48 protein-coding genes are annotated in these 56,415 nt (G+C 64.2%); 14 read left to right on the top strand and 34 right to left on the bottom strand.

Annotated features, from left to right (window positions below; translation table 11 throughout):
- Window positions 1-131 precede the first annotated feature (131 nt).
- The 3 genes from G3574_RS08225 to G3574_RS08215 all read right to left on the bottom strand — a co-directional run bounded on the left by G3574_RS08225 (window position 132) and on the right by G3574_RS08215 (window position 4,089).
- Entirely contained in the window at window positions 132-773 is a 642-nt protein-coding gene (locus G3574_RS08225; protein ID WP_163961894.1) for a carbonic anhydrase, read from the bottom strand.
- On the bottom strand, window positions 770-3,493 hold the full coding sequence (locus G3574_RS08220) for a M16 family metallopeptidase (protein WP_163961893.1): 2,724 nt from the start codon (window positions 3,491-3,493) through the stop codon (window positions 770-772). Before G3574_RS08220 ends, G3574_RS08225 begins: the two co-directional genes overlap by 4 nt.
- Window positions 3,494-3,810: 317 nt before the next feature.
- Window positions 3,811-4,089 carry a hypothetical protein gene (locus G3574_RS08215; protein ID WP_163961892.1) on the bottom strand — a complete coding sequence of 93 codons (279 nt, stop codon included), beginning with the start codon at window positions 4,087-4,089 and terminating at the stop codon, window positions 3,811-3,813.
- A gap of 256 nt (window positions 4,090-4,345) precedes the next feature.
- Between G3574_RS08215 and G3574_RS08210 the strand changes: the two genes are divergently transcribed.
- On the top strand, window positions 4,346-5,821 hold the full coding sequence (locus tag G3574_RS08210) for an ABC transporter permease/substrate-binding protein (protein ID WP_163961891.1): 1,476 nt from the start codon (window positions 4,346-4,348) through the stop codon (window positions 5,819-5,821).
- A 50-nt stretch (window positions 5,822-5,871) separates the two neighbouring features.
- Here G3574_RS08210 and G3574_RS08205 read toward each other — a convergent pair whose 3' ends face one another.
- The gene (locus tag G3574_RS08205) at window positions 5,872-6,705 is read right to left on the bottom strand and encodes an NAD(P)H-binding protein (protein ID WP_163961890.1); all 834 of its coding nucleotides are present in this window, start codon (window positions 6,703-6,705) and stop codon (window positions 5,872-5,874) included.
- A 134-nt stretch (window positions 6,706-6,839) separates the two neighbouring features.
- Between G3574_RS08205 and G3574_RS08200 the strand changes: the two genes are divergently transcribed.
- From G3574_RS08200 to G3574_RS08185, 4 genes are all read left to right on the top strand, one after another.
- The gene (locus G3574_RS08200) at window positions 6,840-7,784 is read left to right on the top strand and encodes an AraC family transcriptional regulator (RefSeq protein WP_163961889.1); all 945 of its coding nucleotides are present in this window, start codon (window positions 6,840-6,842) and stop codon (window positions 7,782-7,784) included.
- 399 nt (window positions 7,785-8,183) lie between these two features.
- Window positions 8,184-11,027, top strand: a complete 2,844-nt coding sequence (locus G3574_RS08195; protein WP_163961887.1) for a bifunctional diguanylate cyclase/phosphodiesterase — start codon at window positions 8,184-8,186, stop codon at window positions 11,025-11,027.
- 327 nt (window positions 11,028-11,354) lie between these two features.
- Window positions 11,355-13,058 (top strand): GAF domain-containing sensor histidine kinase, encoded by a 1,704-nt coding sequence (locus G3574_RS08190; RefSeq protein ID WP_163961886.1) that lies wholly within the window; start codon window positions 11,355-11,357, stop codon window positions 13,056-13,058.
- A 17-nt stretch (window positions 13,059-13,075) separates the two neighbouring features.
- Window positions 13,076-13,906, top strand: a complete 831-nt coding sequence (locus G3574_RS08185) for a response regulator (protein WP_235953172.1) — start codon at window positions 13,076-13,078, stop codon at window positions 13,904-13,906.
- A gap of 48 nt (window positions 13,907-13,954) precedes the next feature.
- On the opposite strand, the gene G3574_RS08180 is transcribed toward G3574_RS08185, so the two are convergent.
- From G3574_RS08180 to G3574_RS08100, 17 genes are all read right to left on the bottom strand, one after another.
- A complete protein-coding gene (locus G3574_RS08180; protein ID WP_163961884.1) occupies window positions 13,955-14,866 on the bottom strand; it encodes a type II secretion system F family protein in 912 nt (303 codons plus the stop codon).
- A gap of 28 nt (window positions 14,867-14,894) precedes the next feature.
- Window positions 14,895-15,884 carry a type II secretion system F family protein gene (locus G3574_RS08175; RefSeq protein ID WP_163961882.1) on the bottom strand — a complete coding sequence of 330 codons (990 nt, stop codon included), beginning with the start codon at window positions 15,882-15,884 and terminating at the stop codon, window positions 14,895-14,897.
- A gap of 13 nt (window positions 15,885-15,897) precedes the next feature.
- Window positions 15,898-17,244, bottom strand: coding sequence for a CpaF family protein (locus tag G3574_RS08170; protein WP_163961880.1), 1,347 nt, complete (start codon window positions 17,242-17,244; stop codon window positions 15,898-15,900).
- Window positions 17,245-17,301: 57 nt separating this feature from the next.
- Window positions 17,302-18,456, bottom strand: coding sequence for an AAA family ATPase (locus tag G3574_RS08165; protein ID WP_163961879.1), 1,155 nt, complete (start codon window positions 18,454-18,456; stop codon window positions 17,302-17,304).
- 20 nt (window positions 18,457-18,476) lie between these two features.
- Window positions 18,477-18,902 (bottom strand): TadE/TadG family type IV pilus assembly protein, encoded by a 426-nt coding sequence (locus G3574_RS08160; RefSeq protein ID WP_163961877.1) that lies wholly within the window; start codon window positions 18,900-18,902, stop codon window positions 18,477-18,479.
- On the bottom strand, window positions 18,899-19,327 hold the full coding sequence (locus G3574_RS08155) for a TadE/TadG family type IV pilus assembly protein (protein ID WP_163961874.1): 429 nt from the start codon (window positions 19,325-19,327) through the stop codon (window positions 18,899-18,901). Before G3574_RS08155 ends, G3574_RS08160 begins: the two co-directional genes overlap by 4 nt.
- An 8-nt stretch (window positions 19,328-19,335) precedes the next feature.
- A complete protein-coding gene (locus G3574_RS08150) occupies window positions 19,336-20,553 on the bottom strand; it encodes a pilus assembly protein TadG-related protein (RefSeq protein ID WP_163961872.1) in 1,218 nt (405 codons plus the stop codon).
- Window positions 20,554-20,725: 172 nt separating this feature from the next.
- Window positions 20,726-20,935, bottom strand: coding sequence for a Flp family type IVb pilin (locus G3574_RS08145; protein ID WP_163961870.1), 210 nt, complete (start codon window positions 20,933-20,935; stop codon window positions 20,726-20,728).
- 79 nt (window positions 20,936-21,014) lie between these two features.
- Window positions 21,015-21,224, bottom strand: a complete 210-nt coding sequence (locus tag G3574_RS08140; protein ID WP_163961868.1) for a Flp family type IVb pilin — start codon at window positions 21,222-21,224, stop codon at window positions 21,015-21,017.
- A gap of 110 nt (window positions 21,225-21,334) precedes the next feature.
- On the bottom strand, window positions 21,335-21,619 hold the full coding sequence (locus tag G3574_RS08135) for a hypothetical protein (RefSeq protein ID WP_163961866.1): 285 nt from the start codon (window positions 21,617-21,619) through the stop codon (window positions 21,335-21,337).
- Window positions 21,620-21,655: 36 nt separating this feature from the next.
- Entirely contained in the window at window positions 21,656-23,146 is a 1,491-nt protein-coding gene (locus G3574_RS08130) for a type II and III secretion system protein family protein (RefSeq protein ID WP_163961913.1), read from the bottom strand.
- A 54-nt stretch (window positions 23,147-23,200) separates the two neighbouring features.
- Entirely contained in the window at window positions 23,201-24,049 is an 849-nt protein-coding gene (gene cpaB, locus G3574_RS08125; protein ID WP_163961864.1) for a Flp pilus assembly protein CpaB, read from the bottom strand.
- A gap of 35 nt (window positions 24,050-24,084) precedes the next feature.
- Window positions 24,085-24,669 (bottom strand): A24 family peptidase, encoded by a 585-nt coding sequence (locus G3574_RS08120; RefSeq protein ID WP_163961862.1) that lies wholly within the window; start codon window positions 24,667-24,669, stop codon window positions 24,085-24,087.
- A gap of 42 nt (window positions 24,670-24,711) precedes the next feature.
- Window positions 24,712-24,858 (bottom strand): hypothetical protein, encoded by a 147-nt coding sequence (locus G3574_RS08115; protein ID WP_163961860.1) that lies wholly within the window; start codon window positions 24,856-24,858, stop codon window positions 24,712-24,714.
- A gap of 325 nt (window positions 24,859-25,183) precedes the next feature.
- Complete coding sequence (locus G3574_RS08110) at window positions 25,184-28,015, bottom strand: bifunctional diguanylate cyclase/phosphodiesterase (RefSeq protein ID WP_163961858.1); 2,832 nt, start codon at window positions 28,013-28,015, stop codon at window positions 25,184-25,186.
- Window positions 28,016-28,216: 201 nt separating this feature from the next.
- Window positions 28,217-29,338 carry a PA0069 family radical SAM protein gene (locus G3574_RS08105; protein ID WP_163961856.1) on the bottom strand — a complete coding sequence of 374 codons (1,122 nt, stop codon included), beginning with the start codon at window positions 29,336-29,338 and terminating at the stop codon, window positions 28,217-28,219.
- 110 nt (window positions 29,339-29,448) lie between these two features.
- Window positions 29,449-30,348, bottom strand: a complete 900-nt coding sequence (locus tag G3574_RS08100) for a DMT family transporter (RefSeq protein ID WP_163961854.1) — start codon at window positions 30,346-30,348, stop codon at window positions 29,449-29,451.
- A 232-nt stretch (window positions 30,349-30,580) separates the two neighbouring features.
- On the opposite strand from G3574_RS08100, the gene G3574_RS08095 reads away from it, so the two are divergent.
- The 3 genes from G3574_RS08095 (at window position 30,581) to G3574_RS08085 (ending at window position 33,014) form a co-directional block, all read left to right on the top strand.
- On the top strand, window positions 30,581-30,940 hold the full coding sequence (locus G3574_RS08095; RefSeq protein WP_163961852.1) for a CzcE family metal-binding protein: 360 nt from the start codon (window positions 30,581-30,583) through the stop codon (window positions 30,938-30,940).
- Between the two features lie 60 nt (window positions 30,941-31,000).
- Window positions 31,001-31,882, top strand: a complete 882-nt coding sequence (locus tag G3574_RS08090) for a hypothetical protein (protein ID WP_163961850.1) — start codon at window positions 31,001-31,003, stop codon at window positions 31,880-31,882.
- A gap of 70 nt (window positions 31,883-31,952) precedes the next feature.
- Entirely contained in the window at window positions 31,953-33,014 is a 1,062-nt protein-coding gene (locus G3574_RS08085; protein WP_235953170.1) for a potassium channel family protein, read from the top strand.
- Window positions 33,015-33,018: 4 nt separating this feature from the next.
- On the opposite strand, the gene G3574_RS08080 is transcribed toward G3574_RS08085, so the two are convergent.
- Window positions 33,019-33,465, bottom strand: a complete 447-nt coding sequence (locus G3574_RS08080; protein ID WP_328804764.1) for a GNAT family N-acetyltransferase — start codon at window positions 33,463-33,465, stop codon at window positions 33,019-33,021.
- 152 nt (window positions 33,466-33,617) lie between these two features.
- Here G3574_RS08080 and G3574_RS08075 point away from each other — a divergent pair, with 152 nt between their 5' ends.
- Window positions 33,618-34,502, top strand: coding sequence for an alpha/beta hydrolase (locus G3574_RS08075; RefSeq protein WP_235953164.1), 885 nt, complete (start codon window positions 33,618-33,620; stop codon window positions 34,500-34,502).
- Window positions 34,503-34,526: 24 nt separating this feature from the next.
- Here G3574_RS08075 and G3574_RS08070 read toward each other — a convergent pair whose 3' ends face one another.
- The gene (locus G3574_RS08070) at window positions 34,527-35,411 is read right to left on the bottom strand and encodes an NAD(P)-dependent oxidoreductase (RefSeq protein ID WP_163961846.1); all 885 of its coding nucleotides are present in this window, start codon (window positions 35,409-35,411) and stop codon (window positions 34,527-34,529) included.
- A 248-nt stretch (window positions 35,412-35,659) separates the two neighbouring features.
- Here G3574_RS08070 and G3574_RS08065 point away from each other — a divergent pair, with 248 nt between their 5' ends.
- Window positions 35,660-36,964: a solute carrier family 23 protein gene (locus G3574_RS08065; protein WP_163961844.1), complete on the top strand. Its 1,305-nt coding sequence runs from the start codon at window positions 35,660-35,662 to the stop codon at window positions 36,962-36,964.
- A 247-nt stretch (window positions 36,965-37,211) separates the two neighbouring features.
- Here the strand turns inward: G3574_RS08065 and upp are convergent, their stop codons facing one another.
- The 3 genes from upp to G3574_RS08050 all read right to left on the bottom strand — a co-directional run bounded on the left by upp (window position 37,212) and on the right by G3574_RS08050 (window position 41,134).
- Window positions 37,212-37,862: a uracil phosphoribosyltransferase gene (gene upp, locus G3574_RS08060; protein WP_163961842.1), complete on the bottom strand. Its 651-nt coding sequence runs from the start codon at window positions 37,860-37,862 to the stop codon at window positions 37,212-37,214.
- Between the two features lie 50 nt (window positions 37,863-37,912).
- On the bottom strand, window positions 37,913-39,958 hold the full coding sequence (locus tag G3574_RS08055) for a M3 family metallopeptidase (RefSeq protein ID WP_328804763.1): 2,046 nt from the start codon (window positions 39,956-39,958) through the stop codon (window positions 37,913-37,915).
- 87 nt (window positions 39,959-40,045) lie between these two features.
- Complete coding sequence (locus G3574_RS08050; RefSeq protein WP_163961838.1) at window positions 40,046-41,134, bottom strand: AI-2E family transporter; 1,089 nt, start codon at window positions 41,132-41,134, stop codon at window positions 40,046-40,048.
- 286 nt (window positions 41,135-41,420) lie between these two features.
- Here G3574_RS08050 and G3574_RS08045 point away from each other — a divergent pair, with 286 nt between their 5' ends.
- Window positions 41,421-42,653 (top strand): PGAP1-like alpha/beta domain-containing protein, encoded by a 1,233-nt coding sequence (locus tag G3574_RS08045; RefSeq protein WP_163961836.1) that lies wholly within the window; start codon window positions 41,421-41,423, stop codon window positions 42,651-42,653.
- A gap of 152 nt (window positions 42,654-42,805) precedes the next feature.
- Here G3574_RS08045 and G3574_RS08040 read toward each other — a convergent pair whose 3' ends face one another.
- The 4 genes from G3574_RS08040 to G3574_RS08025 form a co-directional block, all read right to left on the bottom strand.
- Window positions 42,806-43,399 carry a hypothetical protein gene (locus G3574_RS08040; protein WP_163961833.1) on the bottom strand — a complete coding sequence of 198 codons (594 nt, stop codon included), beginning with the start codon at window positions 43,397-43,399 and terminating at the stop codon, window positions 42,806-42,808.
- Complete coding sequence (locus G3574_RS08035) at window positions 43,396-45,465, bottom strand: hypothetical protein (protein ID WP_163961831.1); 2,070 nt, start codon at window positions 45,463-45,465, stop codon at window positions 43,396-43,398. Before G3574_RS08035 ends, G3574_RS08040 begins: the two co-directional genes overlap by 4 nt.
- A gap of 474 nt (window positions 45,466-45,939) precedes the next feature.
- The gene (locus G3574_RS08030; protein ID WP_163961829.1) at window positions 45,940-49,143 is read right to left on the bottom strand and encodes an efflux RND transporter permease subunit; all 3,204 of its coding nucleotides are present in this window, start codon (window positions 49,141-49,143) and stop codon (window positions 45,940-45,942) included.
- A 3-nt stretch (window positions 49,144-49,146) separates the two neighbouring features.
- Window positions 49,147-50,334, bottom strand: a complete 1,188-nt coding sequence (locus tag G3574_RS08025) for an efflux RND transporter periplasmic adaptor subunit (RefSeq protein WP_163961827.1) — start codon at window positions 50,332-50,334, stop codon at window positions 49,147-49,149.
- A 243-nt stretch (window positions 50,335-50,577) separates the two neighbouring features.
- On the opposite strand from G3574_RS08025, the gene G3574_RS08020 reads away from it, so the two are divergent.
- Complete coding sequence (locus tag G3574_RS08020) at window positions 50,578-51,285, top strand: haloacid dehalogenase type II (protein WP_163961825.1); 708 nt, start codon at window positions 50,578-50,580, stop codon at window positions 51,283-51,285.
- Here G3574_RS08020 and G3574_RS08015 read toward each other — a convergent pair.
- A complete protein-coding gene (locus tag G3574_RS08015) occupies window positions 51,270-52,022 on the bottom strand; it encodes an SDR family NAD(P)-dependent oxidoreductase (RefSeq protein ID WP_163961823.1) in 753 nt (250 codons plus the stop codon). The genes G3574_RS08020 and G3574_RS08015 overlap by 16 nt on opposite strands.
- A 237-nt stretch (window positions 52,023-52,259) precedes the next feature.
- On the opposite strand from G3574_RS08015, the gene G3574_RS08010 reads away from it, so the two are divergent.
- Entirely contained in the window at window positions 52,260-52,664 is a 405-nt protein-coding gene (locus G3574_RS08010) for a hypothetical protein (protein WP_163961821.1), read from the top strand.
- A gap of 120 nt (window positions 52,665-52,784) precedes the next feature.
- Window positions 52,785-53,363, top strand: coding sequence for a glycine zipper 2TM domain-containing protein (locus tag G3574_RS28655; RefSeq protein WP_163961819.1), 579 nt, complete (start codon window positions 52,785-52,787; stop codon window positions 53,361-53,363).
- Between the two features lie 126 nt (window positions 53,364-53,489).
- On the opposite strand, the gene G3574_RS08000 is transcribed toward G3574_RS28655, so the two are convergent.
- The 3 genes from G3574_RS08000 to G3574_RS07990 all read right to left on the bottom strand — a co-directional run bounded on the left by G3574_RS08000 (window position 53,490) and on the right by G3574_RS07990 (window position 56,135).
- On the bottom strand, window positions 53,490-54,557 hold the full coding sequence (locus G3574_RS08000) for a sensor histidine kinase (RefSeq protein ID WP_163961817.1): 1,068 nt from the start codon (window positions 54,555-54,557) through the stop codon (window positions 53,490-53,492).
- Between the two features lie 212 nt (window positions 54,558-54,769).
- Window positions 54,770-55,393 (bottom strand): GTP cyclohydrolase I FolE, encoded by a 624-nt coding sequence (folE, locus tag G3574_RS07995; RefSeq protein ID WP_163961815.1) that lies wholly within the window; start codon window positions 55,391-55,393, stop codon window positions 54,770-54,772.
- Window positions 55,394-55,508: 115 nt separating this feature from the next.
- Entirely contained in the window at window positions 55,509-56,135 is a 627-nt protein-coding gene (locus tag G3574_RS07990; RefSeq protein ID WP_163961813.1) for a tetratricopeptide repeat protein, read from the bottom strand.
- Window positions 56,136-56,415: the final 280 nt, after the last annotated feature.

The following is a 56,415-nucleotide window of genomic DNA, read 5'->3' as shown; positions in this document are numbered from 1 at the left end:
AACATGCACCGCCGAACGTGGCACATGACTCAATGACAAGACGCCTTTACCGCTGAAAAGTTCTGTGACGGGAGCAGGAACGCCGACATGCATCCATGCATTGCCATGGATGGCATCGTTACCGCGCTTTTTTATGCCGACATTGCCGGCATGCCATCGAAGAATTCGACGATGCCGGTTTCGAGCGAATATTCCGCGCCGACGACGAGCAGCCGGCCTTGCTGGATCCGCTGCTCGAGCATGTCCGATCCATGCCTGAGCTGGTTGGCGGATGCCCGGACGTTCGCACGGACCGCGTGATGCACGAGGGCATCGTGGTCGTTCTTCAGGTCCGTTGCCAGCAAGGCTTCCACCGACGGCCGCACCCGTTCGACGATGGAATGCACGTGGCGGGACTGGCTGCTGCCCGGCGCGCGCATTTCCTCGAGCGTGGCGGTAATCGCGCCGCAGGAGGAATGGCCCAGGACCACGACGAGGGGCGTACCGAAACGCTCGGCGGCAAATTCCACGCTGCCGATCTGGGATGGGGCCACGATGTTGCCGGCGATCCGAATCACGAACAGGTCGCCCAGGCCCTGGTCGAAAATGATCTCCGCCGGCACGCGGGAATCCGAGCAGCCGAGGATGATCGCAAACGGCGCCTGGCCATTGACCAGTTCACTGCGGCGTGCATGGCTGATCGGCGCCTGGTTCGCGACGTTGTCATCGACGAAACGGCGATTGCCTTCCTTGAGGCGCCCGAGCGCCTCCACTGCCTCCTGGCACGGGATCATTCCTTCTTCTCCTTGCTCTTGTCCGACGCGATGGCGGCGCTCATCCGGGCGGGATTGATGTATTTGCGGAATGCCGCATTGACCTGCTCCAGCGACAGCGCGCCGATGTGTTGTTCGAACTGCTTGCTCCAGTCGAAGGTGCGGTTGAGATAAACGAAGCCGTTCCATTGGCGCGCCACCGAGCCGTTCTGCGACCGCGCCTGCGTCGCCTGCTGCACGATCGCGGATTTGGCCTGGGCGAGTTCGTTCGCCGTGAACCCGCTGGCTAGGGTGGCGTTGAGTTCCTCGCGCACCGCCGCGTCGAGTCGGGCGATGTTCTGCGGCGCGGCGGAGGCGGAAATGAAGAAGCTGCTGGCGTTGTCGAGCGCGCCAACCGACAGCGACGATCCGGCGCCGTAGGACAATCCTTCCTTCTGGCGCACGCGACGCATCAGGCGCGAGTCCATGCCGCTGCCGCCGCCGAAGATGTAGTTGGCGACGTACAGGGCGGGGTAGTCCGGGTCGTCATCACGCATCGGCAGGGTCATGCCCGTCAGGTAGGACGCGCTTTCCTTGTCCGGCGTGTCGATCGCCAGACGTGCCGGGGGAATGTCGAAATAGCTGCGCAGCACCGGCTTGTGCGGCGCGCCTTTCCACGAACCGAAGGCATCGGCAACGACAGACTTCACGGCGGCGGGATCGAAGTCCCCGACCAGGCTGATCTCCGCCAGCGAGGCGCCGTAGAACTCCTTGTGATAGGCCTTGACCTCATCGAGCGTAACCGCGCGGATCGCGGCCAGCGATTCATCCAGCGTCATGGCGGCGCGCCAGTCTCCCTTGGGATAGCGGTTGAAATGCTGGGAAATGGCCTGGCCCGCCAGCGCGGAGGGCTCGTTGCGCTGGGCTTCGATGCGGGAAATCATCTGGTTGCGCAACTGTTCGAATTCGCTTTCGGGGAAGCTGGGTTCCTTCATCACCGATGCCGCCAGCCTGATGGCATCGATGAGGTTTTCGCGCGTCGTCTCGAACACGAAGGGCGAGCCGCTCATCTTGAGCTTGCTGAATTCGTCGGCAAGCTGGGCGCGGGTAAGCCTGGTCGTGCCGCGCGCGAGCATGGCCTCGGTCATGTCGGCGACGGTGCGCTTGCCGAACAGGCTCTTTTCATCGCCCCAGTGCAGGGAGATGGCGACGTTGACCGTCTGTCCGCGCGTCTTCTTCTGCAGCAGTGACAGGTCCACGCCGCCCACCTTCGTGTGTTCGGTGCGGCGGTTGATGTTGTCGGGCGACGGGTCGAACGCCTCGGCGACGAAGGTTTCCTGTTTCGGCTTGAAGTCCTTCATCACCTCGGCCAGCGTCGGCGCCGCAGGAATGTCGGCGCGCTGGGGCTGGTCTTCGGGAATGAACAGCCCGACGGTGCGGTTGTCGCGCCGGAAGTAGCGGCGGGCGACATCGGCGACCTGTTCCGATGTGATGGCAGGCAGCTTGTCGCGGCCCACGAACAGCAAACGCCAGTCGCCCAGGGCAATGACTTCGGACATGCCGACGCCGATGCGCTCATGGTCGTTGAGCGTGCGTTCGATGGCGTTCGCCGCGTCCCGGCGAACGCGTTCGACTTCCTCCTTCGTCGGCGGCGTCGTGTAAAACGATTCGACGGCCGCCACCAGCGCATCCCTGACCGGATCGAGCGGCTGGTCCTTCTTCACCACGGCGCCGATGATCTGCAGCCCGGGATTGAGCGCCGCGCGGCCGATCTGGAATACCTGCACCGCCTTGCCGGACTCCACAAGCTGCTTGTGCAGTCGCCCGTTGGGCGTGTCGGCCAGGATGGCGGCGGCGAACCCGAGGGCGTCGCTGTCATCATGCAGGGACGATGGCACGTGGTACGCCAGTTCCACCACTTGCACGTCGCCCTTGCGGCGCACGGTGAAATAACGCTCGCCATCCTGCGTCGGCTCCACCGTCCAGATCGCGGGAAGGGTGCGCTTCGGCGCCGGGATGGCGCCGAAGGCTTCGTTGATCCACTTGAGCGCGCGCGCCGGCTCGAACCTGCCGGCCACCAGCAGCACCGCGTTATCGGGCTGGTAGTAGGTGCGGTAGAAGGCCTGCAGGTTTTCGATGCGCACGTTCTCGATGTCGCTGCGGTTGCCGATGGTGGCATTGCCATAGTTGTGCCAGTCGAAGGCGACGCTGTGGAGGCGCTTGAACAGCACGTTGTAGGGTGAATTTTCGCCTAGCTCGTATTCGTTGCGCACGACCGTCATCTCGGAGTCGAGGTCCTTCTTGGCGATGAAGGAGTTGACCATGCGGTCCGCTTCCATCCCGATCGCCCACTTCAGGTTGTCGTCGGATGCCTGGAACAGTTCGAAGTAGTTCGTGCGGTCCAGCGACGTGGTGCCATTGAAGCGCATGCCGCGGCGGTTGAAGTCGCCGGGAATGTTGGCATGCCTGGGCGTGCCTTTGAACAGCAGGTGTTCCAGCAGGTGCGCCATGCCGGTTTCGCCGTAGTTCTCCTGCCGCGATCCGACGAGGTAGGTGATGTTGACTACCGCGGTCGGCTTGGAAATGTCCGGATACAGCAGCACCTTCAAGCCGTTGGCCAACCGGTATTCGGTGATCCCCTCGACCGAGCTGACCTGGGTGATTCCCCTGGGCAGGGACTGCGCCGCGGCAGGCCCGGGCATGAAACCCAGTACGATGCTCAGGGCAAGAAGGGGCGCGAAGCGGTTCCACCAGCGAAACATGGGCTGTTCCTTTTCTCAGAATGGCAGGTTGGGTTCCAATGGTACATGCTGTCGCCCAACCGGTCTTGGCCTGGCGGCAAGGGCGGGAGACACCGGCGGGAAGAGGGCGGGCTTGCTCGGGCGAGCACGGGCGCCATCAAGCGAGACATTTCCCGCCAGAATGACGAAGCTTAACCTCGTTGTGTTGGTGCGAACCATGAGCCGGCGCAATGCGGCTGCATAAAGTCAGGAATTGGTTTGTGCGGACAAGCGCAAACGAAAACACGCCGCGGTGCGCAGGCACGGCGGCGTGTTTCGGGAGGGAATGTTTTGCCTGGTTACTTGGTGGCGGCGGGAGCGCTGGCTGCGGGTGCCGGAGCCGCGGGTGTTGCAGTTGCTGCGGTTGTGGAAGATGCGGATGCCGCCTTGGCCTTCTTGGCGCGGCGCTTGTGATGATGTTTCTTGGCGCTTGCGGTCTTAGCGGTCGCTGCCGGAGCGGCAGGAGTTGCGGCAGCAGCGGGAGCGGCAGGAGCGGCCGGCGTTGCGGGTGCGGCGTTCTGGGCGCTGGCGATACCGGCGAAGGCGAAGAGGGCAGCGATGAGAAGGGTCTTTTTCATGGTCGGGTCCTTGAGGTGAGAGTATTGGTCGTCGACGGTCAGGGTTTGTCTTCGAGGCAGAAGATTTTTCTCTCCTGTTACCGACCTTAACGAGCGGAAATAGCCACGGTTGGCAAGGGTTGCAACTCGTTACAATGTCGGTGCGCCATCAAGGTCATCGTTACCGGTTCGCGGAAGACACGGGCGGCTGTCGGAACATCAAAAGAGAGGGCAGGGCATGGGAAGGCAATGGAAGCGGTTGGCAGCGGCACTCCGCATGGCATGCGCGCTTTGCCTAGCATGCCTGGCCGTTTCGACGTCCTGGGCAGACGGCGATGGAAGCGGCGCTCCCCTTCGCATCGGGTCCAAGCGCTTCACCGAATCCTACATACTTGGCGAAATCCTGCGGCAAGCCGTGGCGGACGCGGCGCCGGCTGAACACCGCCAGGGACTGGGCAACACCGCCATCGTCTTCGAGGCGCTGAAAGCGGGAGAGATCGATGTATATCCCGAGTACACCGGCACCATCGCGAAGGAAATCATGAAGCGCGAACGGGCCTCGCTGGAAGACATGAACCGCTTCCTGGCGCAGTGGGGAATCGGTGCCTCGGTGCCGCTCGGGTTCTCCAATGGCTACGGCCTGGCCATGCGCGGCGATGCGAGCCTGATCCGGCTCGGCGAACTTGCCGGCAAGCCGTCATTGCGCTTCGGCCTCAGCCACGAGTTTCTCGGCCGCGCGGACGGCTGGCCCGGCCTGGCGGCGCGCTACCGCCTGCCGCAGAGGCCGATCGGACTGGACCACGGGCTGGCGTATGAAGCCCTGGCCGCCGGCCAGGTCGACGTCATCGACATCTACACGACCGATGCGAAGATCGCGCGCCATGCCTTGCGCGTCCTCGAGGACGATGCAGGCTATTTCCCGAGCTACGATGCGGTCCTGCTGTACCGGCTCGACCTGCCGGCGCGCTACCCCCGCGCCTGGCAACGCATCCGCGCGCTGGAAGGAAAGATCAGCCAGCCGGCAATGATCGCCATGAATGCCGGCGCCGAAATCGAGGGCAGGTCGTTTTCCGACATCGCGCGCCGCTTCCTGCAGGGCGACGCCGGACCGCAGCCAGGCCATGCCGCGCCGGGACTTCTGCCCAAGCTGATCGGCGACGACTTCTGGCGGCTGTGCCGGCAGCATCTCTTCCTTGTCCTCCTCTCGGTCACGATCGCCGCCATGGCGGGCATACCGCTCGGCATGCTGGCGGCCTTCCGTCCCGGCCTGCGGCAATGGGTGATGGGCCTGGTCGGCGTGTTGCAGACGATTCCATCGCTGGCTCTCCTGGCCATGCTGATTCCCCTGCTTGGCCGCATCGGCGCGGTGCCGGCCCTGGTGGCCTTGTCGCTCTACGCCCTGCTGCCTGTGGTGCGGAATACCTGTACCGGCATGGAGCAGGTCAGCCCCGGCCTGCGCATGGCGGCGCTCGCGCTCGGCATGCGGTCGCGCCAGCGCCTGCTGCATATCGACCTTCCGCTGGCCATGCCGGTGATCCTTGCCGGCATCAAGACGGCGGCGACGATGAGCGTCGGCACCGCGACCATCGCCGCGTTCATCGGCGCAGGCGGCTTTGGCGAACGCATCGCCACCGGCCTGGCCCTGAACGACAATGACATGCTGTTGGCGGGGGCGATCCCGGCCGCGGTGCTGGCGCTGGCCGTGCAGGGCGGCTTCGAGCTGCTGGAAAGGCGGCTGTTCCGCCGCCATTGAGGTAATCGCTGCTGCGATGGCGGCGTGTGCCAGCGCCGGGGGCAGCCTGGTTACAGCCAGGCGTCGCGGTAGTCGAGGACGTATTGCGCGAAGCGGATCGGCTCGCGGCCGATGATTTCCCGCACGGCGTCCGTCCTGCGCTCGGCCGCGCCCTGCTTGAGGAAGCCGAGGATCATGACCAGGAAGCGCGCGTAATCGCCAGGCACGCCGGCATGCAACAGCTTGTCCAGCATTTCGTCCGCGCCGATGTCCTGGAAGCGCACTGGCCGGCCAGTCGCTTCCGTGATCTGCGCCGCCGCTTGCGCGTGGGTCAGCGACTCGCCGCCGGTGAGGTCGAAGTCGCGATTGTCGAACGTGTGGTCATCCAGAAGGACGGCGGCGACCGCGGCGATGTCGCGCGCATCGATGAAGCTGGTCCTGGCGTCGCCTACTGGCAATGCGATCGTGTCCGCCTCGCGGATTCCCTGCAGCCAGAAGGTGTTGAAGTTTTGCATGAACCAGTTGGGGCGGATGATGTTGTAGGCCAGACCCGAGCCTTCCAGCTGGCGCTCGGCCAGGCGCAAGGGAGCGTCTTCCACGGCATTCGCGCCCATCGCGCTCATCAGCACGACCTTCTCGAGGCGCGCCTCGCGGGCCTGGCTGATGAGGCGGCCGAGCAATTCATGCTGGTTGGTGTGCCCCGGCGGGGCCAGGAAGAATGCCTTGTCGATGCCCGCGAAGGCCTCGGCGATGCCCTTGCCGGTCACCAGGTCGACCTGCGCCTGGTCGGCCTGCGGTGCGCTTTGGCTGGTCGCCCGCACGACCGAGTGGCCCTTCGCGCGCAGGTTTGAAGTGAGTTCGCTGCCAACCGTGCCGCTGGCGCCAATGACGAGAATGTTGCTCATGCTGTCCTCCGTTGAAAAGTTGATGGTCGAATCTTAGTCGCGGGGAGGAAGATGGATAATGGCTTTTCGTCGATTTTCCATGTCTGATCGTATAAATCGTTGGACGCCGGACGGCTGGTGCTTATAATGCGGCCATGGATCTACTAGTCGATGTCTTGCGCCATGCCGGCATGCAGCGCCGGGTCTTGCATCAGCGCGTGCTGAGCGCCGCGGCCGCGCTCGAGTTTCCTTGCGAGAAAAGCTTCGGCTTCCACGTGATCACGCAAGGCCGTGTGTTCTTGCATTCGCCGGCCATGCCGGCGCCCGTCGAACTCAGGAAGGGCGATGTCGCGCTCATGGCGCGCGGCTGCCGCCATGTCGTGGCATCCGAGGCGGTCCTTCCCGGGATGGTCCTGACGATGGGGGCCGATGGCCGGCATGCCGGCGCGGGCGACGCGGCCCAGGGAGAATCCCGGTCGGCCATGGTGAGCGGCGCTTACCAGGTCTGGAACACGCCGGTGCATCCGTTCTTTAGCGAACTGCCGCCGTGGTACGTGCTGCGGGCGGACGAGGCGGGGCCGATCGACCAGATCGAGCTCGCGGTGAAATTGCTGGCCCACGAAGTCGCGCGGCCGGAGGTGGGCTCGGAAACCGTCACCCAGGCGCTGCTCGACATCATCTTTACCCAGATCATCCGCAAGATCCTGTCGCGCGGCGATGGCATGCCCCAGTCATGGGGCGGTGCCCTGCAGAATGCCCAGATCCGGGCCGCGCTCGAACTGATGCACGGCGATTGCGCGCACGAGTGGACACTCGAGGAACTGGCGCGCCGGGTCGGCCTGTCGCGTGCCGGCTTCGCGCAGAAATTCAAGCTGGCGCTGGGCACGCCCCCGCTGCAGTACCTGACCACCTTGCGCGTGCAGAAAGCCATGGACCTGCTTTCCAACACCGGCGACAAGCTGGAGGCCGTCTCGCAGGCCGTGGGATACCGCGACGCATTCAGCTTTTCCAAGGCCTTCAAGAAGCTCACCGGCATCCCGCCCAAGGAATTCCGGCTGCGCGACCATCGCGAAAAAGGAGATGCCTGGCGCTTCCAGTGAATCGCCGGATGCCGATGCCGACCGGGAAGCTCAAGGCGTGAGGCTGCAGGTCCCGGGCGAGCCGCCACCGCATGCCAGGACGCATTTTGCCGGCCTGGCTAAACGATTCGGCGTTTCTCTTGTCGAAAATCCGTGATCGGAGCCGAAGTCGCATCCATGCTGCAACCCGCGGTCCGCCGCCTGGACATGACGATGCCTTTTGGTCGATGCGCGATATATGGGTAATGGTTCCATCCCGGCGCCCGCCAGCGGATCCGCGATGGTCGGGCGAACCGCCTCCAACAGACAAGCTGCGCGATTTTTCCCATCCTGATGAATTCCGTGTCCGGCCCAAACAGAAAGGCTGCTTCGCGCCGCGCCGAGGCAAGGCAGTCCTGCGTCATGAAGATGCTGGAGCAAATGGAAGCACCCATCGCCCTGATCAATCCGGAAGGGCGCGGGGAGTACGCCAATCCGGCATTGCTGCACCTGCTCGATTGCAGCGCTGCCGAATTCGCCAGCATCGACTTTCATCACCTCGTGCATTTCGATGCGCCGGAGTGCCCCCTGTGCCAGGGCCAACCTTGCAAGCTGGAAAAGATGCTGCAGCATCCGGGCGCGCATCCGCAGCAGCTCGAAACCGTCATCTGCCGCCATCGCAAGGGGCCGGTCATCGTGCGCTGCCGCGTCAGCAGGCTGAGCGCGGGCGGGCGACGCGGCAGCATGCTCGAGCTCACCGATCTCACCCGGGAGCGCCAGCAGGTCATCGCCCGGCAGCGTGACGAACTCGGCTATCGTTTCGCCGCGCAGTCAGCGCGGATAGGCAGCTGGCTGCGGGATTTTCGGACCGACACGGTCAGCGTCTGCGCGATCGCCGCCGACATCCTCGGCCTGCCGGCGGAGCGCGCGGTCCTGTCGAGCCAGGAGTGGCGGAACCTCATTCCACCCGACGACCTGCCGGAACTCGAGGCGCTCATCCTGAAGGACGCCGCGGACCAGAGCGGCAATGCGTTTGCCTTCGAGCACCGGATCATGCGCGGCGGCGAGATAAGATGGGTCGCGTCCCATGGCGAGGCCGTGCGCGACGGCGAAGGCAGCCTGATCAGCATGGTCGGCATGACACTGGATATCAGCGACCGGAAAAAGGTCGAGGAGGCGCTGCGCGCCAGCGAGTCGCGCTACCGCATGCTGGCGGAAATGAGCCCCGCAGGCCTGCTGGTGCTGGTCGGCGAGCGCTTCGTCTACGCAAACCAGCAGGCGGCCGCCATCCTCGGCATGGCCGCGCCCGCGCAGCTGGTCGGCAAGCGCTGGCAGACCGTGGTCCATGAGCCGCACCATGACCGGGTCAGGCAGCGTTTCGACGAAGTCGCCGCGCATGGCCGCACGCCGGTGGCCGAGCTGGAAATGGTCGGCAGCGGCGGCGGGCTCGTCTGGATCCATTCCAGCACCGCGCGCATCACATGGGAAGGGCAGGATGCCATCCAGATCGTCATGCGCGATGTAACGGAAGAACGCAGGCTGCAAGAGCAGCTGCGGATATTGAACGAGCGCTTCAACTTCGCGCTGGAGAGCATCGGCGAGGCGGTCTGGGACTGGGACATCGACCATCACCGCTACACCCTCGTCGGCGGACTCAAGCGCCTCCTGGGATGGGATGACGAACGCAGCAACCGCCCGGAAGCCGAGTGGTACACCATCATCCATCCCGATGACATCCACCGGGTGTACAAGAGCCTGCAGGCATGCATCGACGGCGAGACGCCGACCTACCAGTGCGAATTCCGGATGCGGGCGCAGGACGATGCATGGCGCTGGGTCCTGTCGCGCGGCGTGATCGTCTCCCGCGACGGCGACGGCCAGCCGACGGCGATGACGGGCACGCTGACCGACATCACCCTGCGCAAGGAAGCCGACGAACTGACCTGGCGCCACGCCAACCTCGACGCCCTCACGGGGCTGCCGAACCGGCGCCTCTACCAAGAAAGGCTCAACCACGAAATCTACAAGGCGCAACGCTCCGCCCGCCCGCTGGCCCTGCTGTTCATCGACCTCGACCGCTTCAAGCAGGTCAACGACTGGCTCGGACACGGCGCCGGCGACCAGCTCCTGATGGAAGCAGCGCACCGTATCTGCAGCGCCGTGCGCAAGAGCGATACCGTTGCCCGGCTCGGCGGCGACGAGTTCAACGTCCTGCTCGTCGACATGGACAACCCGGCCCATGTCGAGGGCGTCTGCCAGAAGATCCTGGATTCACTCGCGGCGCCGTTCGTGCTTGGGGAAGACACCGTGCAGATCTCGGGCAGCATCGGCGTCGCCATCTATCCGGACGATGCGGGCACACCGGAAGAGTTGATGCGGAAGGCGGACCAGGCGATGTATGCGGCCAAGCAGTCCGGCAAGCAGCAATTCACTTACTTCACCCGCGCCCTCGACGAAAGCGCCCACCGCCGGCTGCAGATCACCACCGAACTGCGGCGTGCGCTCGATGCGGATGACCAGCTGAAGGTGTATTTCCAGCCCATCGTGCGCCTCGACGATGGCGGCATACGGAAAGCGGAGGCTTTGCTGCGCTGGCATCATCCCTGGCTGGGGGAGGTCGAGCCGTCGATATTCATTCCGCTGGCGGAGGAAGCGGGCCTGATCGGCGCCATCGGCGACTGGGTGCTGGAACAGGCCGTCGAACATTCCCGCCTTTGGCAAAGCCGCAACGGCACGCAGATCCAGATCAGCATCAACCAGTCGCCGACGCAGTTTGCCGTGCGCAGGGCGCGAACCGACCGGGTCATGGAAATCGTTGCCAAGGGACATGCCGCCGGAAACATTGCCATCGAAATAACGGAAGGCGTGCTGCTGGATGACTCGCCTGAACTGAAGGAAAGGCTGCTGCATTACCGTGATGCGGGCATACAAGTGTCGATAGACGATTTCGGCACCGGCTATTCCTCGATGGCTTACCTGAAGAAATTCGACATCGACTACCTGAAGATCGACCAGTCTTTCGTGCGGGACATTCATACCAACGCGGTCAACCGTACCATCGCCGAAACCATCATCGTGATGGCGCACAAGCTGGGCATGGAAGTCATTGCCGAAGGAATCGAAACCGAGGAGCAGCGCGCCTGCCTGGTAGCGGCCGGCTGCGACTATGGCCAAGGCTTCCTGTTCGCGCCTCCCGTTCCTGCGCATGCATTTGAATTGCTACTGCAAAACGCGGCCTTGCCGACCGCCGTTCCGATTCCCCTGCGCGCAACGAAAATGCATTGATGCATCGAAACGTTGCATCCTGTTTGCAGGTCCGTACGGGAAATTTCACCAATGCAAATTAGTTTGCGTGCAATTGAATGATGGAAAACATTTATTTGCACACGTGGCCGGTTCGCCATGACAAATCTGATCCAGATCAAGTTATGCTGGATACTATGTTACTTACTATTACAAGAAGCTAAAAACCACCGTCCTTGCCAACCCGCGCAAGCCATGTGAAATGCGGTATGGACGAGGTTTTCGCGCTGTCAGCCACGCTGACCATGCCGCCAAGGCGGTGAAACAAGACAAACGAAGGCGTATCAAGTGGTCAATCAGGGTCGGCTTATGCCAGATACGTCAACAGGATCGACGCTGGCTTGCGAGTGTGTCGATGGCGAGCGCACGTTGCCCGCCATGCGAGCCAGCCAGTCGGACACGGCAATGGTGGGCATGATGCGCCTTGTGCTTGCCACCTCGATGCTGATGTCGGTCATCCTCGACAAGACGCCCGACGCCGCGGCCGATTGGCAACGCGCCGTCTGCGCGGGATACGTGGCGCATGCCGCGGCGCTTTGCCTGCTCGCGCAGTTCAACCGTCCGCTGGTGCAGCACCGCGTGGTGCATTGGTTTGATGTCGCGTGGTTTGCCCTCATCGTTGGCATTACCGGCGGCGCGCAGAGCTTCTTTTTCCTGGCCTTCCTGTTCGCGATCCTCACCTCGTCGTTTCGCTGGGGATTCGAAGAGGGCGGCCGCATCACCATCGCGTCCACGGTGCTGTTCGCCCTGCCGACCCTGCTGCTCGGCGCCGAGCCCGATTACCCGAGCATCCTCATGCGCTCGGCCTTCCTGCTGGTGCTCGGCTACATGAGTGCCTATTGGGGCGAGACCAAGCTGGAACTCAGGCGCCAGCTGGCGCTGCTGCGCGACGTCAGCCAGCTTTCCAACCCCCGCTTCGGCGTTGACCAGACGCTCGACACGGTGCTCGCCAGGACGAGGGCATTCTTCCAGGGCAGTTCCTGCATGCTCGTGGTGAATGACCGGAATGATGGCGCCTGCTCGCTGCGCACCGTGAAGGAAGCGCAGGGCGGGCGGCCATGCGCACAGCAGCTCGACGCGCCTGCCGGCGCGCCGCTTCTCGCGCCGGTGGACGGCATGCTGGTGTATTCCACGTCCTGGCTGCGCGCCCGGCTCGGCATGCCCGGATCGGCCTTCATCCAAGACGCGCATACCGGCAAGTGGACGGCATCCGATGACGCCGCCGTGCAGCATCTCGCGGACCTGCTCGACGCGCGAGACTACATGTGCGTGCCCGTCGCCATGCGGCGCGGCGCGGGAAGGCTGTACGTCACGGGCGGCGGGCGTCATTTCGGCAAGGCCGACGTTTCGTTCCTGGCCCATATCGCCGCGCAGGCGTTCCCGGTCATCGAGAACATCGAGCTCGTGGACCACATGGCGACGGAGGCGGCCATGCAGGAACGCAAGAAGATCGCGCTCGACCTGCATGACACCGCGATCCAGCCCTACGTCGGCCTGAGGCTGGGACTCAATGCCCTGCGCCGCAAGGCGACGCCCGACAATCCCCTGATCGAGGATATCGACCGGCTGGCCCGGATGGCCGCCGAACGCGTCGACGACCTGCGCCGGTATGCCGGCGGCGTCAGCGGCCCGGCGGCCTGCGAGCAATCCGCCCTGTCCGCGGCGCTGCATCGCCATGCCGCCCAGATCAAGCGGTTCTATGGCATCGACATCGCCATCCAGGTCGACGGCGACCTGAAGATCAGCGACCGGCTCGCGGCGCAGGCCTTGCAGCTTGTCAGCGAAGGCCTGAGCAACATCTGCAAGCATACCGCCGCGCAGCGCGGACGGATAAGCCTGCGCTGCCTGGATGGCTGGCTGCGCATCGGCATCGAGAACGACGGCGCCGGGCGCGAAGCCAAGCCTTTCGTGCCACGCTCGATCACCGAGCGCGCGGCGGTGCTGGGCGGGAACGCCAGCGTCACGCAAGGTCCGGACGGCGCAGCTGCCGTACAGGTCGACATTCCCATCTGAAAAGAAGGAAGATAACCATGAATCCGCCGAACAAGACCATCCGCGTCATGCTGGTCGACGATCATCCGATGATGGTCTGGGGACTGTCCAAGCTGATCCAGGGAGAATATCCGCGCATGGAAGTCGTGGGCGTCGCCACGCGTTCCGAGGAAGCCCTCGCCCGGGTGGCCAGCCTGGCGCCGGACGTGATCGCCCTTGACCTGGACCTGGGCGGACAAAACACGATCGACATCCTGCCCGAGTTGCTGGAGGCGCGGCCGGCGAGCGTGCTCATCCTCACGGCATCGCGCGACCAGGCCCTGCTCGACCTCGCCGTCGTGCGCGGCGCGCGCGGCGTGATCAGCAAGGACGCGCCGGCGGACCAGATCCTCAAGGCCATCGCCAAGCTCAATGACGGCGAACTCTGGCTGGACCGCGAGACGATGAGCCGCGTGCTGGGCGGCCTCGTCCGCCCCGCCGGCGACAAGGCCGCGGACCCCGAGCGGATGAAGCAGGAGGCGCTGACCGACAAGGAACGCAAGATCATCCACACGCTGGTCGAAAACGGCGGCCTGCCGCACAAGGCGCTGGCGCAGCGCCTGTTCATTTCAGAGCATACGCTGCGGAATCACTTGACGTCGATCTACCAGAAGCTGGAGGTGGGGAACCGGCTTGAGTTGTATGTCTATGCGATGAGGCATCGCCTTGGTTCGAGCGCGAAAGGCGGGCCGGACGAGCCCGCAAGGCAAGCGGCGGCGGAACTGGTTCTCCCGGCGGACTCCAGGGAAGCGACGGCGGCGCGTGGCCGCATTCGCAGGAAGATCGCCGCGGTCGTGCCGGCAGGGCATCAGCTGTTCAGGAACCTGTGATGCGGCGCCGGCGCATGCGGGTGCCGGACTCGCCCGGACGGAGCGCCGTCACAAGCCGTTGGTCAGCATCGGCACGACCGTACGGATGACCTGGATCACCGCCGGTCCCAGCACCACCATCACGATGGACGGGAACACGAACACCACCAGGGGAAACAGCATCTTGGTCGGGACCTTGGCCGCAAGCTCTTCCGCGCGCATCTGCCGTTTGTGGCGCAGGTCGTCGGAAAACACCCTGAGGGATTCGCCAATGCTGGTCCCGAACCGGTCGGCCTGGGTGAGCATCGTGGCAAAAACGGAAACTTCATCGACGCCAGTGCGCAATGACAGATTGCGCAGGGCCTGCTCGCGTGCGCCGCCAGCCCGGATTTCCAGGTTGGTCAATTGCAGTTCCTCGGCGAGCGGCAAGCACTTGATCTTCATTTCCTCCGCCACCCGGGTCAGCGCCGCGTCGAGTCCGAGGCCAGCTTCGACGCAAACCAGCATCAGGTCGGCCGCATCGGGAAAGTTATCGAAGATTTCACGCTTGCGGCTCTTGGACTTCAGGTGCAGGACCATGTTCGGCAGGTAGCAACCGAACAGCGCCGCCGCCATCAGGAACATCGTCAGCGTCAATCCATCCATCTGCGTCGTGGCTCGCAGCGCGAGGAAGGCCAGGCCGGAAAAAAGCAGCGGGAGCAGCGTCTTGACGCCGAAGAAGATGAAGCGCGCATCGAACTGTCGAAAGCCGGCGTTGATGAACTTCACCCGCAGCGGCGACGTATCCCAGTCGCCCGCAGGCGCCGACAGGCGGGCGAACGGCCCCACCAGTCCGACCAGGGCTGGCCTCCATTCAAGACGTTCTTCCTTTCCGCCCAGCGCATCGAGCCGCTGCTGTACGCGATCGGGCGATATCAACAGGTAGACCGCCAGCAAGGCAGTGGTGACGGACAGGAAAATGAGAATGGCAAGGATAATCATGTTGGCGGCTCCCCAAGGGGCATGGTGTTCAAACACGGATCCTGACGATCTTCACCAGCAGAAGTATCCCCAGGAACATCATGACCAGCAGCGTCTGGATGATGCTGATGCCGATCGGGTCCGTCCAAAGCGGAGACATGAATTCCGGATTGAAGAGGTATAGCAGGCCGGCCATCGCGAAGGGCATCACGCCGAGTATCCAGGCTGACAGGCGTCCCTCGGAAGAGAGCACCTTCACCTTCGCCAGCAGTTTCAGGCGATCCCGGATCAGACGGCTCAGGTTGCCGAGCACTTCCGTGAGATTGCCGCCCGACTCGCGCTGTATCAGCACCGAGATCACGAAAAACCGCAGGTCGGTCATGGGAACGCGCTGGCTGAGGTTTACAAGCGCCTGCTGCATCGATACGCCGAAATTCACTTCGTCCGCAACGATGCGGAATTCGCCGGCGATCGGCTCCGCCATTTCCTCGCCCAGCATCTGCAAACCAGAGGAAAACGCATGGCCGGAACGCAGGGCCCGGATCAGCAGGTCCAGGGCATCCGGCAGTTGGTGTTCGATGCGGCGCAGCCTGCGGTGCCGCTTGCGCTCGACGTAGAGGACGGGAAGGGTAGCGACAATCATCGCGATCAGCGCATTCCATAACAGCGATTGATGTACCAGGGAGAGCAGAAGCATGAAGCTGCCCGCGCCGGCGGCAGCGCAAGACAGCACCAGGCGCGACACCGTCCAGCCGAGGCCGGCCTGGTGGATGAACCGTTGCAGGCGATGCGCCCGCGGCAGGTCCAGCAGCAGCTTTTCGATCGCCGGCACCTCGCTGAGCAAGCGCTGCTTGAGTATCCGGGCCTGCTTGCTCGTGTCGCGCGAGGCCGCAAGGGCGCTGATCCTTTCCTCGATTCTTTTCGCGGCAGGCCCCTTGTACGACTTCCAGAGAAGGTAGGCGGCCTCCAGCGCGAGCAGGACGGTAACGAAGACCATGACGGTCATGACCAGGAACGAATTGCCGAGTATCGATTGCATGGTCGCGCCTTCGTCAGTGGTAGCGTTTGTTCGGATCGAATATGGCATCCGGCAAATGGATGCCGAACGATTCCAGCCGCTCGGCGAACTTGGGCCGGATGCCCGTCGCCTGGAAGTGGCCGACGGTGCGCCCTTCGGCATCGATGCCTGTCTGCGCATAGGCAAAGATCTCCTGCATGGTGATGATGTCGCCTTCCATGCCGGTTATCTCCTGGATGCTGGTGATCTTGCGCTTGCCGTCGGTCAGGCGCAGGCCCTGGATCACGACGGTGATGGCAGATGCGATCTGCTGGCGCGAGGCCTTGTGCGGCAGGTTCAGGTTTGCCATGCTGATCATGTTTTCCAGCCTGGACAGCGCATCGCGGGGCGTATTGGCGTGGATGGTCGTCAGCGATCCTTCGTGGCCGGTGTTCATCGCCTGCAGCATGTCGACCGCTTCCGCGCCGCGCACTTCGCCGATCACGATCCGGTCCGGGCGCATGCGCAGCGCATTGCGCACCAGCGCCCGCGCCGTCACTTCGCCCTTGCCCTCGATGTTTGGCGGACGGGTTTCCATCCTGACCACATGGGGCTGCTGCAGCTGGAGTTCGGCGGCATCCTCGATGGTGACGATGCGCTCCGACACCGGAATGTAGCCGGAAAGGATGTTCAGCAAGGTGGTCTTGCCCGCGCCGGTTCCGCCGGAAATGAGCATGTTGACCTTTGCGCGGCTGAGCCCCTCCAGCATCATGGCCATTTCCGGCGTCAGGCTGTGCATTTCATGCACCAGGTTTTCCATCTTCAGCGGAATGTGCGCGAATCTCCGGATCGACATCATCGGGCCGTCCAGCGCGATCGGCGGGATGACGGCGTTTACCCGCGAGCCGTCGGGCAGCCGGGCATCGACCATCGGACTCGACTCATCGATGCGGCGCCCGACCAGCGACACGATCTTGTCGATGATCCGCAACAGGTGTTTCTCGTCGGTGAAGGTGACGTTGGTCAGTTCAAGGCGACCCTTCTTCTCCACGTAGATCTGGTCGTAGGAATTGACCAGGATATCGGACACGTTCGGGTCGGCCATCAACAGTTCGATGGGGCCGAAGCCAAGCATCTCATGCTGGATGTCCCGGATCAGGGTGCGCCGCTCGAAGTCATTCACCGCCGCCTGTTCCTCATTGAGCAGGCGTTCCACCGTGGAGGCGATCTGTTGCCGCAGTTTTTCCGGCGGCAGCGTTTCGAGCGCAGACAGGTCGAACTGGTCAAGCAGCTTCAGGTGCATGCGGCTCTTGAGCTGCTTGTAGGCCTCGGTTTCACCCTGGCTCGCGAGCGGCTCGACCGTATCGGTGCGAAGCGCGTTCAATTTTTCGCGGAACGACATGTCATCATTCTCCATTCAAAAGCCGGATCGGTGCTTGCGCCGCCGATGCGCCGGCCATCATGCGCGCTTGAACAATCTCTCGAAGACGCCGCGCGTCTCATTCTGCCTGGGGCTCATGGCAAGCGCGAACTCGGCCAGGTTCCTGGCGACAGCATTCGATTTCGCAATCTGGATCAGGGCGTTGCCGTGGTTGATCGAGGTGCTGACATCCTTGTAGGAGTTCGGCACGGTATGCATGCTGTGCGTGCCAAGGGAGCGGCGGATCGCATCAAGACCGATTTCGCCATTTTTTTCGAACCGGTTGACGATCAGCTCGACCTTGTCGGCCGGATAATCCAGCGACCGGAAGACGCCGATCAGCCTGGCGGCATTGCGCAGGTGCGGCAGGCTTGCCTGGATGACGGGAAAGATCCGGTAGGCGCGGTCAAGTGCCTTGATGGAGACGGGGTCGAGCGTGCGCGGCAGGTCCAGGAGAACGAAGTCGTATTGCGCGCCGGCGATCTTGAGAATCGCATCGACATGCTCCGGCTTGACCTCCATTGCCTGGGCCGGATCTTCCGGAGCGGCCAGGATGCTGTAGTTGGGCGCGGCGCGGACCGCGCTGGCCCCGAGAAACGAGGCATCGAGCCGGCGTATGTCGCGCGCCACATCGGCGATCGTGACTGGCGGCTTGCCGTCATGGACGAAGGAAAGGGCGTCACCGAACTGCAGATTTAGGTCGATCAGGAGGACGTTCTTCGATTCGGCAAGCTGGTAGCCGAAATTCGTCGCGAGGAAGGTCGCGCCGCTGCCACCCTTGCAAGGCATGAATGCCAGTACCTTGCCGGTGCCGGGTCCCTGCTGGGTCGCGGCAAGCTTGGCGGCGACGCGGCCGACCGCGGCGAGCAGCACGCCTGCCTCGACGGGCGAAGGGAGAACTTCCCGAACGCCGGCGCGCATCGCGCTAAGCAGGAAATCCGGCGACGTGGTCGCGCACAGGAGAATGACGGCGATATTAGGGAAGTGCGTCGTCACATGCTCGATGTGATCAAGCTCGCTGGCGTCGCAGCACATGCCTTCCACGATCATGAGGTTGGGCTGCTCCTGTTCCGCGATGCCGCGCATCCTTCGTTTTCCTCCTTCCACTTCGACGACGGTATGGGCGGCTGCCTGCAGGGTCAACGTCATGTGATGAAGGTTGTCTTTGCTGGGTGAAATCAGGGCGATCTTCATGTTGGGTTTCCTGTCGCTGATCAGCAGATGGTGTTGCTATTCGGGTCCTGTCGCATCACTTCGCGCGGCAGATAGGTGGAAAAGCCAGGCATCGGGATGTTGCGCGCGGCCGCGCCCGGAATGGGCGATATCCATCGGAAATTCAGGCCGGTGACCGCCACGTTGACGCCCTGGCAGGTCGCGGTGGTGCATCCAGCCGGGTCCCATGCGACGCTGATGGCCGAGATCTGCGGCAGCATGTTCTGCATCTTTGCCAGCACGGCCGCCTGGTTCGCCGTGCTGTCGCATACGACGGCGTAGCGGGCGCCGGCGCGGGTTGCTTCGTTTGCCGCGTTCCACGTGAACAGCATGCGCGAGAAGTCCAGTATGCCCAGCAGGAACATGAAGAAGATGAGCAGCACGAAGGCGAACTCGACGACGGCTGCGCCTGACTGGCGTTTTTTCATAGCGGACTCCGCATGGTGGCGCTGATGGGACTGAAGGCGAAGTTTCCGAAATTGATGCCGAAGGCGCTGGGCATCATGGAACGGAAGGTATAGCCGGTGACGCTGATCGTCACGAGATTCATGACCGGATAGGTGCCTGCCTGCGTCCAGGTCGGGTCCGGCACGTTCGCCGCGGTGAGGCCCAGCGCGAGCGGATTGCCGGTTCCCGCCGTATTGCCATAGACCACGAGGTTCCTGGCTTGCGCGGTGCCGGTATTGGGCGGCTGCATGGACAGGTAACGCGCCGCGTCGCGCACCGACTTCGTGATGGTGTTGTACTGGTAGAGCGCCCGGCCGAATTCGGTGACGATAAAGGTCAGGATCAGCAGCAAGGGAAGGATCAATGCGAACTCGACCAGCGCTACGCCGTTTTGCCTCGATGTCATGGCGCACCTCATCTCACCAATACAGGCACGAGCGGCCCGGCCGTGCCGCCCGGGATGCCGTTCGTCGTGCATGGGCTGCCGGGGCTGCCTGCATTTCCCCGGAATTCGAGCTTGGCGTCCGACATCGGCACGGACAAGGGATGCAGCATCAGCATGCATGCATAGTCGATGATGCGGTTCGAACCATTGACGACCGGCACGGCGACCAGCCTCCGGTTCTTGCCATAGCGCTGGTGCTCGCCGTTCGGCCCCGCGGTTGCGACGGTCTGGAAGCCGCCATTCATGCGCAAGCCGGTAACGGACTCGCAATTGCTTACCGAGGTGCCGCAGTTGGCGAAGACTGTCCGCTTGCTCATGAAGTCGTTGAAGGCGTCCCGACCGCTGGCCCAGTCTGTGGTGGTATAACTGTAGCCGGTAAAGTCCGGCGCGTTGGCAGCGGGGCTGCTGTTGTTTTTATAGATGCCGAAGCGCGCATTCCATGCATCGGCGACCGAGGTTTGCACGCCAGGCGTGCCCAGGGTGTCGCCCACTTTCGTGCCGCAGGTGCCGTTGAGTTCCCTTTCGGTTTCAGAGGCGCTGTTGCTGCCGTCCAGGTTCGCCCAGCCGATTTCGCCACCAGTCGCGGCATTTTGTGCCTGGATGAGCGTAACCCATTCGCCGACGTTGAATCCGTAATTGGGCGCGACTCCACCGGCCTTGGGCTTGAGCGCGACAGGAATCGAGCAGGCGGTTTGCGCGCTCGCGCGCGTGGCGACGGCGGAAGCAACCACGTTCTGCGTGGCAGGGTAGGTCGCGGCATTTCCGGAAAACCCTCCCATGGCCTTCAGCAGCCACATCGGCACGTTAGGCTGGGTGTGCTGGCACTGGGCATACTTCGCGGCGGCGCCGCTCGCCGTTGGCGCGTAGGCCGAATCCTTGAAGGTGATGTCGGCGTCGATGATGTTGCCCATGCCGCTCCAGTTGGCTGACTGGAGATTGACGCGGTTCAGGTTGCCCGCTGCTCTTCCGGCGTTACGGGCACGCGCGGGAACGTCGGTATTGCCGTCAAGTTCCTGCGCGGCCGCCAGCGCGCAGCTATCCATTGCGGTCTGCAATTCGGTCTTGACGATGAATAGATGGCCGAAGTCGAGGGCGAATCCCATGAAGCCAAGCAGGAAAAGAAGCAGCAGGGCCACGCTCAGGATGACTGCTCCGCGTTCGCGGCGACGTTTGGCAAGGTAGACCATGTGTTGACCTTTTGATCGCGGACCCACCCGTGTCCGATTTTCGGCATGCCGCGTACAGGGCTTCCCCCCCTTGCGGGGATGGCGGCGCGGTGTGGTCGTTGAAATGGAAAAGGCAGGCGATGCAAAGTGGTTGGCTGGTCATTGCACCGCCGCCCGTCCGGGTTGGTTCAAGTCAGGTACATGCCGCGGTGGTCAGGCAGGTCGTGACGCGCGTGATGAACGTTGCGAACCCGCCTCCGTTGGCGGTAAGGGCCTGGAGCGCGGCAACCAGTGCGATCGAGACGACGGCGATGATCAATGCGTACTCGATGACCTGGGCGCCATCCTCTTCTCTGGAAACGGCCAGGAGCATTTGCTTGAACAGGTTGAAGAAGTGGTCCATTTGAGTTTCCTCTCGGGTAAGGCCTGAACCAGGATGCCTGTGCCGGTCGAACCACACTGGCATCATGGCGAGGTTGTCGTCAGACGCATGCCGCGGTCGTCAGGCAGGTGGTCACCCGCGTGATGAAAGTCGCAAAGCTTCCGCCGTTGTTGGTGAGCGCGCGAAGCGCGACGACCAGTGCGATCGAGACGACGGCGATGATCAATGCATATTCGATGACCTGGGCGCCATCGTCTTCCTTGGAAAAAGCCAGGAGCAGTTGCTTGAACAGGTTGAAGAAGTGGTCCATTTGAGTTTCCTCTCGAGGGTGGGTTGTGAAGTAGAGCGCCTGCGCCGGTGCTGCCTTGCCATCAATCCGGTCATGTCGGCGCGCAACATGGCCGGAGGATTCCGTCCGGGCTACCTGCCGTTGCCGTTGGCGGTGCTGATCGCCCCGCCGATGTTGATCACCGGGACCGCGGGAGGCGGTTCCTTGAACGAATTCGTGTAAACCACGGCTGTTTCCCTGGCCTCCTTGCCATTCAGGCCCAGGGCCTGGTCGCCTTGCTTGCCGGCGCCAGGGTTGAGGGTCATGTCCTGCTTTGCCTGGCGCAGCGCGTTGCCGAAGCGCGCGTCGTAGTGCGGCGTAACCGTCGCGCATCCCGCGGTCATGATGAGCATTAGGGCAGTGGCGATCCTGTTCATGTTGCGTTCCTTGTTCTGTGTCGGGGCTCGGGGGGATCAAGGCGCCATCGGCGTGGACGACGCCGGCGTGGCACTCTCCAGGCTGCCGTTCATGTACACCTCGCCGCGGCTCGGTACGACATGGTTGTCGGTCGGCAGCCGCGGCTCTTCCGGAAGCGGCTTGACCAGCCTGGGCGTCACGACGAACATCAGTTCCGACTGGTTGTTCTGGAATTCGGTGCTTCGGAACAGGGCGCCCAGGACCGGCACCTCGCCCATGCCCGGGAAGCGCTTGACCGTCTCGTTGACGTCGTTGCGGATCAGGCCCGCGATGACCAGGCTCTGCCCGTCGTTAAGCTGTACCGTGGTGTCTGCCCGCCTGACCGTCAGCGATGGCAGGACCGAGGTAATACCGTTGACCGTCGTGAACGGCGAGCCTGTCTGGGACAGGTCGGAGACTTCCGATGTCAGCTTCAGGTTGACGCGGTTGCCTTCGAGTACCGTCGGCATGAACTTCACGCCGATGCCGAACTCTTTCTCCGTCAAGGTAATGATCGGCGTGCCGGTAAGGTTGGTCTGCGCGGTGGGGATGAAGATCTTGCCGCCCGACAGGAAGCTGGCATGCTGGCCGCTGATCGCCATGATGTTGGGCTCGGCCAGGATCCTTACCAGGCCGTCGTCCTTCTGGCCGTCGATGGACAGCGCCGTGCGGCCGACGCGCAGCGCCTCGACTAGCCCGCCGCCGTTGCTGAGGAAATTCGAGAGCAGCGAGTAGGTGTCGGTCCCGCCGTTACCGCTCCTCCTGATGCCGACCGAGGAACCCAGCTTGTCGAGCAGCGTCTTGCTGACCTCGGCGATCTTCACTTCCAGCATGACTTGTTGCGGCGAGGTGACGCGCAGCATGTTGAGCACCTTCTTGCCGTCGCCGTAGGAGGTGGCGAGCGCCACAGCCTGGTCCACCTTCAGCGAATCGCTGACATTTCCCGTCAGGACCAGGGCATTTTCCGCGCCGCGCACCTTGATCCCGGGTTCGCCCGGCATGAGTTCGGCCAGCACCGACTGCAGGGCGCCTGGATCGATGGTGACGATAATGTCCTTGACGTGGCAGCGGCCGTCGGCTCCCTGCAGCACCACGTTCATGGCGCCCGCCTGCCGGCCGAGTACGAAGAGCTCTCTCGGACCCAGCAGCGAGATGCTGACTTCGGACACGCCGTCGTTGCCCGCTCCGGCAGCGGCGGGGGGCGGCGCAGGCGGGGCGGCCGCGCCGGCGGCATTCGCTTCGGCGGCTGGCGCCTGCGGTGCGGCATTTGCCCGCACGGTGGAACGGTTTCCGCCGATGGCAATGCGCACGACCGGATAATCAAGCGGCACCACGGTCGATTTTCCGAGCGTCGCGACCGCCGGCTTGTCGACGACAGTGCCGGCGCATTGCTTGATGCCGGCGGTGTAGGTTGCCTGTCCTCCCGGAGACGCAACGTTGGGCTTGCGGGCAGCAGGGCTGCTCTGCGCACTGGCGTAACCGGCGACGAGGAGCGCGGCCAGCAGCATGATGTGTTTCGGATTCTTGCGCACGTTTGAGCTCCGTTTCAGTGCCAGGGGCCGTTATTGAAAGCAGCTCAGCGACTTGCTGCCATCCTGCATGTGGATCACCTCGACGCAGGGGCCGGACCGCGCCGGCTTCGGACGCGCCGGCCTGGCGGCGGCCGGCTTGGCTTCGGCGACGATCTTTTCGACGGGCGCTTTCACGACGCCGAACAGCTCTCCCTTCGTGATGCCGCCGGTGGCGACGGTCTTCTTGTCGATCTGGTTGCGCAGGACCAGCGACAGGGTGCCGACGCTGCGGGCAAGGTCGAGCTTTTCGGAATCTTCGAGAGACAATTCCAGGGTCACCGCGCTCACCACCTTGGGCTTGGTGTCGTCACGGCTCGCTTCCTGGGCAACGGCCAGCACGAGCACGTTTTCCAGCACCGTCTTGCTGATGTGCTTGCCGTCGGAGGACCGGCCATCGTGGTCCTGCTGGGCATTCACCATGACATCCACATAGGTGCCCGGCAGGGCGAAGCCCGCGACGCCGACGACGTCGTTGACCCGCACCGTCATTGCCCGCTTGCCGTCCGCGATGACGGCGGAAAGTCCGCCGCGTGTTCCCACCGGCGCGAGCTTCCCCTCCAGGATGGCTTCCCCGCGCACCAGGCCTACCTTCACCACCCGGTCCTGCATCTGCTTGATGTCCTGCAAGGCGCCCGGCGGCAGGGCGTTGCTCGGCCAGTCCACCGTGGAGAGCATTTCCGGATTCAGCTTGCTTCCGGGGTCGATATCCATGGCGGCAACGATGATCTTGTTGGCTGCGACATTGGCGCGCTGCGCCATCCACGAGGCCGCGTAGAAGGCGGCCGCGAGACCCGTCGCGATCGCGAGTAGGAGGAATACGAATGCCTTGACGTTTTTCATGGAGTGCCTCTCGAAACTTCAATGAAAGCCTGCCTTCACAGGAAACCAAGCTGTCTTGCAACCAGATAGGCGATCGTGCCGACGGCGATGCTGACCGCATAGGGCAACCTGCCCACCGAAGCGCCCGGAGCTACCTGCATGTTCGGCAGCATGCCGCCCGACGCATAGAACGCCGCGCTTTGGCTGATGTTCTTGATGTTGGTGATCATCCGGCCCAGCGAGCGCCTGAACAGCGCCACGCCCAGCGCCGCCATCCCACCGACGACGAACGAACAGACGATGGCCGGCAGGACGCCGCCCGCGCCCAGGAAAGTCCCGGACATGGCGATCAGCTTGACGTCGCCCGCGCCTGTGACCCTCAGCACATACATCGGCAACATGATCGCCAGGCCGATGGCCAAACCGCCTAGCGAGGAGAGAAAGCCTGCTTGCGGCGAAAACGGAACCGCGATGCTGTACGCCAGTCCGAACAGGGCGCCCGACATCGTCAGCCAGTTGGGGATGCGGTAGGTGCGAAAGTCGATGACCGCGGCAACGATGAGCAAGGCCATGAGCACGTCCGTGCGCAGATCGGCCAGCAGCATGGCAAGCAAGGTCAGAAACGCGTCGAGTTCATTCATCTTTGGATTCGCATGTCAATCGCACGGGTCGATCGCAGAAGATCAATTGCACTTTTCCAATGCCAGCAACAGCATCGTGCCCACCACGATCGCGAGCAGGCCTACCAGCAGGAATTCCATCAGCGACGTACCGGTTTCCTCCGCCAGGAAACTGGCCACCGGAAGCGGCAGTGTGTTGATGAATCGCATGCGCTGCCTCTTGAGGTATCCGCTGCACTGCCGGCACGTCGAAGGTGATTCGTTCGTCGGGTACTTGGGTTGAATGATAGGCAGCGGCCCGCGCTCGCGCATGGGGCGGGTGTCACGAATTGCGTGGGATTTTCAGCCTGTTTCGAAGAGGGCCGGGCGGGACAAAGCGCCGGGTGGCTTGCAGTGGGACTGGTACAAATGTCCTGGGTGGCGGGCAGGAAACCGCTTGTCTTGAGAACGACGGAGACGGAGATGTGATTCCCGCCAGCGCGGGAGTGACGGGGCAGCCGGCGGCAGCGGCGGCCGTCATCGCCGGGCACCCCCGCTACCGCTTCGGGTCCCAGATCCGCCTGACCCGCTCCCAGCCTTCGGTGCTCGTCTTCTTCTCCCACTGCTCGTGATACCAGCGGGTGAATTCCGCCGCCCTGAGCGGCTTGCTGAACCAGTAGCCCTGCGCCTGGTTGCAGCCATGCTCTTCCAGGTAGAGCAGCGCATCTTCCGATTCGATGCCTTCGCCATGGACGTTCAGGCGCAGGCTGCGGCCGAGGCCGATGATGGCTTCCGTCACGGTCCGGCTGGCTTCGTCGCGCTCGATGCGGCGCACGAAGGATTGGTCCACCTTGAGCTTGTCCAGCGGCAGGCTAGTGAGGCTGCTCAGGCTGGAATAGCCGGTGCCGAAATCGTCGAGCGCGACCTTCACGCCAAGCGCCTTGAGGCGGGTCAGGATGCGCACCGCATCCTCGACGTTTTCCATGATCGCGCTTTCCGTCACTTCGATTTCGAGGTGGCGGGGGTCCATGCCCGTGTCCGCGATGATTTCGCTGAGGCGGTCGATGAAGGAGCGCTGGCGGAACTGCAGGGGAGAGACGTTGATGGCGATGGTCATGGTCATTCCCTGCCGCAGCCACTGGACGTGCTGCTGGCATGCCTGGATGGCGACCCATTCGCCCAGGCGTCCGATCAGGCCGGCCGACTCGGCGATCGGAATGAAGCGGTCCGGCCCCATGTCGAGGAAGGCGCCGGTCAGGCGCAGCAGCGCTTCGGCGCCGACGACCTTGCCGTTCTTGAGGTCGATCACCGGCTGGTAATGCAATTCCAGGCCGTCGCTGCCGATCGCGTCCCGCAGCCTCGCCTCCACCGACAAGGCCTGTTCGATGCGCCGGTCGAGCTCGGGCGTATAGAACTGGTAGTTGGAGCGGCCCGTCTGCTTCGCCTGGTACATGGCCAGGTCGGCGGCATGGATCAGGCTGCTGACGGTGTCGGCGTGTTCAGGGAAGAAGCTGATGCCGATGGATGGCGAGACGGTCAGTTCGAGGGCGTTCAGGCGCATGGGCCGGCTGATGTTGGCCAGCACGTGCTGGGCCACGGTTTCCGCGCGGTGGCGCACGCCGTCGGCATGCGGCAGCACGATTACGAATTCATCCCCGCCCAGCCTGCCGACCAGGTCTTCCTGGCGTGTGGATTGCCGCAGCCGCTGGGCCACTTCCTGCAGCACCCGGTCTCCGGTGTCGTGGCCATACAGATCGTTGATCGGCTTGAAGCGGTCGATGTCGATATACAGTAGCGCGCCGCCGCCGTGCCCGCGCCGCGCGGCGGCGACGAGGCGCTCGCAGTATTCCATCACGAGCCCGCGATTGGGCAGGCCGGTAAGAAAATCATGCAGGGCGGCGTCCCGAAGTTTTTCGCGGGAATCGCTCAGGAGCCGCTCGGCATGCTTGCTTTCGGTGATGTCCTGCAGCATGCCCTGCATCGCGACCACATCGCCCTTGTCGTTGCGCACCGGGCTGCCCCGGGCATTGAGCCAGACCGGATGGCCCCGGGCATGGTTGGCTTGCATCTCCAGGTCATAGCTCTTGCCCGTCCGGATCGCATCGTGCCAGGCGGCCTCGAATTGCGGCCAGGATCCGGTCGCGAACGCAGTATCGCGCAGCGTCGCGAAGGAAACGATGTTCTGGCCGAGGATGTCCTTGAGGCTGTCCGAGATCCTGAGTTCCCCGGTCGCGAGATCGCAGTGCCAGGTGCCGAACCGCCCCAGGCGGTGCGCTTCGGCCAGTTCGTCTGCACGCTCCTGCAAAAGCGCCGCCGCGCGGTCGATTGCCGCGGCAACTTCGGCTACTTCAGCCACTTGGGCCACTTCCTTGACCCGCGCCCCGGGATGCGGCTCGGCGCCGCCCTCGCCAAGCGCGAGCGCCGGCCCGGTCAGGGCATTGACCGCATGCGCGATCCGCTCGCTCATGGAACGGGCCAGCATCAGGCTGATAAGCAGCACGATGGACGCGCCCAGCCCGAGCACGGAAAACGTCTGCAGCAGGTCGAGCTGGATGAGGCGGTGGGGAATGCCGATCGCCACGCCCCAGTGCGTGACCGCGGACCGGCTGAAGGATGTCTGCACCGCGATGCCTTCGCGGCTGGTCGCATCGACCGTTCCTTCCGCCGCCGAGAGCAGCGTATGCACCAGTCGCTCGTTTGCCTTCTCGCCCACGAATTTTTCCGGTAAATGGGTGCGCCCGGCGATCGTTCCCGTGCCGTCCAGCACCGCCGCCATCCATTCCTCCGGCAAGCCTTGCGACTTGACCAGCGTGTTGAAATCCTTGGGCAGGATGCCCACGCCAAGGGCGTAGGCCACCTTGCCATCCAGGAAAACCGGCACGTCGACGCTCATGATCGGGCGCTTGTACACCGGGCTGATGAAGACATCGGAAAACGTCGGCCTTGCCGTGGCAAATACCCCGCGGACGTGTTCCGGATCCGGTTGCCCGGGCAGGGCGCCGCCAAAGGCAATGGCGGTATTAAGAACCTGCCTGCCCGCCGCGTCGCGCAGCACGACGTTCGTTCCCAGCCCCGAGAGGGTGATGGCGGCGCGCGCCTCCTCGTGGAAGCCGGCGAGATTGCGCGCGGCGAGGTTGTGCGAGGTCGACAGGGTTTGCGCCAGGGCCTGGGCCTTGAGCAGGTGATTGTCGACCGCGAGGGCCATGGCGCGCGCCGTCTGAATGGTGTTCTTCCTCTGCTGCGCGAGGCCATCCTGGTATTCGTAGATGAACAGGAGGATCGCGCCGACGATCGCGGGCAGCAGACAGGCCAGCACCAGCCGGGTCAACAAGGTCCGGATGGGCCAGGTGGTGGCCTGGCTCATCGTGCGCTCCCGGGTGCGGTGCACGGCCGTCTCATGCCCGTGCCGCGCGCTCGCCGGACCATGCGGGCGATGCTGGCTGAACAGGGGGAGCCTGGCGCTGGGGCGGGCATGGACGGTTAAAAGATTTAACTGTTAGAAACAGATGCCGGGAATTTATTTAAACGCCAAACCCGGACCGGTGGCATGACGCCGGTCAAGGCGCCCGAACGCCCGGGCGTCCCGCGCTCAGAAAAGATTCAACTGCGGATTAAACTGCGGCGTGGCGGGGGCCGGCCTTTCCCGCTCGGGTTTCTCGAACAGGGTGCAATCGAGCGCGGCGAGGTCCCTGGCGCGCGTCGTCAAGCCGAGCCGGTTGGCCGCGATGTCGAAGCGTTGCCGGATGAGCTGGGCCCAGACGCCGCTGCCCGTCATCCGCGAATGAAAGCCGGGATCGTTTTCCCTGCCGGCGCGCATTTCCTGGATGCGGTTCATCACCCGCCTGGCGCGGTCAGGGTAATGCGCTTCCAGCCATTCCTGGAAGATAGGACTCACTTCGTTGGGAAGCCTCAGTACGATGTAGCCCGCGCTGACCGCCCCGGCCTCGTGCGCGGCCTTCAGGATGCGTTCGATGTCGGGTTCGGTGATGAAGGGAATGACCGGGGCGATGTTGACGCCTACGGGGATGCCCGCGTCGGCGAGCGCCTTGACCGTTCTCAGCCTGCGCAATGGCGTGGTCGCCCTCGGCTCCAGTTTGCACGCCATGTCGGCGTCGAGCGTCGTGATGGTGATCACGACGTTGCAAAGCCGGCGTTCCGCCATGGCCTTCAGCAGGTCGATGTCCCTTTCGATCAGCGACGACTTGGTGATCAGCGAAACGGGATGGCGGGTCTCGCACAGCAGTTCGAGGATTTGCCGGGTGATCTTCAGCTCGCGTTCGATGGGCTGGTAAGCGTCGGTATTCACGCCGACGGCGATGGGTTCCGCGACATAGCCGGGACGGGAGAGAAACGTGCGGAGCAGCCCGGCGGCATTCGTCTTGGCGAAGAGCCTGGTCTCGAAGTCGAGGCCGGGTGACAGCTCGAGGTAGGCATGTGTCGGCCGCGCATAGCAATAGGCGCAGCCGTGTTCGCATCCGAGATAGGGATTGATGGAAAGTGAGAAGGGAATGTCTGGCGACTTGTTGCTGCTGACGATGCTCTTGGCCTGGATTTCCGTCACCTGCGTCTGGATGGCCGGCGCAGGCTCGTCATCCGCGGCCCAGCCGTCGTCCACCGCTTCATGGGTGGTCTTCTGGAGACGATGCTCGACATTCGAGGCGATGCCCCTGCCTTTCAAGACCGCGATCGGCCGCAGCGGCTCCGTTTTCATGGCGTCATCTCCCTTCCAGAACATGCGCCATGATACTGTATTTTTATACAGTTAAGCTTGTACGGTGCAAGGTCTCCGGAAGGATGTAGAACGGCTGCCGGCGGAAGCCTTCACTTCCGGGACGACAAGAGAATGCCGCCCACGATCAGCGCGAACGCGATGCCGTGATAGCCATGGGGCAGCTCGCCCAGGAAAGCCGAGGACATCACGGCGGCGAAGAGCGGCGTGAGATTGTTGAAGAAGCTGGCAATGCTCGGTCCGACGCGCTGCACGCCGGCACCCCAGCAGCGGAAGGCGATGATCGCCGGGCCGATGGCCACATAGGCCAGGGCAGCCAGCAAGGCTGGGCTCCAGGCAATGCTTCGTCCGGTCACCGCCCATTCCCCCGCCGCGAAGGCGCCGGACCAGACCGTGCCGTACACCACCTGGGCCAGCAGGAAATGCGCCCAGCTTTGCTTCAATTGCGCGAGGCCGGTGGAACGCGTCAGCAGCCAGCTGTAGAGCGACCAGGAGATCGTGGCGAAGATCATGAAGATGTCGCCGGGCACCAGGCGCAAGGAAAGCAATTGCTGCCAATCCCCCCGGCTGAGCACCAGCAGCACGCCGGCGACGGACAGCAGCGCTCCGCCGACCTGGCGGCGCGATACCGGCGATGAAAAGAACAGCCGGCCGATGAGCAGCATCCAGACCGGCATGCTTGCCGCAACCAGCGTCACGTTGATCGGCGTCGAGCTTTGCAGGGCGAGATACTGCAGGGCGTTATATAGGCCGATGCCAAGCAGGCCGAGCACCGCGAGCGTCTTCCTCGCTTCCCACAAGCCGCTGCCGCGCCGGAAGATCGATTGGCCGAGCGGCAACAGGATCAGCAGCGCGATCACCCAGCGCAGGAAGTTCAGCATGATCGGCGGCACCATGTCGTGCACCAGCCTGCCGACAATGGCGTTGCCCGCCCACAATAGCGGGGGGACGAGCAGCATGAGGGCGGTCGCCGGGGTGAGCTTCTGGTTCATCGGGAATGAAAAACGCGGTATCGACAGGTGCGCCAGATTAGCCGATTTTCAAGATTTCGGCAGATGCCGGCAGGACATGCGCCGGAACTGCGCTGCGTCATTGGTGTCTTGATGTAAAGATGAGCAAAGGTCAACCGGCCGACCGCCGCCGGGCCTAAGCTTGCCTCCTGTGTTACATTGCCGGTCCTGACAGAAGCCAACCCCAAGTCGCCAACACGACTGCCGTTCCACCATGAAGCGTGCCTCCATTCCTGCGCTTGTTGCTGCCTCGTCGGCCATCGTTGCCGCCCTCGGCATCTCCGGCTGCGCCGCGCCCGAGCCGCGGCTGGAGTTGCTCGGCAGCCCGGCGAACGTGTCCGCTGCGGAGCGCGTCGTGGTGATCGAACCGCAGACCCGCCACGTCAACATCGAAGGCGGCCAGATCGTGCGCTTCGACGTCGGCCAGAAGAGCTTCGCCTGGCATTTCATGCTGGGCGCCGGGCAGCGCACCGTTCCCCTCGAGCGGGTCGCGCCGCCAGGCGTGCTCGATCATCCGGTGACCGCCTATGTGTCGCCGGACCTGCGCTACATCGGGGGCGGAGACAAGAACTGACGAAGGCGCTGCCCATGCCGCGATGCCGGCCGGGACGCGCCCACCCGAAATCCGACTGACATGCCAACCAGCCTGCGACAGATGCTGCCCCTGCCCATGCTGCCCGCCGACCGGCAAAACCGGCGGCTGGCCGGCTTCCTGCTGGTCTCGGTCCTGCTGCATGCCTTGCTGCTCCTGGTAGTCCGCCAGCCGGCCCTGCTGGATTTCCCGGCCGGGGAGCCGAACGATGCCCCGATCTCCGTCCGCATCGAACGTGCGCCTCCGCCGCCGCGGTCCGCGCCGGTCGCGCCCGCCGAACCCCGGCCCGCCCCTAAGGAAAAACAGGAAAAGCCGAAGCCGCCCGTCAAGCGTCCGCCGCAGGCGCGCATCAAGCCCTTGCCCAAGCCTTCGCCTGTTCCCGCCGCGCCCGACGTGACGCCGCAACCCGTTCCGCAACCGCTGCCATCCGAGCCGCCCGAACAGGCGCGCACGCCGCCCGCGGCGGACATGTCCGAAATGATCGCCGCCGCGCGCGCGCGCCGCGAAGCGCAGCGCGCCGCCGAAACCGGGAATTCGGAGCAGGCGCCCACCGAGCCCGGCAAGAACGACATCGCGCTCGCCAACATCAACCGCGACCTGCAGCGCGCCTCGCGCAAGCCTGTGCTGACCAGCGGCGTGTTCCAAATCGTGAACAAGGGCGTGCGGACCGCGCAGGTGCAGTTCCGCGGCTGGGATCCCGCCTCGGATGCCACCTGGCGGCAGACGCTCGACGTCGATGCCGGCCTGAACGGCGACATCGACCACGCCATCGTCCGCCGCATCATCGCGCTCATCCGCACCCATCACAATGCCGACTTCAACTGGCAGTCGCACCGCCTCGGCAGGGTGATCGTGCTGTCGGCACGCCCGCAGGACAACGCGGCGCTGGAAAGCTTCCTGATGCAGGAATTCTTCGGCGGCTGATTCCTCACACGATTGCAAGCAGGGCTTGCAACAAGGGCGCCGAAACGGATTGGCTCTAGGCTACAATCTGATGGCCGCAGGCAATCAGCGTCCATCCATGTTCACGTTCTTCCAGATCTTCCAGGCCAGCCCCTACTACCGGCGCATCATGACCGGAATCTTCCTGATTCTGGTGATCCACGTCATCGGCACGCTGGGCTACCTGAAGATCAGCGACTTCACCGCCAGCACGGTCGACGCGGTCTACATGACCTTCATCACCGTGGCTACCATCGGCTACAGCGAAGTCATCGACATGACCGGCAAGCCCGAGGGACGGATCTTCACCATCCTCGTGGCCTTCATGGGCATCGGCACCTGGACCTACCTCTTTTCCACGATCACCGCCTTCGTGCTCGAAACCAATCTCAACCAGGCCTACAGGAGACGGCGCATGGAACGTGCCATCGAGGAATTGCGCGACCACTACATCGTATGCGGCGTAGGCCGCGTCGGCAGCTACGTGGCCGATGAACTGCTCAAGACGAAGCGGCCCTTCGTCGCGATCGACGTCGGCGAAGCCATTCTCCAGGCGCACGTCGAACGGACCGGGCACGAGATGTATCTCATCGGCGACGCATCTGATGACGACGTGCTGCGGCGCGCCGGCGTGGAGCATTGCCGCGGCGTGTTCGCCGTCAGCGGCGACGACAGCAAGAACCTCGTGATCAGCCTGTCGGCGCGCCAGCTCAATCCGCGCGCCCGCATCGTGGCCCGCGTGCATGATCCGCGCAACGCCGACAAGACGCGCCGCGCCGGCGCGGACGAGATCGTATCCCCCGACTTCACCGGCGGCATGCGCCTCGCCTCGGTCATGCTCAGGCCGCATGCGGTCAACTTCATGGACATGATGCTGCATACCGATAACAACCTGCGGGTCGAGGAAGTCGTCGTGCCGGACGGATTCCCGAGCTGTTCGGTCGCGGCGCTGGAACCGGGCGCTGACTGGATCCTGGTCGCCATCCGCGTCGGCGAGCAGTGGCATTTCAACCCGCATCGCGACATGCGCATCGCGCCAGGCAATACCCTGGTCGCCATCACCAGTCCCGAGGGCAGGAAGTCGCTGGAGCGCACCGTCGGGCTTGCGCCATGATCGGTCATGCCATGGTTCCGGCCGCCTTGATGTAGTAGTTGTCCCACTCTTCCTCGCGAACGAGAACGAAGCCGTGCCGCAGGTAGAAGCGGTTCGAGTCGCTCCCCTTCAATGCGCCTACCCGCACGGACTTGCCAAGCGCGTCGGCCTGGCGGAACACGTCGCGCAGCACGAGCGAACCGATCCCCGCGCCCTGCCATGCCGGCAGGATGTACAGGTGGTCCAGCAACAGGTCTTCTCCATCCGGCCTGATCACCACGAAGCCCACGCGCTGTCCATCGGCGAGGACATGCCGTGTATGCGCGGGAGAAAACGTGGAAAGAAAGCGATCCCGCGCGCGCTGCGGATCGAAGCGGCCCAGCCTTTCGAGGCTCTCGCGCATCGCCGCGATCCGCAGCCTGACGAGGTCTTCCGCATCTTCTTGCCGTACTGCCGAAAATTCGACGTTCACCGCGCCTCCGCATGTCATTGGGGGTTGTTCAAACCATCCGCGATGATGCTAGGCGATGGAGTTCGCGCTGTCAAAGCGTCTCGTGCGGCGATGTGCATAGTCGGGTTTCACGGTATCCTGATGCAAGGCATTCAACCCAACATGGAGGCAAGATGCAATTGAAGAGACGGGCCAAGATAGCGTTCGCGGCAATGACAGGATTGCTGGCCGCGGCGCTGTCGCCGACTACCTTTGCGGGCGAAGTCATTCGCGACCAGTTCGTGTCCGCCACGCTCGGCCGCGCCATCCCCTTCACCGTCTATCTTCCCGACGGCTACAAGGAAGCCGCGCAGCCGTTTCCCGTGACTTACCTGCTGCACGGCGCGGGCGGCGATGAAAGCGAGTGGGTGGCCAAGGGCAGCGCCGGACATACGCTCGACGGCCTCATCAAGCGCGGACTGATGCGCCCCACCGTTGCGATCATGCCGACCTTCGGTCCGGCCTCCTGGTGGGCCGACGGCGCGAGCGAGCGGGACGAGACGGCGTTCATGACCGAGCTCATCCCCTATGTGGAATCGCGGTACAAGGTCGCGGCCGAACGCGGCGCGCGCTCCATCGGCGGCCTGTCCATGGGCGGCTACGGCTCGCTCAACCTCGCGCTCAAGCATCCCGACCGCTTCTGCGCCGCGGCCATCATCAGCCCGGCGATCTATGATCCCCTGCCGCCGGAGACCTCCGCGGCGCGGCGCACGCCGCAATTCGTGCGTGACGGCAGGTTCGATCCGGATACCTGGAAGGCCCTGAATTATCCGGCGCATCTCGAGGCCTACCAGAAGGGGCAGGAAAGGGTGCCGATGTGGATCGTGTCCGGCGACCACGACAAGTTCGGCATCGCCCTGATGTCGGCGCAGGTCTTCTGGCGGCTGTTCCAGATCCAGCCGAAGCAGGTGGAATTGCGCGTGATCGACGGCGACCATGAATGGATGACCTTCCGCGACGCCCTGCCCGATGCATTGCAGTACGTGGATGCGCAGTGCGCGCGCGGCAGCATCCGTTAGCCACTTTAGCCCCTGCCAGCGCTATCAGCCCTTATCCGCCGGCACGTCCGGCGAGTAAAGCTTCGCCACGGCGGTCATGTTGGCATCGCCCAGTCCGCGCTTGATCGCTTCGCGAAACACGTCGCGCGCCGCCGCGATGGTCGGCGCCGCTTCGCGCGCGCCGGCGATCCGCATCGTGTAGCCGAAGTCTTTCTCGATGAGCGCCACCGGGAATTGCGGGGCGAAATTTCCGGACAACATGGAGCCCGAGAGGCGCTGCGCCACGGGGCTCCATGCCGGTGTGGCGGCCACCGCCTTGAGCGCCTGCTCCGCGTCGGCCCCGGCGCGCCTGAGCATGCCGATCAGTTCGGCCAGGGCCGTCAGCTGGACGCCGAGCAGGGTGTTGGTCGCCAGTTTTACCAGGGCGCCCGTCCCCAGCGGACCGACATGCTGAATCGCCGACGCCATCGCCTTCAGCACCGGCTCGCATCGCTGCAAGGTCGACGCCTCGCCGCCCGCGAGGTAGATCAGCTGGGCCGCCTCCGCCTGCGGCAGGCTGCCGGAGACCGGCGCTTCCAGCAGCGCCACCTGCTGCCGGGCGGCATGCTTGCCTAGTTCGCGGATCCAGTCCGGGGTCACCGTCGAGCTTTCGATGATGACGGACCCGGCCGCCATGCCCGCAAGCGCGCCCGTTCCGGGAGCCAGCCAGACCTCGCGCGAGGCGTCGTCGTCGCGCACCATGGACATCACGAATTCGGCGCCGGCCGCTGCCTCCTGCGGCGTGCGCGCCTGCCTGGCGCCCGCCGAGACCAGCGAGGCGGCCGCCTCGGGTGTCCGGTTCCAGACCGTCACCGCATGGCCGGCCTTGATGAGATTGGCAGCCATGCGCGAGCCCATCGCGCCGGTGCCGAGTACGCTGATTCTTGTCATGGGGTAAGCCCTTTCATTTGGTTGGTCATCCGTCATCGCCATCATGGTAGAACGGCTCGATGCGAGCCGGTTCCGTGCCGGCCCGGGGAAACGATGGGCTTAAGGGCAGCGGCGGGGCGCAAGTGCGGATTGTCATTTCATCCATCCAACAATACACTGTCCTCCGCATTCAATAACGATTGGCGTTCCCGGCGGACGCCATGTCACGCAAACCGGACGGGCGAGCCCGTTCCTCTCTGGAGAACCTGATGGCGGAATCCTATTTTCCGAAGTGGCGCGTGCGGCAAGGCACGGATGATGGCAACGGCGCGGTGGTGAGCACCGACGAGCGGCTACCCTGGCCGCAGACCATCGCCATGGGCCTGCAGCACGTGGTCGCGATGTTCGGCGCGACCGTGCTGGCGCCGCTGCTGATGGGATTCGATCCCAACCTGGCGATCTTCATGTCGGGCATCGGCACCTTGCTTTTCTTCGTCTTCGTCGGCGGCCGCGTGCCCAGCTATCTCGGGTCGAGCTTTGCCTTCATCGGACTGGTGATCATGGTGACGGGTTATGGCGGCCAGGGGCCGAACGCCAACGTCGGCGTGGCGCTCGGCGGCATCATCGCCTGCGGCGCGCTTTACGCCCTCATCGGCCTGCTGGTGTCAGCCATCGGCACCCGCTGGATCGAGACCCTGATGCCGCCGGTCGTGACCGGCGCGGTGGTGGCGGTGATCGGCCTCAACCTCGCGCCGATCGCGGTGAAGGGCGTCACCGGCAACAACTTCGATGCCTGGATGGCGCTCGTCACCGTGCTGTGCGTCGGCGTGGTCGCGGTGTTCACGCGCGGCATGGTGCAGCGCCTGCTGATCCTCATCGGCCTGCTGCTTGCCTACGTGCTGTATGCCATCGCCACCAACGGCATGGGCCTGGGCAAGCCCATCGACTTCGGCGCGGTGGCCAGCGCGGCCTGGTTCGGCGTGCCGAAGTTCGTTTCGCCGGTGTTCCGGGCCAACGCCATGGCGCTCATCGCGCCCGTGGCCATCATCCTGGTCGCGGAAAACCTGGGGCACGTCAAGGCGGTGAGCGCGATGACCGGCAAGAACCTCGACCGCTACATGGGCCGCGCCTTCCTCGGCGACGGCGTCGCCACCATGCTGTCCGGCGCCATGGGCGGCACCGGCGTCACGACCTATGCGGAAAACATCGGCGTGATGGCGGTGACCCGGATCTATTCCACCATCGTGTTCGTCGTTGCCGCAGTGATCGCGCTCGTGCTCGGCTTCTCGCCGAAGTTCGGCGCCATCATCCAGACCATTCCCGGGCCGGTGCTGGGCGGTGTGTCCATCGTCGTGTTTGGCCTGATCGCCGTGGCGGGTGCGCGGATCTGGGTGGAAAACCGGGTGGACTTTTCGCAGAACAAGAACCTCATCGTCGCCGCGGTGACCCTGGTGCTGGGCGCGGGCGACTTCACGCTGAAGCTGGGACAGTTCTCGCTCGGCGGCATCGGCACCGCGACCTTCGGCGCGATCCTGCTGCACCTCCTGCTGTCGTTGCGGGACGAACGAAGCTGATAAGGTTGAAGGCAGTGAATGATTAGCCCCGGCTAATTTTTATGCGGGGCGGCAAGCGGGTGGGGCATCATTCGCTTGCCACGGAGAGCCGGGCACCCTGTCATGGAAATGCGCTGCATCGACCTGTTCCCAGGTCATCAGGCGCATGGCAGAATGACTATCGTGCCCGGCCCGTAGCAACCAGGCCATTACCCCAATCCCCAATCCCCCAATCACACCTGCCAGGCAGCCTGTCCTTACTTGGTGCCTACTTGGTGCCGAAGAGCCGGTCCCCGGCATCTCCCAGTCCCGGCACGATATAGGCGTGGTCGTTCAGGTGCGAATCGAGCGACGCGACATACACCTTCACGCCGGGATGCGCATCCTGGAACACCTTCACTCCCTCCGGCGCCGCGACCAGCGCCACGAAAACGATCTGCTCGTCGCTGACCTGGCGCTTCTTGAGCACGTCCACCGCGTGCACCGCCGAATTGCCCGTCGCGAGCATCGGATCGCAAAGGATGAAGGTGCGTTCCGAAGTGTCCGGCAGGCGGACCAGGTATTCGACCGGCCGGTGCGTTTCGGGATCGCGGTACACGCCGATGTGGCCGACACGCGCCGAGGGAATCAGCTCCAGCAGGCCGTCGCTCATGCCGATGCCGGCGCGCAGCACCGGCACCACCACTAGCTTCTTTCCGGCGATGACCGGCGCGTCGATGGGCTGAAGCGGCGTTTCGACGCGCATCGTCGTCAGCGGCAGGTTGCGCGTGATTTCATACCCCATCAGCAGCGTGATCTCGCGCAGCAGTTCGCGGAAGGTCCGGGTGGACGTGTCGCGGTCGCGCATGTGGCTCAGCTTGTGCTGGATCAGCGGATGATCGAGGATATGCAGGTTGGGAAAGCGCGGGTCTTGTCTCATGATGTCATGGTCGGGTTGGAGAGGGGCGGCCAATGCGGCCGTCCCGGCGTTCAATGCGCGGGCGCGGCGATCAGGCCGCGCTTGGCGAGCATGGGTTCGACGCGCGGATCGCGGCCGCGGAAGGCGCGGTAGGCAAGCGTCGGATCCTGGGTATTGCCGGCGCTGTACACGTGGCGCAGCAGGCGTTTAGCCGTTTCTTCATGGAACGGGTCGCCGGCCTCCAGGAAGGCATCGTAGCCGTCCGCGTCCAGCACCTCCGCCCACATGTAGACGTAGTAGCCGGCAGCATAGTAAGGCCCGCCGAACAGGTGCTGGAAGTGCGACAGGTAGTGACGTTGGCCGATGTCTTCCGGAATGCCGAGGATGCGCTGCTGCTCGGTCTCGAAGGCGGCGATGTCGACCTGCGTGCCATGGGGCAGACTATGCAGGGCCATGTCGATCAGCGCCGGCCCGGTGTACATCACGGTTTCCCATGCCTGGTTGAAGCGCCGCGCTCGCTTCAGGCGCTCGCGCAGCGCGGCGGGCATGGGCTCGCCGGTGGTCACGTGCGTGGCGAATCGCTGCAGCACGGCTTCTTCCTGGGCCCAGTGCTCGAACAGCTGCGAAGGCAGTTCAACGAAATCCTGCAGTACCTGCGTGCCCGAGAGACGCTCGTAATTGACCAGCGACAGCAGGCCGTGCAGCCCATGGCCGAATTCATGGAACAGGGTGCGCACATCCTCGAAGCTCAGCAGCGTCGGCTGGGCCTTGGCGAAGTTGTTGTTGTTGATGACGATCGGCAGCGTGCCGCCGCCATGGCCGGACTGGTTGCGGAAGACATGCATCCAGGCGCCGCTGCGCTTGCTCGGCCGGGCAAAGTTATCGCCGATGAAGAGGCCGATCAGCTTGCCGGCGGCGTCATGCACTTCCCACAGCCGCGCATCGGGATGATGCAGCGGCACGCTGTGCCGTTCCTCGAAGCGGATGCCGAACAGGCGCGTGGCGCAATCGAACATCGCAGCAATCATGTTCTCGAGGCGGAAATAGGGTTTCAGCTCGGCGTCGTCCAGGCTGAAGCGCTGCTGCCTGACCTTTTCCGCGAGATAGCGCCAGTCCCAGGCGGCGATCGGCACCGGCTCGCCGAGCGATTTCGCCATTTCGGTCAGGGCCTCGCGGTCGACCGCGGCCTTGGCCTTCGCCGGCTCCCAGACCTTTTCCAGGAGCGCGGAAACGGCGTCGGGCGTGCCCGCCATGCGGTCGGCAAGCTGGTAATGGGCGAAGCTCGGATAGCCGTGCAGCCGCGCCTGTTCCTGGCGCAGGCTCACGAGTTCGGACGCGATCGGACGGTTGTCGTGTTCGCCGGGATGCGCCCCGCGCGACACGCGTGCGCGCCACAAGGCTTCACGCAGGTCGCGGCGGGAAGAGAAGCTCAGGAAGGGTTCGGCTAGCGAGGGGGAAAGCGTGATGATATGGCTGCCCTCAGGCAAGCCGCGCTGCGCGGCCGCATTGCGCGCGGCGGCAACCAGGTAATCAGGCAAGCCGGCGAAGTCAGCTTTCTCGCGCAGCGGCAGCGCGAAGGCGGCCTCGTCCGCGAGCACGTTCTGCGCGAACCTGGCTTCCAGTTCCGCCATGCGCTCCATCAATTGTCCGTAGCGCGCCTTCGCCGCCTCGGGCAGCTTGGCGCCGGCACGCACGAAATCGAGGTGGATGCGTTCGAGCAGGCGCAGCTGCTCGGGCTGCAGATCGAGCGCATCGCGGCGCGCATGCAAGACATCGATGCGCGCGAACAGCTTGTCGTGCAGGTAGATCGCATTGCGGTGGCCGGCTAGCGTCGGCGCGAGCTCGAGTTCAACGGCTTGCAGCGCCGGCGAGGTTTCGCTGGAGGTCAGGTTTTCGAACAGCAGGCTCAGGCGCGAGACCAGCCTGCCCGAGCGGTCGAATGCGGCGATCGTGTTGTCGAAGTCCGGCGTTTCGCCGGAAGAAGCGATGGCGTCGAGTTCGGCAAGATGCGCCGGCAGCGCCTGGGCAAAGGCCGGCGCGAACAGCGCGGGCTGCACCTTGTCGAAGGGCGGCAGGCCATAGGGGGTGTCCCAGTCGGCCAGGAGGGGGTTATTCACGAGGGTATCGTTCATGGAATGGAGTCCGGATGCGGAACCAGCATTCTAGAACGGTTTTGCCCATCCGCTAAGCGGGCGCGGACCGGGTCAGCCTTTGCCCGCGCCGCCATCCTTGCTCGGGTTCTGGCCATGATCCGAAAGCTGGGAAAACAGATCCCAGGCGGCAATGAAGAGCGCCGCGACGACCGGCCCGATGACGAAGCCGTTCAGGCCGACGAGGGCGATGCCGCCAAGGGTGGACACCAGCACGACATAGTCTGGCATCCGGGTGTCCTTGCCGACCAGTATGGGCCGCAGGACGTTGTCGATCAGCCCGATGACGAACACGCCCACCAGGATAAGCACCACGCCTTGCCATATCGCGCCGGTGAGAAGGAAGTAGATGGCGACCGGCGCCCATACCAGCGCGGCGCCGACCGCCGGCAACAGGGACAGCAGCGCCATCAGGAAACCCCACAGCAGGGCGCCTTGCACCCCGAGCAGGGCGAAGGCGATGCCGCCGATCAAGCCTTGTACCGCCGCGACCGCGATATTGCCCTTTACCGTCGCGCGGATGACGGTCGTGAAATTGCTCAGCAGGGTCTGCTTGTGTTCCGTGCTTAGCGGAATGGCTTGCCTGATGCGCCTGGCCAGTTGCGGACCGTCCCGCAGGAAGAAGAACAGGATGTACAACATGACGGTGAGGTTGACCAGGAAGTCGAGGGTGTTCTGTCCGATGTTGACCGCGTGCGCCGCAAGGGCCTGACTGCCCTGCGCAGCGGAATTCGAGAGCTTCTGTTGCATGGAGGAGAGATCGCCCAGGTCGAAGCGTTCGAGCAGGCCGCGCATCCAGCCGGGCAGGGCCATCATCGCCTGGTGGAAATATGCGCCGAGATCAAACTGGCGCGAATGGATACGCTCATAGAATTGGCTTCCTTCCTTCAAGAGGGCGGAACCGACCAGGGCCAATGGCAGGATGACCAGCACCAGGATGAAACCCAGCGTGATGAGGGCCGCCAAATTCTTCCTGCCGCGCAGCCTTGCCACCGCATGGCGCTGGAACGGCGCGAACAGGATGGCCAGTATCGTGGCCCAGAACACCGCTCCATACATCGGAAACAGGATCCACCCGAAGGCGATGGTCACGATGACCAACAAGGCGAGGAACGTCTTGCGATGGAAATCCGGAGATTGCATGCCTAACCCAATGTGATTTTATTTTTCATGAAGCCCATGCCCAAGGGTAACGGACACTTGCCTTTGCGCCAAGTGGCAACGGGTTTAAAGAATGACACGTGCCGATGTGTAAAATTCTCCGGGGGCGGCAAATCTTGGCGGCTGGCCTATTTCGTGCGGCAGTAAGTCCAGCGGGCATGCAATTAGGCAACTCTAGAACCCATCCACTAGGTTGGCGCTATGGCATCTTTCCCTTAAATGGTAAGGTGGTTTGCATGCGCTATCCAATTCCCACGCGGGCCATGCCATGAGCTCGCTTCGCCGCATCCTCTCTGCCGAATGGCAATCCTATGCGGACTTGCTCGGGTTGGCCGTTGACGGCATCGCCGACGTCGTGGAGGAAATCCATTGCGCCATTCCTTTGGGGCCTGTTGCCCGGCAGAAGGAGGTCCAGTCCCGGGCGAACGGCATTGCGGGGCTTGCCTATCGCGCCGTCCATGGCATCAACGGGGTGACGGTCGCAGTGGTGCGCAGCGCGTTGGCCACCGCATCCCGGGCGCAAAACGCAGGGCTGTTGCCTTCGAGACCGGATAACCCCGCAAGCCTCGAGCATGCCAGTGAATCGCTGACCGCCGTATTGAACGGTGTGATCGGCGACCGACTGGCAGCGAAAGGCAGTGCGCTAGCCATCACTATGCAGATTCGCGCCCGCGGCGTGCCCGTACCCATCACCGCCGATGCCCTTGCCAACGCTTATGCCGGAGCCTCCGGCAGGCTCGTGCTGATGGTACATGGCCTGTGCATGAACGACCTGCAATGGCGCAGGCACAACCATGACCATGGCGAAGCCCTGGCCCGCGACCTCGGCCTTACACCGCTTTATCTTCACTACAATACCGGCCGCCACATCCATGAAAACGGCCTCGACCTTGCCTGTCTGCTCGAAAGGCTGACGGCGGCATGGCCATGTCCGGTCGACGAAATCAACATCGTCGGACACAGCATGGGCGGGCTGGTCGCTCGCAGCGCCGTGCATCATGCACGGGAGTCGGGAAAGGAATGGCCCGAGCGACTCGAACGCATGGTGTTTCTTGGCACGCCGCACCACGGTGCGCCTCTCGAACGGATTGGCAGCAGGGTCAACGCCTGGATCGAATCCGCGCCATACTTGTCGGCGTTAGCCCGGCTCGGCGATGTGCGGAGCAACGGCATCACGGACCTCTATGACGGTGCTGTGTGCGCGCCGGATGCGGCGCAGGAGATAACTGGCGCCTCGCGCCGCGCCGTGCATGTGCCGCTACCGAAATCGGTACGGTGTCATGCGATCGCCGCGACGCTAGGCCAGAAGCAAGGAGATTGGCGAGACCTCATGCTTGGCGATGGCCTCGTTCCCCTCGATAGCGCGCTTGGCAGGCATCAAGACAAGCGCCTGGCCTTGCAATTCAGCCGCCGTCAATGGACCGCCCATGCAACCGGCCATTTGGATCTGCTCAGCGATACAAAGGTCTACAAGCGCATCCGAACCTGGTTTTCCCGCTGATATTTTTGGCAGAGAAAAGTTTGGGTATCGCGGCCGCGGTCGACATAGATCAAGCGCTCTGGCGTCCTGCGCCTGGAAAACGCAAACGAGAGGGCGGTAGCAGGCGAACACCTAACTCCGAACCGATGTGCTGAAAGCGAAACAAATCCGGATCAGGCCCGCTGCAAGGCGTCCGCCGCCAACAGCAAGCTGAAATCACCATCCCATTGCCATCCTTCTGCGCCATCCGGGCCGAGCCAGGTCCAGCCAGAGGGGTGGAAGTCGGACATCATCACCAGCAACGCGCGTCCAGGGTTGTTCTGCAAGGCAGGCGATGCCTCAGCCTGTTCCATCAGGAATTCCGTCATGCCGAGAATGCCTTCGAGCCTTGCCCGCTGCACGACCGGGTCGTCATAGGCGCCGCCCCAGCGGCACTGGGTGAGGACCGCGACGCGCCGCGACACGAGGTAGTAATGGAATGCCCATGAGCCGGTGCCATGCCCATCGATGCCGAACGCGGCCTGGTCCATCAGGTTGCCATGGCCGTGCCTGGCGATGCAGGCATCGACATGGCGCTTGAGCTGATAGAGCGGCGCGACGGGGAGATGGTCTGCATAGCAGCCTGGCGCGGCTTCCCGCAGCCTGTCTTTCAGCACATCCGGCATGGGCAAGTCGGGCAAGTCTTGCGCCCGGAGATAGCCGACCGCCTCCGCCGGCAGTGCCGCCGTGTTGATGGGCGAGGGGGCGCGGTGCGCGGTCGGTGTCATGGGGTCGGCGGCAAGAGTGGCAAGGAAGGCTGGCTCACCGGTATGCCGAGGAGCTGCCGTTTGTGCTCGGACCCGAGTTGCCGCTGCGCCCGCTCGAGGTATCCCGATCTGGAAGAAAACGCTTCCACCGAATCGACGATCCGGTTCTCCCGCTCCATGTTGGCCAGTTCGACCAGGGTATCGGCAAGCCGGGCACGGAAGCTGAAGAGCTGGTCTGGCGTGAGCAGGCTGGAAACCGCCGGGCCGATGCTGAATTTTTGCAGGTCCTGGCTGATGTCACGGGTCGTCTCGCGAGGCAGGCCAACCGAGAAGAACTGGAACTCGCCTTGCGCCCGCTTCAACTGTTCCAGCGTGCGGATCTTCGGCGGAAAGCTGGCGTCGTTGTCGATGCTGAAGACGCCAGGTCCCTGCTTGCCGTCGCCGGGCGTCACGAGGATGTTGCCTTCATGGGTATCCAGCGCACCCGTGAGCCGGTGCAGGAATGCCAGCTGGTTGAATTTTTTGATGATGGCGCGATGGTTGAAATCGACTTTGGGATTCGGTTCCGAGACGCTGATGCTTATGCCATTTGCCGTGTAGGTGATTGCATGGCATCCGAGCGTTTTGCAGAGATTGTCCAGTTGTCCGGGATGCCTCTGCAGCGTCGGCCGCAGCTGGCTGACCCGTTCGTGCAGCCGGGTGCCCGGCGGGATGCGCGTAAACCATTCCTTCACCTTTGCCGGCGGAGATCCGGCCTTCACGTATTCCATGGCAAGGAAGAGCTCGCCGGCATAGCTGCCGTCGGGCTGCTGCACCCTGTAGACGCAGAAGCTCGTGTGGGGAACGATGTTCCATCCCAAACCTTTCGCAACTTCATAGGTGGCCAGGTTGTTCAAGCCGTGGCGCGCATTGGCTTCGGTGATTCCGGCGTTCGATTCGGCGACTGTCAGTTCATTGCTGTCGCATTCGCTTTTCAGGACATAGCGCAGGGTCATGCCCGTCGCCAGCACCCGGCAGTCGGCCCAGAAGACGCTGTTGCAGCCGCCCTTGGCAAGGTACTGTGGCGACGTCAGCGGCATCACGGTAGGGAAGGTGGCCGGAACGAGCGGAACGCCGGTTCCGCGGTAGGCTTGAAGATAAGAACGAAGGGTTTCCACGCTCGGCTTCATCCGGGTCAGGAACGCATGCTCTCCCGGGCTCAGCCTGCCGAATTCATCGTAGCTGACGCTTGCGGGCACGGCGAACGGGAAGATGCCTGCCGCCGGATTGCCCAGGTCTGGTTGCGCCGGGTGGGCAGGCAAAGTGGGTGTGCTGGCTGCCTCAGGTAGCTTGGAAACGTCGGGAGCCTTGGGCGCGCCGGTCGGCAGCGGCGTCTTTTTCAGTGCTGGCCGGCTGAAAGAACAATAGGGATTCTGGCTGATTGCGGGCGATTGGCGCTGTTCGCCCTGCTTCAAATAAGCGTCGTGCATCGCGGACATCAGCGTCAGGATGCTCTTGCCCAGATGCAGGTGGGCGTTGATCAGGCTGTCGTGCCGCGCCGTGGCGGCGGGGAGTTGCTGCGCGCGATCCTGCTCGAGCTTCTTGGCCATCTCCTGGGTTGCTGCGAGCTGCCGTGCCAGCGCCACGTAATCGGCGCCAGACTCCTGGGAAAACAGGCCGTGCCAGCGGCTGTTCGCGGCCTGCAAAACCGTCCCATCCACCTCGACGGGCGGCAGCATGGTTGCGGCCTTGAGTTGCGCCTGCATTGGAGCGATGCAGGCGGCGCAGATGCGATTCACGGTCTGGGGGTCAGCCGGCTTGCCGAACGTCGCAAGGAAGGAAAAGGCCTCTGCCGTCCGTTCGCCCCAGGTGTCGGTATTGGACGCCTTGGCGCCTTCCATGGCGAGCATCCGCGCGATCTCGACGCCGGTATCCAGGTTGACTTTCATGAAGTCGACGGCGACTTCCATCGCGCAGCGGTCGTCCTGTTGCGCCTTTTCCATGCCCGGATCAGGAGGGCGCGGCGCCTTGGCCAAGTCCCAAAGCAGGCCTTCCTCCGCCAGCTCCTGGATGACGGACAACTTGCCGGTTTCGATGGCCCGATACATGTCTTCGACCAGGATGGCGCGCTCGGCCTCGCTGGGCGAAGGCGTGTTCAGGCATGAATCGGGGGACCACGCCTTTTCCTCGGAACCAGCCTTGAGGCCTCCGCCCGAAAACGTTCCTCCTTGCCTGGAGAGACGCGCAGAGGAGGAAAGCGAAGCAAGGCCGTCCTGTCCGACGTGATGACAGATGACGGGTGCAAGGCTTCCGGAAGCCGTTACGCCCGAGGAGGAACAGGAAGAGGGCGCCGGAAGGAAAGCGCCTCCCGATAGGATGGACTGCGAAGGTAGCATAGGGTCGGGCCGGACTGTGATGACAGGGCGCCGGCCTGACCAGATCAATGCGCAGAGGCGGTCTGCGATGATCTGTCAACGAATGGTGGCAAGGCTAGGATAGGTCCAGGCTTGCGCGTCGAACGGTGGAATGTTGCCGGCATACCCGCACTTGGTGGCAGCCGGCAACAATCGGTTCAATCGTCTTCATGCACGGGCGGCACCGCGCTCGCGAACGCCCAGGCGCAGCAGCCTGCGCGCTCCCCGGTACAGCAGGCGCACGAAAACCAGCGTCAGGAGGGCTTCGGCGAAGGTCAGCAGGAAGGCGACCAGGCCGTTCCAGCGCTCGGCGCGCCGCTTGAACTTGGCCACCATGCGGTCGTGCGCGATTTCGATGCTGTCGTAGAAGGTCGGCACCACCAGCAGCGTCAGCAGCGTGGAGGTGATGGTGCCGCCGATGATCGCCACCGCCAGCGGACGATAGAACTCGCCGCCTTCGCCCGCGCCGATGGCGACCGGCAGCATGCCGGCGATCAGCGCGAAGGTCGTCATCAGGATGGGGCGCAGCCGCATCCGCCCCGCGTACATCAGCGCTTCCTCGCGGTCATGCCCTTCGGCTTCGCGCTTGCGCGCGCAGTCAAGCAGCAGGATCGCGTTCTTCGCCACCAGGCCCATGAGCATGATGACGCCGATGAAGCTCATCAGGTTCAACGTGCCCTTGGTCAGCAGCAGGCTGATCACGACGCCGATCAGGCTTAGCGGCAGCGAGAGCATCACCGCGATCGGCGCGGTGAACGATCCGAACTGCATCACGAGGATGAGGTACATCAGTCCGATGCCCATCACGAGTGCCACGCCCATGTTGGAAAACACTTCCTTCTGGTCGCGCGAGGCGCCGCCGAGCTGGATGCCGTAGCCTTGCGGGAAATCGATTGCCTTGGCCAGGGCCACTGCCTCCGAGGTGATCTCGCCCGGCGAGCGGCCCTGGGCGTTGGCCGAGACGGCGATCATGCGCTTGCCATCCATGTGCTGGATCTTCGCCGGCCCCTTGCCCATGGTGACGGTCGCGATCTGGTCCAGCGGCACCATCATGCCGCTCGTTCCCGCCGGGATCGGCAGGCGCTCGATGTTTTCCGCGTTCACGCGGTCGTCGGGATGCAGGCGCACCGCCACGTCGCGCGATTCCCCGGTCGGATCCACCCAGTCGCCGACCTCCACGCCTGCGAACGCCACGCGCAGGGTCTGCGCGGTGTCGCCCACCGAGATGCCCATGGCATTCGCCAGGCCGCGGTGCAGCTCGATCTTCAGTTCGTCCTTGGGCGCCTGCTCGGACAATCCCACGTCGACCGCTCCCGGCACCTTCGCCAGCTTGTCCATGAAGTCGGTGGTGATGGCCATCAGCTTGCGCGCGTCGGGACCGTAGAACTGGATCTGCACCGGCTTGTTCGCACCATTGTTCAGGTCTTCGAGGACGACGTATTCCGCCCCGAGCAACTGCTTCATCAGCACGCGCAGGTCCACCGCAATGTCCCCCGCCGAACGGCTGCGTTCGGTGCTCTTGCCGATGTCGACGTACACCCGCCCGCCGGTCGCGTTGACCGTGCTGTTGGTGGCCTTGGTCTCGGCGATCGTCCGCGCCAGTTCCGCCGCCTTCTCGACCTTCATCTTCGCGTAGTCGAGGCTGGTAGAGGAGGGCGTGCGAATATCGATGGCGATGGTGCCGAAGTCGGACGCCGGCAGGAAGCTCGAGCCGCCGAACTTCGCATGCAGGAGGATCGCGCCGACCAGGGTGAGGCCGGCGATGACCGCCATCCATTTGCGGTGATGCAGGGCCCAGGCGATGACGTTGCCGTAACGATCGGCTTGATGGTCGAACCAGCCGTTGAACTTCGCCAGCCACAGGCTGATGCCCGTCTTCGGCGCGTGGTGGTGTCCCGGCGGGTCGCCCCAGTAGGCCGACAGCATCGGGTCGAGGGTGAAGGAGATGAACAGGCTGACGAGCACCGAGCTGGCGACGGTCAGGGCGAAGGGCCGGAACCACTCGCCGGAAACGCCCGGCATGAAGGCGACCGGGATGAAGACCGCAATGATCGAGAAGGTCGTCGCCGCCACCGCGAGGCCGATCTCGCGGGTGCCGTTGCTGGCCGCGGTGCGCCGGTCCTCGCCCATTTCCATGTGCCGCACGATGTTCTCCCGCACCACGATGGCATCGTCGATCAGCACGCCGATCGCCAGCGACAGGCCGAGCAGCGTCATGAAGTTGAGGGTGAAGCCGCACAGCCAGACGGCGATGAAGGCCGCCAGCACCGAGGTCGGCAGGCTGAGCGCGGTGATCAGGGTCGAGCGCCAGGAATTCAGGAAGACGTACACCACGAAGATCGTCAGCACCGCGCCGAACACGAGCGATTCGATGACGTTGTTCAGGCTGTTCTGGGCATCCTTGCCGCCGTCCTGGGTCACGTCGATCTTGGTGCCTTTCGGCAGGGTGGTGTTGAGTTCCTTGACCAGGTCGCGGATCTTGTCGGCGGTGGTGACCGTGCTGGCGTCGCGCGAACGCTGGATGGAAATGCCGACGTTCGGATTGCCGTCACGCAGGCTGAACGAGGTCAGTTCGGCGAAGCCGTCGGCGATTTCCGCAACCTGGCCGAGACGCACCACTTCATTGCCGCGCCGTTTCACGATGACGTCGCGGAATTCCGCCGGCGATTCGATGCGCCCGACGAGGCGGATGCTTTGCTCGTCCAGCGCGCCGCGCACCTTGCCGACCGGCGCGGTGGTGTTCTGCTGGCGCAAGGCCTCGACCACTTCCCCGACCGACACGCCGTATTCGCGCAGCCGCTCGGCGCGCAACAGCACGCTCAGCTCGCGCTTGAGAGAACCGTTGATCGTCACCACGGCCACGCCGTCGATGCCGCGGAAGCGATCGGCAAGCTGGTCCTCCGCCAGGCGCGAGATCGCCGCATGGCTTTGCGTGGTGGACGACAAGGCCAGCTGCATGATGGGCTGGGCGGATGGATCCACGCGCTGCAGCACCGGCTCGCGCATTTCCAGCGGCAGCTTGTAGCGGACCGCGCCAATGGCGTTGCGCACCTCGTCCGCCGCCAAGATCATGTTCTTGTTGAAGTTGAAGAAGATCAGGATGCTGGCGTTGCCTTCGCTGGCCGTGCCCTGGATCTTGTCGACGCCGGCGATGCTCTGCAGGGATTTCTCGATGCGGTTGATGACCTCGCGCTCCACGGTTTCCGGGGATGCGCCGGGATAAGGCACGTTGACCACGAGGATGGGCTGCTCGACATCCGGGATCTGGTTGACGCGCAACTTCTTCAAGGCGAGCAGGCCGAGGCACATCAGGGCGATGATGATCACGACCGTCGCCATCGGGCGGCGGATGCTGAAGTCTGATAGGAACATGGCTCAGCTCCCCTTGGTGGCGTTGGCGGCCGCGCCGGCGGAACTGCCATTGACCTTGTCGTTGCTGGCGGCGGCGCCCGGCGATGGCGCGGCGGCAAGTTCGACTGCCTGGCCGTCCTTGAGCGTGGTGACGGGATTGCGCACGACCTTGTCGCCGGCGGCGAGACCCTCGCGCACGATGACGTCGCCGCGGCGCGGATCGCGTTCGCCGAGCGTCAGCGGGGTCTTGTTCAGCTTGCCATCCTTGACCCGCCAGGCGAAGGCGTTGTCGCCATTGCGGACGAGCGCGGCCTCGGGGATCGTCATGCCCTGCACCGCGCCTGTCTCGACGCTGCCTTCGGCGTACAGGCCGGCGACCCGCGGCTGGCTGCCGTCGGCAAACTTCACCAGCACCGCGACCTGGCGGGTGGTCGGGTTGGCGGCGGGATCGACCCGGGCCACCTTGCCCGCAAACTCCTGGCCGGCATAGCCGTTGGCGCGGAAATGCACGACCTGGCCAGCCTTCACCTCGCCGACCTTGTCGGCCGAGACGAAGCCTTCGAAGCGCATGCTGGCGGGATCGATCACCTTCACCAGTTCCTTGCCGACCTGGGCGGTGTCGCCGGCCGACACCTTGCGTTCGCTGACGATGCCGTCGAAGGGCGCGCGGACCTCGGTGCGCTGAAGTTGCTGGCGTGCCTGCACGGAACGCGCCTTGGCGGCCACCAGGTCGCTCTGGGCGTTGTTGCGCCGGATTTCGGCGTCCTCGAGCTGTTGCGCGGATGCCATGCCGGAAGCGCGCAGCGTCTTGAGGCGCTGCAACTGGCGCTCGGACTGCTCGAAGGTCTGCGACGCCGCCCGCGCCGCTTCCTCGCTCGATGTCAGCGAGTCGCGGATGGCGGTGTCGTCCAGGCGGACGAGCAGGTCGCCGCGCTTGACGGCATCGCCGTTCTCCTTCAGCACCTGCAGCACGATCGCGCTGACCTCCGCGCGCAGGTCGGCACGCCGCTCCGGCTGGATCGAGCCATTGATCACCGGCCCCGAGGCCAGCGCGTCGCTCTTGATCGTCAGCACGTCCTCCGGCGCGATCAGAAGAGGGCGTTCGGCTTGCGCCGCCTTTCCTTGCTCATTCTTGCCGCATGCGCCCAGCAGGACGGCGGCGAGGATGACGGAAACGATCAGGGAAGTGGCGGGGGCAGGGGGGCGCAGCATGGGGGTCTCCGGATGGCTGTTTTAGCGTGTGCATCGATGCAGGATCGCCGCATGGACGCAAGCTCGGAAGTATCGGCGAGGCCATGATATGGTGTCAATCTCACGTGCGTCAGTCTGGGCGGCCGGCGTTGCGCGCAACGCCGTGAAACGCAGGGCGCCGTCGTCCGAAAGTGTCAGGAAGCCGAGCGGGTGAATGGCGCGCCGGCGCTGGTCCATGCATTCATCATGATCGAAAGGAAGGGAATGGCAACACCTGGAAAGGAAATCAAGATCCTGGCGTTCGACGTGTTCGGCACGGTCGTCGACTGGCACGGCAGGATCGCGCGGGAAGTGGATGCTCTGGGGCTGGGCGTGGACGGCGCGGAATTCGCGCTGGCGTGGCGCGCCGGCTACAAGCCTGCCATGCAGCGCGTCATGACCGGGGAGCTGGGCTGGACCAAGGTGGACGACCTGCATCGCATGATCCTGGAAGACATCCTGCGCCGCTTCGGCGTGACGGCGCTCGACGACGCGCAGAAGCGCCATCTCAACCTCGTCTGGCACCGCCTCGATCCGTGGCCGGACGCCGTGCAGGGCATCGCCAGGCTGAAGCGCCGCTTTACGGTATGCACCCTGTCCAACGGGAACATCGGCCTGCTGACCGCCATCGCAAAGCATGGCGGCCTGCCCTGGGACTGCATCCTGTCCGCCGAGGTCTTCAAGGCCTACAAGCCTGCGCCGGCAACCTATCTCGGCGTGGCGGAAGTGTTCGATGTCGCGCCGGGCGAAGTCATGCTCGTGGCTGCCCACCAGGACGACCTTGCCGCCGCCCGCGGTTGCGGATTGAAGACGGCGTACATCGAACGGCCCTTGGAATACGGGGCGGCGCGGGTCAATGACGTGTCGCCCGATCCCGCCAACACTTTCCATGCCAGGGACCTGCTCGACCTGGCGGATCAGCTCGGCGCCTGAAGGCGCAAGCGTCCTTCCTCAAGCCATTCATTGACGTCCATGCGTTCTCCGCTGGGCAGGCGGCTGGCGACGATCTCGGCGATCAAGGCCGCCGCTTCGGCCGGGGAACGCAGCGATCCCGTGCGCTTCAGCTCAAGGAATCGTTCGAGCTGCGGGAAATCCTCCGCCGACGCGCCGCGGATGGCGGCCTGCATTTCGGTGTCGACCACGCCGGGCGCGACATTGATCAGCCGGAAAGGATGGGCGGCAACTTCCTGTTCCAGGGCGGCGCAGCGGAAGAATGCCTCCGAGCCAGCCTTCGCCATGCAGTACAGGGACCAGCCGGCATAGGCTTTCCATGAAGCGCCCGAGGAGATGTTGATGATGGTCTTTGCGCAGGCATGGTCCTGGAAGGCCCCGATCACCCGGCTGGTAAACAGCACCGAGCCGGTCAGGTTGATGGTGACGTTGGCCGCGAGTGCGGACGGATCCTGCTTTGCCGCCGGGCCGATCGGCGTCAGCGTCGCGGCGTTGTTGATGGCAACGATTTCCTCGTAGGAATTGCCGGCAAGGGCGCTCATCTCCCGCTCCAGGATCCGCGCCGCTTCCTCCGGCCGGGAAAGATCGGTCCGTATCGAATAGGGTGCGGAACCGCTGCGCGAGAATTCCCTGACCTCATGGCCCAGCCGCAGGTAGTGGTCGCATAGCGCCGCGCCCAGACCGCGCGAGCCGCCGGAGATCAAGACAAGCTTGCTCATGTTCTTTTCCTTTCTGTTGGGAAATGATTTTCCGGATGGTGCCGGTGGTGCCGTCTCAGACGATTGTACCGCCCGCTGTCAGGAGTCATCCTGCATGCAATTGATGCAATCGTTCCCTTTCCTTCTTCGTGCGGGGTTGCCATCGAACAAGCATGTTGACCGGGAAAGACCGGGCCGAACTCGCTCGGATGCTTGCAGTCTTAATCAGCAGGCAACCCTGAACCGCAGAGGAAATTCATGAACATCAACGAAATCGTCGACAAGGCGTACCGGGACAAGAGCTTCAAGGAAATAGCGAATGCGCCGGTAAGCGCCTTGCATGGCGTCAGCGCAAAGGATGCCGAAGCCTTGGAAAAGGCATTCCGCATCCGCACGGTACGCGACCTGGCAAACCTGAAGTACGTGAAATGGGCATATGCCATTGCCACCCTGGCCGAGGAGGAGCCCAGCCCCGAGCATGAAGCCACCAAGGAAGCCCTGCTCGACGATGCGGTACAGATGACCTTTCCGGCAAGCGACCCGCCCGCCGTCACGTCCGGCATCACCCGCATCGAAGTGCCGCCAGAAATGCCGCCGGCAAGCCTCGACCACCAGAACAGCCAGGCGATCGAGGAGGTGAAAGGCAAGAACGGCAAGTCTTGACTTGCCGTGGTACTGCCTGTTACATGCGCTTACGGCTGATACAGGTTTTCCGTCTGCTTCCGGGGGGATGAGGCGTTACTATCCTCAACGCATCAACGCGTTTCATCCACGGAGAAAAAAATGGAAACCAATCAATCGTCGCAACGCATGCATCCTCTTGTCGCCGGCGCCGCCGCATCGGTGATGCTGGTCAGTTTGCTTGGCGCGGCCGCGATTACCGGCATCATTCCAACATCGCACAGCTCGAACCAGCCCAGCAGCCAGACGTTGCCGACAGCCCAGGCGGCAGCCGCGCTTCCCGCGGCGATCCCGGCGCCTGCCGCCAGCCTCACCGCGACGGCCGACGCAAATGCGGTAGCACCCCAGGCCGCGAGCGCCCAGCCGGCGCCCCGCCAAACCACCGTCATCCACAAGCACGTCGTCCAGCATACGACTGCGCGCGCTCCGGCCCCGGCTACGGTGTATGCCCAGGCTGAGCCGGTCCGGGTTGCACAGCCCGTCGCCCAGCCGGTGTACCAGCCGGCACCCGCCCCGGCACCCGTGGCACACAACAGCCCGGTTGGCATCGGCGTCGGCGCGGTCGTCGGCGGCCTGCTCGGCAGCCAGGTTGGCGGCGGCAATGGCCGTACGCTGGCAACGATCGCAGGCGCGGTTGGCGGCGGCTACGTCGGCAACGAAATCGCCAAGCGCAACCCGTAAGCCTGGCCATCGGGTGGGCGGGCGGCAAGATCGCCCATCCTGGCATCGGGACAACCAAAAAGGGCCGGAATCGCTGGATTCCGGCCCTTTTTTCGTTCGCGGGATCGGTGTGGGCCGCAACCGCCTTCAGCGGGGCAGGGCAAGGCTGAACACGGTTTCACCGCCGGCTTCCGAACTTGCCGTGACGTCGCCGCCATGGCTGCGGACGATGGCGCGGGCCACGTTAAGGCGCAGTCCCATGCTGGCATAGCCGCCTTCGTCATGCTTGTCCTCGGGGGCGTCGGGCTGCACGAAGGGATCGAACAGGCGCTCCAGGCTATGCGGCGGAATGGCCCGCCCCGTGTGCCTGATCTGGACGACGGCACGTTCCTCGGTGAGCGTCGCGCCGAGATGAATCGGAAGGCGGCGGTTGCCGTGTTCGATCGCATTCACGATCAGGTTGGACAGCGCGTGGTGCACCCGCGACGGATCGCAGACGAGCACGAGGTCGGGCATCGGGTCGCAGCGCAGGTCGATGTCTGGATAGGCGGCACGCACATCCTCGGCGACATGCTGGCAAAGAAGCGCGAGATCAGCCGACTGGAGCTGCATGATGATCGGCTTGCCAAGGCGCGTGCGGGAATAGTCGAGCACGTCCTTGACCATGGCGTTCATCGCGCCGACGCAGCGTTCAAGGCGGGCGATGGCTTCCACGCGCTTGTGTTCCGGGATGTCAGGCCGGGCGAGGTACTGGTTGGTGATGGCCAGCGCGCCCAGCGGCGTGCGCAGGTCGTGGCCGAGGATGGACAAGTGAAGGTTCTTGACTCGCTCGGCGCCGTTGGCGAACCGGTTGAGCGACTCGCACATCGCGTGGTCGAGGGCGGCATTGAACCGGCAAACCTGGTCCAGCGCATCCTGGGGCAGCGGATGCGCCTGCTGCACCAGTTGCCAAAGCGCGATCGATCGTTGCCGCAGCGCCTGAAAGGCCCGCGTCACCCGGGCGATGTCCGATCCTTCCGAGAGGCTGAGCGCCCCGAATTCGGTAGCCGCGCCGGCGTTCTCCGGGGAGCGTCCCTCCATGGATGCCGACACGTCGCCGATGGTTTCCAGCAAGGCGGCACGCCGCCTGCCGGACAGCGGGCCGGTCATGTTCAGGACTTCCGGATCGGAGAGCACCCGGTCGCCGCATTCAACGAGAAATTGTGAAAGCCGCATGAAAGTCATGATGGTTGTCGGTACCCTGGCTCGCCGCGCTCCCGGCGCTGGTCGTTCCGCGGGTATCTTTCCGCATGGAGATCTTGAGGCATTGTCGCCGCAAAGCGGCGGGTAAATCAAACCTGACGTCGAAATGGCGTCGTTATAGTTGCCGGCGGACGGTCGTCCCGCAACAGGCTTGGGCGCGCCGCCATCGAAGCGCGCCTCGCGGGTCAGACGCCCGATGCCGCCACGGTACGGCCGATCACGGCCAGGAATTCCTGCCTCGTCGACAGGTTTTCACGGAAGCTGCCCAGCATGCGGCTGGTCACCATGCCGACGCCGGGCTTGTGGACGCCGCGCGTCGTCATGCACTGATGGGAAGCCTCGATGACCACGGCGACGCCTTTTGGCTGGAGGACGTCGTTGAGGGTGTCGGCGATCTGGGCGGTGAGCTTTTCCTGGATCTGCAGGCGCTTGGCATACACCTCGATCAGGCGCGCCAGCTTGGAAATGCCTACCACGCGCCGGTTGGGCATGTAGGCGATATGGACCTTGCCGATGATCGGCACCATGTGGTGTTCGCAATGGCTCTCGAAACGGATGTCCGTCAGCACGATCATTTCGTCGTAGCCTTCGACCTCGGAAAAGGTACGCGCCAGGATCTGCGAGGGATCTTCGCGGTATCCGGCGAAAAATTCCTCGTAGGCGCGGACGACTCGCTTGGGAGTGTCGAGCAAGCCTTCGCGGTCGGGATCGTCGCCAGTCCAGCGAATGAGGGTGCGGACCGCCGCTTCAGCTTCTTCGCGCGTGGGGCGATCGCCGTTGGAACTGGATTCAGGGGTCGGTGCTGTCATTTTTCCTCCGAGAGAGCCGCGTGTGACATCTGCTGGCCGGAGTTTAACCCCATCCGCTGTTGCCTGCAGGGCAGGCAGGCAAAAACCGCCAATAACCCTGCATTGACAAGGGGAATCAGCCTGTCCGGCGGTCGGTCCGGGTGGCATCGGAGCGCGCCTGATCGCGGAGCGCCGGGCCAGCCGGAACCTGGTCCTGCGCGTCCCGCGGCAAGTCGGGCGAGCCGGCGGCATCCGCGCCGGAAGCCAGGTCGCGGGAGACGCCGATCCGCTCGATGATCTTGCGCATGTCGTCGTTCATGGCGGCGATGTCCTTGTTGAGCGAGATGCCCTTGGCGAGGCTGCGGACCGCATCCTCGAGTTCGTTCTGCACCAGCAGGCGCAAGCCGGCACCGAAATGCGTGAGGTAATGGGAGGGGCCGTAGTCGGCAAGCGGGGTCAGGACGTCGAGCGCCCTCGGGCACTGGCCGGACGTCAGTAGCAGAAGCCCGAGCTGGAAGCGCGCGACGCCCATGGCCGGGTCGAGGGCAAGGGCTGCCTGCATTTCCGCGATCGCTTCGTCGAAAAGATTGAGCTGGGCGTAGATGGACCCGAGCAGGAAACGCACCGGCCCCGTGGCATCCGGACGGGACACCGCTTCCTTCAGCAAGGAAAGGGCGGCCGCGTGGTCGTCGATGGCGGCGGCGTGCAATGCCAGCCGCATCAGCTCGGGCTGGTCAAGACTGGCGAGGGAAAACGGCAGCATGGGAAGGGTTCCTTTCGGGGACGAAGCAATCGGCTCTTTCGTGATCGTCCGGACGCTATCGTTCCACGCCAAAGACCAGGCAAGCGAGGCATGGACCGGCCCGCCCGCGCGGCGAAAGATATTATCGCCGTGGCGCATTCACTAATATTTCTAACAACGCTCCACCCTGCTTCCTAAGATGGCTCAGGCCTGTCCGGCATTCCCAGCGCAAGGGCGTGGCGGCACGGGCGCCGCTGCCGCATTGCCTGGCGCATGCAACGCGCGGCGCATGCCCCAGGCA

Origin of the sequence: Noviherbaspirillum galbum (genome assembly GCF_010974945.1) — a bacterium.
GTDB lineage: Bacteria > Pseudomonadota > Gammaproteobacteria > Burkholderiales > Burkholderiaceae_D > Noviherbaspirillum > Noviherbaspirillum galbum.
Note: the sequence above shows the minus strand (reverse complement) of the source record. Positions and strands in the feature narration are given on the sequence as shown.

What these genes read in the sequence shown, in the direction of transcription:
- G3574_RS08225 (WP_163961894.1), bottom strand. Translation starts at nt 773, where the DNA reads ATGATCCCGTGCCAGGAGGCAGTGGAGGCGCTCGGGCGCCTCAAGGAA.
- G3574_RS08220 (WP_163961893.1), bottom strand. Translation starts at nt 3,493, where the DNA reads ATGTTTCGCTGGTGGAACCGCTTCGCGCCCCTTCTTGCCCTGAGCATC.
- G3574_RS08215 (WP_163961892.1), bottom strand. Translation starts at nt 4,089, where the DNA reads ATGAAAAAGACCCTTCTCATCGCTGCCCTCTTCGCCTTCGCCGGTATC.
- G3574_RS08210 (WP_163961891.1), top strand. Translation starts at nt 4,346, where the DNA reads ATGGCATGCGCGCTTTGCCTAGCATGCCTGGCCGTTTCGACGTCCTGG.
- G3574_RS08205 (WP_163961890.1), bottom strand. Translation starts at nt 6,705, where the DNA reads ATGAGCAACATTCTCGTCATTGGCGCCAGCGGCACGGTTGGCAGCGAA.
- G3574_RS08200 (WP_163961889.1), top strand. Translation starts at nt 6,840, where the DNA reads ATGGATCTACTAGTCGATGTCTTGCGCCATGCCGGCATGCAGCGCCGG.
- G3574_RS08195 (WP_163961887.1), top strand. Translation starts at nt 8,184, where the DNA reads ATGGAAGCACCCATCGCCCTGATCAATCCGGAAGGGCGCGGGGAGTAC.
- G3574_RS08190 (WP_163961886.1), top strand. Translation starts at nt 11,355, where the DNA reads ATGCCAGATACGTCAACAGGATCGACGCTGGCTTGCGAGTGTGTCGAT.
- G3574_RS08185 (WP_235953172.1), top strand. Translation starts at nt 13,076, where the DNA reads ATGAATCCGCCGAACAAGACCATCCGCGTCATGCTGGTCGACGATCAT.
- G3574_RS08180 (WP_163961884.1), bottom strand. Translation starts at nt 14,866, where the DNA reads ATGATTATCCTTGCCATTCTCATTTTCCTGTCCGTCACCACTGCCTTG.
- G3574_RS08175 (WP_163961882.1), bottom strand. Translation starts at nt 15,884, where the DNA reads ATGCAATCGATACTCGGCAATTCGTTCCTGGTCATGACCGTCATGGTC.
- G3574_RS08170 (WP_163961880.1), bottom strand. Translation starts at nt 17,244, where the DNA reads ATGTCGTTCCGCGAAAAATTGAACGCGCTTCGCACCGATACGGTCGAG.
- G3574_RS08165 (WP_163961879.1), bottom strand. Translation starts at nt 18,456, where the DNA reads ATGAAGATCGCCCTGATTTCACCCAGCAAAGACAACCTTCATCACATG.
- G3574_RS08160 (WP_163961877.1), bottom strand. Translation starts at nt 18,902, where the DNA reads ATGAAAAAACGCCAGTCAGGCGCAGCCGTCGTCGAGTTCGCCTTCGTG.
- G3574_RS08155 (WP_163961874.1), bottom strand. Translation starts at nt 19,327, where the DNA reads ATGACATCGAGGCAAAACGGCGTAGCGCTGGTCGAGTTCGCATTGATC.
- G3574_RS08150 (WP_163961872.1), bottom strand. Translation starts at nt 20,553, where the DNA reads ATGGTCTACCTTGCCAAACGTCGCCGCGAACGCGGAGCAGTCATCCTG.
- G3574_RS08145 (WP_163961870.1), bottom strand. Translation starts at nt 20,935, where the DNA reads ATGGACCACTTCTTCAACCTGTTCAAGCAAATGCTCCTGGCCGTTTCC.
- G3574_RS08140 (WP_163961868.1), bottom strand. Translation starts at nt 21,224, where the DNA reads ATGGACCACTTCTTCAACCTGTTCAAGCAACTGCTCCTGGCTTTTTCC.
- G3574_RS08135 (WP_163961866.1), bottom strand. Translation starts at nt 21,619, where the DNA reads ATGAACAGGATCGCCACTGCCCTAATGCTCATCATGACCGCGGGATGC.
- G3574_RS08130 (WP_163961913.1), bottom strand. Translation starts at nt 23,146, where the DNA reads ATGCTGCTGGCCGCGCTCCTCGTCGCCGGTTACGCCAGTGCGCAGAGC.
- cpaB (WP_163961864.1), bottom strand. Translation starts at nt 24,049, where the DNA reads ATGAAAAACGTCAAGGCATTCGTATTCCTCCTACTCGCGATCGCGACG.
- G3574_RS08120 (WP_163961862.1), bottom strand. Translation starts at nt 24,669, where the DNA reads ATGAATGAACTCGACGCGTTTCTGACCTTGCTTGCCATGCTGCTGGCC.
- G3574_RS08115 (WP_163961860.1), bottom strand. Translation starts at nt 24,858, where the DNA reads ATGCGATTCATCAACACACTGCCGCTTCCGGTGGCCAGTTTCCTGGCG.
- G3574_RS08105 (WP_163961856.1), bottom strand. Translation starts at nt 29,338, where the DNA reads ATGAAAACGGAGCCGCTGCGGCCGATCGCGGTCTTGAAAGGCAGGGGC.
- G3574_RS08100 (WP_163961854.1), bottom strand. Translation starts at nt 30,348, where the DNA reads ATGAACCAGAAGCTCACCCCGGCGACCGCCCTCATGCTGCTCGTCCCC.
- G3574_RS08095 (WP_163961852.1), top strand. Translation starts at nt 30,581, where the DNA reads ATGAAGCGTGCCTCCATTCCTGCGCTTGTTGCTGCCTCGTCGGCCATC.
- G3574_RS08090 (WP_163961850.1), top strand. Translation starts at nt 31,001, where the DNA reads ATGCCAACCAGCCTGCGACAGATGCTGCCCCTGCCCATGCTGCCCGCC.
- G3574_RS08085 (WP_235953170.1), top strand. Translation starts at nt 31,953, where the DNA reads ATGGCCGCAGGCAATCAGCGTCCATCCATGTTCACGTTCTTCCAGATC.
- G3574_RS08075 (WP_235953164.1), top strand. Translation starts at nt 33,618, where the DNA reads ATGCAATTGAAGAGACGGGCCAAGATAGCGTTCGCGGCAATGACAGGA.
- G3574_RS08070 (WP_163961846.1), bottom strand. Translation starts at nt 35,411, where the DNA reads ATGACAAGAATCAGCGTACTCGGCACCGGCGCGATGGGCTCGCGCATG.
- G3574_RS08065 (WP_163961844.1), top strand. Translation starts at nt 35,660, where the DNA reads ATGGCGGAATCCTATTTTCCGAAGTGGCGCGTGCGGCAAGGCACGGAT.
- upp (WP_163961842.1), bottom strand. Translation starts at nt 37,862, where the DNA reads ATGAGACAAGACCCGCGCTTTCCCAACCTGCATATCCTCGATCATCCG.
- G3574_RS08050 (WP_163961838.1), bottom strand. Translation starts at nt 41,134, where the DNA reads ATGCAATCTCCGGATTTCCATCGCAAGACGTTCCTCGCCTTGTTGGTC.
- G3574_RS08045 (WP_163961836.1), top strand. Translation starts at nt 41,421, where the DNA reads ATGAGCTCGCTTCGCCGCATCCTCTCTGCCGAATGGCAATCCTATGCG.
- G3574_RS08040 (WP_163961833.1), bottom strand. Translation starts at nt 43,399, where the DNA reads ATGACACCGACCGCGCACCGCGCCCCCTCGCCCATCAACACGGCGGCA.
- G3574_RS08035 (WP_163961831.1), bottom strand. Translation starts at nt 45,465, where the DNA reads ATGTATCGGGCCATCGAAACCGGCAAGTTGTCCGTCATCCAGGAGCTG.
- G3574_RS08030 (WP_163961829.1), bottom strand. Translation starts at nt 49,143, where the DNA reads ATGTTCCTATCAGACTTCAGCATCCGCCGCCCGATGGCGACGGTCGTG.
- G3574_RS08025 (WP_163961827.1), bottom strand. Translation starts at nt 50,334, where the DNA reads ATGCTGCGCCCCCCTGCCCCCGCCACTTCCCTGATCGTTTCCGTCATC.
- G3574_RS08020 (WP_163961825.1), top strand. Translation starts at nt 50,578, where the DNA reads ATGGCAACACCTGGAAAGGAAATCAAGATCCTGGCGTTCGACGTGTTC.
- G3574_RS08015 (WP_163961823.1), bottom strand. Translation starts at nt 52,022, where the DNA reads ATGAGCAAGCTTGTCTTGATCTCCGGCGGCTCGCGCGGTCTGGGCGCG.
- G3574_RS08010 (WP_163961821.1), top strand. Translation starts at nt 52,260, where the DNA reads ATGAACATCAACGAAATCGTCGACAAGGCGTACCGGGACAAGAGCTTC.
- G3574_RS28655 (WP_163961819.1), top strand. Translation starts at nt 52,785, where the DNA reads ATGGAAACCAATCAATCGTCGCAACGCATGCATCCTCTTGTCGCCGGC.
- G3574_RS08000 (WP_163961817.1), bottom strand. Translation starts at nt 54,557, where the DNA reads ATGCGGCTTTCACAATTTCTCGTTGAATGCGGCGACCGGGTGCTCTCC.
- folE (WP_163961815.1), bottom strand. Translation starts at nt 55,393, where the DNA reads ATGACAGCACCGACCCCTGAATCCAGTTCCAACGGCGATCGCCCCACG.
- G3574_RS07990 (WP_163961813.1), bottom strand. Translation starts at nt 56,135, where the DNA reads ATGCTGCCGTTTTCCCTCGCCAGTCTTGACCAGCCCGAGCTGATGCGG.